Here is a 57281-nt window from a genome sequence, read left to right as displayed (position 1 = left end):
TCCATATCTCACAAGGAGTCAATATGAAGCGAATTATGCTATTCCTGGTGACCAACCTGGCCGTCATGCTGGTGCTGGGGGTGGTACTCAATATCCTGTTCTCGGTTCTGGGGATCAACAAGTCCAGCATTTCCGGTCTGTTGGTGTTCTGCGCCGTGTTCGGTTTTGGGGGTTCCTTTATCTCCTTGCTGATGTCCAAGTGGATGGCCAAGCGCAGCTATGGCGTCCAGGTCATCGAGCAACCCCGCAACGAGACCGAGCACTGGCTGGTCAGTACCGTGGCCCGTCAGGCCCGTGAAGCGGGCATCAAGATGCCGGAAGTGGGGATCTACGACTCCCCCGAGATGAACGCCTTCGCCACCGGCGCCCGCCGTGACGACTCGCTCGTCGCCGTGTCGTCCGGTCTGCTCTACAGCATGAGCCGTGACGAGGCGGAAGCCGTGCTGGCCCACGAGGTGAGCCACGTGGCCAACGGCGACATGGTGACCCTGACCCTGATCCAGGGGGTGGTGAACACCTTCGTGATGTTCTTCGCCCGCATCGTGGCCGGCGTCATCAGCAACTTCTTCAGCTCCAACAACGAGGAAGAGAGCAGCAGCACCGGCGGTTTTGCCTACATGATCACCGTGTTCGTGCTGGAGATGCTGTTCGGCGTGCTGGCCTCCATCATCGTCATGTGGTTCAGCCGTCAGCGTGAATTCCGCGCCGATGCCGGTGCCGCCAAGCTGGCAGGCCGCGACAAGATGATCGCCGCCCTCGAGCGTCTCTCCCGCGGTGCCGAGCCGCAGCTGGAAGGCTCCATGATGGCGTTTGGCATCAACGGCAAGCGCTCCATTAGCGAGTTGTTCATGAGCCACCCGCCCATCGAGCAGCGCATCGCCGCCCTGCGCGGTTAAGCGAAAGTGCCAATGAAAACGGCTGCCCTCGGGCAGCCGTTTTGCTTTGTGCGCTTTGCGCTACAGCTTGAAGTGGGCCATCTCCTGGCGCAGCAGCCGTGACAGCTGCTTGAGCTTGGCCGCCTCCTGCGAGACGTGGCGGGCGGCATCCCCCGACTGCTCGGAGAGGGAGGTGATGTTGCCGACGGTGGAGACCACCTCGTTGGCGGCGGTGGACTGCTCGCGCAGGGTGTGGCTGATCTCCCCCATCAGGCCGGTCAGGTTGGAGGCGTGATCCTGGATGCTGGCGATGGCTGCGCCGGTCTGGCTGGCCAGGCTCACCCCGCGGGAGACGTTGTTGACCGTGTTCTCCATGCTGCGGATGGAGGCGTCCGCCCCGCTCTGAATTTTGCCGATCATGCCGGTGATCTGCTGGGTGGAGGCGGCCGAGCGGCTGGCGAGGTTGCGCACCTCGTCGGCCACCACCGCAAAGCCGCGTCCCTGCTCGCCGGCCCGGGCCGCCTCGATGGCGGCGTTGAGCGCCAGCAGGTTGGTCTGATCGGCGATGCCGCGGATCACCTCGATGATCTCCGAGATCTGCTGGGTGTGGCTGTTGAGATCCGCAATGCTGCTGGCGGCGTTGGAGACGGTGTCCGAGATGCTCTGGATGCTGTCGAGGGTCTGCTTGATGACCCCGGAGCCCTCTTCCAGGGTGTTGGCGGAGATCTTGCTGAGCTCGTCAGCGTGGGTGGCGTTGTCCGAGAGGTGGCTGATGCTCACCACCAGCTCCTCGATGGCGGCCGCCATGGTCTGGGTACTGGTCTGCTGGGAGGTGGCGAACTGGGCGGTCTGCTCCGCTATCTGGGCGATGCTGTCGGCCGAGCCTGAGAGCTCTTCGCTGGAGTGGGAGACCTGGGCGATGATCCCCTTGAGGGTGCTCTGCATGGTGGCGAGCAGGCCGATCAGGCTCTCCTTGGCACCGGCCGGCACCTTGATCGGCTGGGAGAAGTCCCCCTCGGCCAGGTGGTTGAGATCGCTTCTTAGCTGATCGACCGAGGTGCCGACCAGGTCGATCAGCGCCTTGTAGGTGCGCCAGAGGAAGAACATCAACACCAGGCCGAGCGCGATGAACAGGTAGCGCAGCATGGCGGACTGGCTGGTGGCGTCATCCACCGCCTGCTGGGTGCGGGTTTCCATCATGACGTAGAAGTCGTCGATGGGGGACATGATGCGCCCCTTGTTCTGGTGATAGGCCTTGTCATGCATCATGGCGATGGCCTTCTGCTGGTTGGCGGCCAGATCGCCATCGGTCTGCTGCACCAGCTTGAAAGCGGCCACCTCGGTGTTGACCAGGGCATCTGAGTTGTTCTTGGCCTCGTTGAGCTTGGCCAGCTCGCCCTCGGTGAAGCCGGCATCCTTCATCAGATCGATGAGGCCGCGGCGCACCTGGCTGTCGGGCCGCGGGTTCTGGCCGTTGGCGGCGACGAAGTCCCAATAGATGCGGTTGTAGCCCTGCGGCCGGTTCTGCTCCCCGTTGCGAATGGCCAGGATCCGCATGTACTGCTGCTCGTAGGCGGGATCCTTGGTGATCACGTAGGTGCGGCCGAGGCGGGTCAGATCGTCGGAGGATTGCCGCAGTTCATCGGCCAGCAGATAGGATTGGTAACGTTGCTGATAGCTCTGTTCGATCTGTTTTCCCGACCAGCTGTAGGCGAAAAATACCAGCGACAGCAGGATCAGGGTGATGACTGAGAGCAGCAGATTGAGCTGAAAGGCGGGTCTGTTCTGTTCCATGGTTTGAGCGTCCTTATTCTCACCGATAACCCCCTTTGTCACGCGGCGAAGGCCGGTACTTCTGTGGGGTTTTATTGTTGTTGCAGTGAGTATAGGAGCGCTCTTCGCCAAGGCTGCAGCGGGTCGGCGAAAAGGTGCGAGAAAGGAGGCGCGAAGGCAAAGGAGGGGAAAAGCGCGGCCGGGAGCATGCACCCGGCCGGCGGTATTATTGTGCCTCGATCACCTTATTTGATGACGATGTCGGTGAGGGGGACGGCGCAGCAGGTGAGGATCTTGCCCGCGGCTCGCTCGGCGGCGGTGATGGCGGGGGCATCCGGGTGATCCACTTCACCCGAGACCAGGGTCTGCTTGCAACTGCCGCAGATGCCGGCGCGGCAGCTCCAGGGCAGCTCCACCCCTTGCTTGTGGGCCTGATCCAGCACTGTGCCCTGATTGTTGCCGGCAAACGCCTGCTCGCCGATGCGCAGCTGCACCGCCTGATGGGGGCGGGAGAGGGAGAGGATGGCGCCGCCAAAGCTCTCCTGGCGGATCCGTCCGGCCGGCACCCCAAGGGCGGCCAGTCTGGTGGCCGCATCGGCCATAAAGCCGTGGGGGCCGCAGATAAACACTTCTCGCTGTTGCAACCCTTTGATCTGTTTGAGGTGAACCTCGTCCAGCCGCCCCTTGAGCCCCTGCCAGTGCGTATCGGGCTGGCTCAGGATCAGGGTGAGGGTCATCCCCTGCTGCGCCAGGGCGTGCAGCTCGGCGGCGGCGGGAATGTCCGCCTCGCTGCGGCACAGGTGCATGAAGTGCACGTCGCCGAGCTCCCCGCGCAAGCCTAAGGTGCGGGCAATGGAGAGCATGGGAGTGACCCCCGAGCCCGCCGAAAGCAGCAAGAGATTGCGATCCCGGCCCAGATGAAATTCGCCGGCGGGGTTGGCGGCCAGCAGACGGTCACCCACCTGCAACTGCTGGTGCAGCCAGTGGGAGATGCGGCCGCCCCCCACCTTCTTGACGCTGATGCTGTAACGCTCCGGCTGCTCCGGGGTGGAGCTCAGGGTATAGCGACGCTGCAGGCGCTCGCGCCGCAGACCCAGGCCAATATCCAGGCTGATGGGCAGGTGCTGGCCAGGCAGATAGTCGGGCAGGGGCTCACCATCGGCCGCCTCGAACCAGAAGCTCTCCAGATCCCGTGCCAGCGGCTCGCGGGCCACGCACACCAGCTCCCGTTTTTTGGGGGCCGCGTTGGGGTAGACAGGTGCGCGGGCGCGCTCCAGCACCTCTATCTCGCTGCCCGCCTCAATCCACCCCTCGTTGAGGGCCACCAGGTTCTGACCGAAGTAGACCTCGCCATCCTCGCCGCGCCGGTAGCGGGTGAGGGTGGCCAGCGGCTCTTTCAGGGCATTGAAGCGATCCGTGCCCGGCTCCACCGTGGTCATGATGCAGCGGCTGCAAGGCTTGGCCACCAGGAACTCCACCTCGCCGATGCGGATCCGCTTCCAGCCGTCCTCCTCGAAGGGGAGGGTGCCGCTCGCCACTAGGTTGGTGCGAAACTGGCTCATCTGGTGCAGCGCGTCGGATCTCAGGTTGAGATCTTCCAAAGACGCCTGGCTTATCAGCAGCAGGGGGTAACCGTCGGCAAAGCTGACCCGGGTGCCGGTCTTCTCCCGAAAGCGGGCAGACTCTTCGCCAAGCCAGAGCAGCTGCACCGGCTCCCCCGCCACCTTGCTCAGCCACGCATCGGCCTGGGCGTGGGTGTGCAGGGCGTTGAAGATGTCTTTCCAGACGCCGGTGGCGCGGGACGCGCGGCTGAACTCGGTCTCTTGCAGGGTGAGCGGCTCGAAGCCCGGATAGCGCAGCTGCAGGCCGCCCTCGATGGGGGTGGCCACCACCTGCTGCAACTGGGGATGGGTGCGGGCCGTGATGAAGCTGCCGTCCGGTTTGACCACCATGTAGCGGCGATCCCCCTGCAGCCCCTCTTCGGTGACCAGGGCGCGGGTCAGTGGCATGCCTGCCGTCGACTTGATGGGGTAGAGATGAATGCTGGCGAGTGTTGGCATGGCCGAATCCTTGTGCGATGGCGGTTCCAGTGCAGGAGACAGGCGGGCGAGCCCCGTTCCGTGCAGCAATGGTTGCAGGAATGGCGTTCACCCGGAGTGGCCGACGATGCGGTGTCGCTTGCGGGGCGTGAGCCCGAGCGGAGTTCCTGCAGACGGGCAAGATGTTACACGGGTCACGTTGTGCACTCCATACCTCATAAAGTGCAACATTTTTTGATCCTGATCCGTCATTCAGTACAAAAATCAGTCCATTATCGAGCCAGCTTCCAGTTTCTGACGCTTTCGCTTCTTCCCTCTCCGGCCACCGTCCGCTTCGGTTAAACGGTATCAAGTGCATTCGGATGGGGCCTGTCACCCAAAAAGAAGAAAGCAATGTATGAGCAAACAACTGGATATGACCCCACCGCCGGATCTCTCCCAGAAGACGGGAACAGGTCCGGTCCGTACTCGGCTACCCGTTTGGCGGCCAGCCCTGCCACCCTGCAATCATGCCTGCCCGGCTGGTGAGAACATCCAGGCCTGGCTTGCCCTGGCTGAAGCGGGCCGCTTCGAGGCGGCCTGGCAGACTCTCATCGAAGAAAATCCCCTGCCTGCGGTCCACGGGCGGGTCTGCTATCACCCCTGCGAAAGCGCCTGCAACCGGGCCCAGGTGGATGATGCCGTCTCCATTCATGCCATCGAACGCTTTCTCGGCGACGAGGCGCTGGCCAGGGGCTGGCAGCCTGCAGCCCCCGCGCCCGCCAGCGGCAAGAAGGTACTCATCATAGGCGCCGGCCCCTCCGGCCTCTCCTGCGCCTGGCACCTCAACCGACTCGGCCATCAGGTGGAGATCCGCGAGGCGGGGCCGCTTGCCGGCGGCATGCTGCGCTTCGGCATTCCCGCCTACCGTCTGCCCCGCGAGGTGCTGGAACGGGAGGTGGCCCGCATCGTCGCTGCTGGCGTCACCCTTACCCTCAACCACAAGGTGGAGGACGTGCTCAAGGAGCGCGACCAGGGGGGCTTTGACGCCGTCTTCATGGCCATCGGCGCCCATCTGGCCAAGCGGGTCGACATTCCGGCCCGGGAGGCGGGCAAGATCCTCGATGCGGTGAGCTTCCTCGAGCAGGCCAGTCTGGCCGAAGAGCAGGGCTTGCCGCCCCCCAAACTGGGGCGGCGGGTGGCCATCTACGGCGGCGGCAACACCGCCATGGACGCGGCCCGCACCGCCCGCCGTCTCGGGGTGGAGGAGGCGATGATCATCTACCGCCGCGACCGGGATCATATGCCGGCCCACGCCTTCGAAGCCGACGAGGCCGAGGAGGAGGGGATCAAGATCAACTGGTTGCGCACCATCCGCCAGCTCGACAACACCAATATCGAAGTGGAGGTGATGACCCTCGACGAACATGGCAAGCCGGTGCCCACCGGCCAGTTTGAAACCCTCGAAGCGGACTCCCTCATTCTGGCGCTGGGTCAGGAGGTGGACTTGAGCGTGCTGGAGAGCATCCCCGGCGTGCGGGTCAACCAGGAAGGGGTGGTGCAGGTTGGCGAAAACCTGATGACGGATGTACCGGGTCTGTTTGCCGGCGGTGACATGGTGCCTTCCGAGCGCACCGTCACCATCGCCACCGGTCACGGCAAGAAGGCGGCGCGCCACATGGATGCCTGGCTGCGCGGTCGCCTCTACCACAAGCCGCTCTCCTATCCGCTGGTTGGGCCCGAGCAGCTGCAGCTCTGGTTCCAGACCCACGCCCCCGCCAGCAGCCAGCCGGTCAAACCGCCCTCGGCGCGGGACGACTTTGGCGAGATCATCGGCGGACTGGACGAGACGGCGGCCCGCTATGAGGCGGCTCGCTGCTACTCCTGCGGCAACTGCTTCGAGTGCGACGGCTGTTATGGCAGTTGCCCCGAGCAGGCCATTGCCAAGCTGGGGCCGGGTCTGGGGTATCAGGTGGATGCCGAGCGCTGTACCGGCTGCGGTGCCTGCCATGACCAGTGTCCTTGCCACGCCATCGAGCTGCGCCAACCGGAGGAGTCCCTATGAAACACGAACTGATCATGGTTGACGGCAACGAAGCCGCGGCCCGGGTGGCGTATCAGCTGAGCGAAGTGTGTGCCATCTACCCCATCACCCCGAGCTCGACCATGGCCGAACTGGCCGACGCCTGGGCCGCCGAGGGGCAGACCAACCTGTGGGGCAACATCCCCACGGTGGTGGAGATGCAGAGCGAAGGGGGGGCGGCCGGCACGGTGCACGGCGCCCTGCAGGCGGGGGCGCTCGCCACCACCTTCACCGCCAGCCAGGGGCTGATGCTGATGCTGCCCAACATGTACAAGATCGCCGGCGAATTGACCTCGGCGGTGTTCCATGTGGCGGCCCGATCCTTGGCGGCGCAGGGGCTGTCAATTTTTGGCGACCATCAGGACGTGATGGCGGCGCGCAGCACCGGCTTTGCCATGCTCGCCTCCGGCTCGGTGCAGGAGGCGCAGGACTTGGCCCTGGTCGCCCACAGCGTCACCCTGCAGTGCCGGGTGCCTTTCATCCACTTCTTCGATGGCTTTCGCACCTCCCACGAGGTGAACAAGATAGTCGCGCTGCACAAAGATGAAATTCGGGCGCTGATCGACAACGACTGGGTACGCGCCCACCGTGCGCGGGCGCTCAACCCCGATCATCCTGTGATGCGTGGCACCGCCCAGAACCCGGATACCTATTTCCAGTCCCGCGAGAGCGTCAACCCCTTCTACGAGGCGGTGCCGGCGCGGGTGCAGCAGTGCATGGAGAGCCTCGGCGAGCTGACCGGCCGCCACTACCGGCTGGTGGAGTATCACGGCGCCCCGGATGCCACCGACGTCATCGTGCTGATGGGATCGGGGGCCGCCACCGCCCGCACTACCGTGGACTGGCTCAACCGGCAGGATCGCAAGACCGGGGTGCTGGTGGTGCGCCTCTATCGCCCCTTCCCGGTACAGGCGTTGCTCGACGCCCTGCCCGCCAGCGTGCGGCGCATGGCGGTGCTGGATCGCACCAAGGAGCCGGGGGCCGGTGGCGAGCCCCTGCTGCTGGATGTGCAGAGTGCCCTCATCGATGGCTTGCAGCGCGGCCTTATCAAGCGGCTGCCCTGGCTCAGTGGCGGTCGCTACGGCCTCTCTTCCAAGGAGTTCACCCCGGCCATGTGCGCGGCTGTGTTCGAGGAGCTGGCCTCCGAGGCGCCGCGCCCGCGCTTTACCGTAGGGATAGTGGACGATGTGTCGGGCCTCAGTCTGGCCTGGCACCCCATCGGCGATCTGGAGCCCGCGAGCCGGGTGCGGGCGCTCTTCTTCGGCCTCGGTGCTGACGGTACCGTGGGTGCCAACAAGAACAGCATCAAGATCATCGGCGAGCTGGAGGGGTTCCACGCCCAGGGCTACTTCGTCTACGACTCCAAGAAGTCGGGCTCGCGCACCGTCTCCCACCTGCGCTTTGGTCCCGAACCCATCGACGCCCCCTGGCTTATCGAACAGGCGAGTTTTATCGGTTGCCACCAGTGGGGCTTTGTCGAATCGGTAGACTTGCTGGAGCACGCCGCCGAGGGGGCGACCCTGCTGATCAACGCCCCCTATGAGCCCGACCGGGTCTGGGCCGAGCTGCCCGAGCGGCTGCGCGCCCGCATCCGGGCCCTCAATATCCGGCTCTATTGCATCGACGGCGATCGAGTGGCCGAGCAAAACGGCATGGGCAATCGCATCAACACCATCATGCAGACCTGCTTCTTCGCCCTGGCCGGCATCTTGCCGCGGGACGAGGCGATTGCGCTTATCAAGAAGAGCATCGAGAAGAGCTATGCCCGCAAGGGGCCCGAGGTAGTCGAGCGCAACTTCGCGGCGGTGGACGACACCCTAGTTCATCTGCACCGGGTGGCGATCCCGGCCGGTGAGGAGGTGGCGAGCGACTACCCCTTGCCGCTGGCGCCGGGGGGCAGCGAGTTTGTCCAGCGGGTGACCGGCGAGATGCTGGCGGGGCGGGGCGATTTGATCCCTGTCTCCATGCTGCCGGTGGATGGCACTTACCCCACCGCTACCAGCCGCTTCGAGAAGCGGGATATCGCCCGCGAGATCCCTATCTGGCACTCGGATATCTGCATCCAGTGCGGCAACTGCGTCTTTGTCTGCCCCCACGCGGCGCTGCGGGCCAAGTTCTACCATCAGGACTGGCTGGCAACCGCCCCCGAGGCCGCCCAGTCTGTGCCCGTCACCGCCAGGGGCTTCCCCGATAGCCGCTACACCTTGCAGCTCTATCCGGAGGATTGCACCGGCTGCGGCCAGTGCGTGCAGGCCTGTCCGGTGCGGGCTGGAGAAGATGAGAGCCATGAAGGCGAGCGCGCCATCGCCATGATGGACAAGGCGCCCCATCTGGCTGGCCAGAAACAGGCGCTGCGCTGGTTCGAGAGCCTGCCGTGGCCGGCCCGCGAGCGGGTGGATTTCTCCACGGTGCGCGGTGCCCAGTTCCTCGAGCCCCTGTTCGAGTTCTCCGGCGCCTGCGCCGGCTGTGGCGAGACCCCTTACCTTAAACTGCTGACCCAGCTGTTTGGTGACCGCATGCTGGTGGCCAACGCCACCGGTTGCTCCTCCATCTACGGCGGCAACCTGCCGACCACGCCGTGGGCCAAGAACGGTGAAGGGAAGGGGCCGGCCTGGTCCAACTCATTGTTCGAGGACAACGCCGAGTTCGGCTTTGGTTTTCGCCTCACCGCCGATCAGCATCACGGTCAGGCGGTGGCGGCCCTCAAAGCGATGAAGGAAGAGCTGGGCGCAGAGCTGGTCGAGTCACTGATTAGCGCACCGCAGCGGCTGGAGTCGGAGATCCGCGCCCAGCGCACCTGGGTGGCACAAGTGCGCGAGCGGCTGGAAGAGGTGAAGTCCGGCAAGGCCCGCGAGCTGCTCTCGCTCATCGATCAGCTGGTGCGCCGCTCGGTCTGGATCATCGGCGGCGATGGCTGGGCCTATGACATCGGCTCGGCGGGGCTCGATCACGTGCTCGCCTCCGGGCGCGATGTGAACGTGCTGGTGATGGATACCGAGGTCTACTCCAACACCGGCGGCCAGATGTCGAAATCGACCCCGCTCGGTGCCGTCGCCAAGTTCGCGGCGGGGGGTAAGACGCTGGCCAAGAAGGACGTGGCGTTGCAGGCCATCTCCTACGGCAACGTCTATGTTGCTCGCATCGCCTTCGGGGCCAATCCGCAGCAGGCGCTGCAGGCCTTGCGTGAAGCGGAGGCCTACCCGGGCCCGTCGCTCATCATCGCCTACAGCCACTGCATTGCCCACGGCATCGACATGGAGTTCGGCCTGACCCAACAAAAACGCGCCGTGGCCTCCGGCCACTGGCCGCTGATGCGCTACAACCCTGTACTGCGCAGTGCGGGGCAGAACCCCTTCAGCCTCGACAGCCTGCGCCCCTCCATCCCGCTCGCCGAATACCGCCAGGAGGAGACCCGTTATCGGGTGCTGGCCCAGAGCCATCCGGAAGAAGCGCAGCGGCTGATGCAGGTGGCGCAACAGGTGGCGTGGCAGAAGTGGGCCACCTACGAGGAGATGGCCACCCGCGAGGCCAGCCAGTTCCATCCGCCAGTGTAAGGATGGGGCGAAACAGGTATGAGAAAGCGGGCCACTGGCCCGCTTTTTTATGGCTGGATTGACTGGGTTCGCTCAGGGGCTGCTGGTGCGCAGCACCTTGAGGTGCAGGGTACGCTCCTGGTGGGCCGCTATCTCCTGCTCTGTGAAGCGCATGGGCTGCCACTGCTGACGGGCGAACTGCTCGGTCTGATCGGTGAAGTGCGGGCTCTCGGGGTCATGGGACTGGCCGTAGCTCAGGAAGCGCTCCGCCTTGGGGCCGGCGGCATCAAACTGCAGGGCCAGCACGAAGCTGGAGCCGTAGTTGGCGCGATAACGCAGCTCGGGCTGGCCGTCACCGTCATCATCCAGGCTGCGCAGCGTGGTGCCTGCCACGGCCTTGCCGGTCACTATGTTGGCGAGATCCGAGCTGCTGCGCGAAGGCAGATTGGTCTGCACCATGTTGAACATGCCCTCGAACGAGTTGCCTCCTGGCAGCGCTATGGGGGTCAGCCCGGCCGCTTTTTGCACGAATTGCAGTGCGCCGAGCTCGGCATCCGGCGCGATACCGGCCGCCTGCAACCGTTGCTGGGCCTGGGCCAGCGCCAGCAGGGCCGGGTCTTCATCCGGCGTGCCGCTCCAGGGGGCCAGCCCGCGCGGGGTGGTAGCTGCCTGGGCAGGATTGAATGGGATGGCAAACAGGGCATCCTTGATGTCTCTGTGGCCGCTGGTGCGAAACGCCGTCAACCATTCGCGCATCAGGTGGGCGCCGCGGCTCTCAAGCTGATACTCGCCATCCCAGTTGGCGAGCGCGTTGCAGCTCGGCGTCAGGTCCAGCGGGCCGCTGGTCAGCTGGATCAACGGATGGGCCTGGCAGCGAGCCAGCAGGGGCTCTCTGAGCTCGCGGGCAAACAGGGAGCCGTTGTGGGTCAGTACCTGCTGCAGCGACTGCAGGGTAAAACGCCGATCGCTTCCGGTCAGTCCCATGGTGTCGGGGGTGCTGATGAGCTGGGCGTTGTAGCGGGTACGCGGGCTGCGCACCGTCTGCTCCGGCCCGTAGAGAATGGAGTATCCCTCCAGCGGGGCCGCCAGGTTGGTCAGCCAGTGGCTGCTGTTGGCGTTGTAGACGTAGTCGCTGCGGGTCTGGCGGGGGGCCTGGCTCAGGGGGACAAGGCCGGGAGCCCGGGTCTGGCCGCTGTCGATCCACTCGAAATCGGGGTCGTTGCCCGGCAACAGCACGCTGCCCTCGCCATCCAGCCAGATGGGGGCCAGTTGCGGCGTCTGGGAGGCGGCTCGCCACCAGGCCTCTGCCTTGGCGCCGAGGCGGGGTACCTGGGTGGCATCCACATAGCTGGCCTGGCCCGTCTTGTCGATCAGCAGGGTATTGACCCAGGGCACCCCCTGATGCTCGGCCAGCGCCTCGAAGAAGGCCGGGGTGCTTTGGGCCTTGGCCATGGCCAGCCACTGTTCCAGCATCTTGTAGTTGCCGGCGTTGGCGTCGCGGAAGCTGACGGCGCTGCTGCTGGTCCAGCCCAGGGTGGGCGAGAGGGAGGCGAGGTTGACCATGGGACCGAAGTGGCTGGCATAGACGGTCTGGACATAAGGTTGCAGGCTGCCATCGGCCTGGCGGACCTGCACGGTGATCTCTTTCTGGCTCATCTCCCGCCACTGGTCGCCATAGCGATAACGCAGCGGATTGGCGGGATCCAGGGTGAGCTGATAGAGGGTGAAGCGCTTGGACTGGGAGACAGTGTGGGTCCAGCCCAGCTGCTCGTTGAAGCCTATCAGGATGGCGGGAAAGCCCATCATGGTGGCACCGGTCACATTGAGTTTGCCCGGGATCTGCAGGTGCTGTTCAAAGAATCTGAGCTCGCCATCCCAGGGAAAGTGGGGATTGCCGAGCAGCAGGCTGTTGACGTTGCTGCTGCGATCCGCCCCCAGCGCCCAGCCGTTGCTGCCGATCCCCTCCGAGGTGAGCAGCGAGACGGGATCCAGTGCCGGGGCGGGCAGGGCGGCACGTCCCTGTGCACCGGCAGTGGCGGGGGGCTGGGCGCTGGCCATGGCGCTGATAAAGCTGCGGCCGCTGGCCAGCTGGGCAAGATCCAGATGATAGGCCAGCAACTGGACCGGGGTGATGGGTTCGACCCACTCGGCCCCGCGGCAGGGGGAGGGGTAGTCCGCCGGACTGGTTCGCCCGGCAAGGGAGTGGTTGAATCCCGCCACATAGCCTTCGACAAGGTCACGGGCATCCGGCGCCAGCTTGTCATACAGGGCCGCGGCCTGGGCAGGCAGGTCGAGGGCGCGATAACCCACGTCGGAGAGCAGGTTGCGCTGCTGCTCCCCCGCGCCCAGCCAGCGGGATTTCTCTCCCCGCAGCTTCATGATCTGCTCGCTCAGGGTGCAGAGGTTCTCTTCGGCATGGGCATAGCCGGCCCCGAAGCCCAGGCTGGCGTAGTCGTTCGCCTTGATGTGGGGAACCCCTTGCTCCGTGTAGGTAAGGGTGACGTCGTAGTGGCGAGCGGGATCCGGCTCGCTGTTGTTCTCCTGGCAGCCGGCCAGTACGAGGCAGCCGAGCAGGGGGAGGGGAAAATGGGTTTTCATCCTGGTTCCTTCTGTGGTCCTGACTTGTTATTGTTCTGTTGCTTTTCAGCCGCAGGCGAAGGTATTTAAGCGCAGCCCTTCCGCCCCTGTCGCCTCGCTGGATGGAACCGGTCAATGGTTGGAAAACATAATAAAAACAAGGATAAACAGGTATGTCTCGATGGAGGCGTACCTGCAGGAGGACGCATATGCAGTGGGAAGAAGTGGCCGCCGTGCTCAGTCTGAGCCTGACCGGCATGTTGCTGCTGGCCACGCTCGGCTGGCTGCGGCGCATGCGGCGGGATGCCGCCGCCGGTTATCTGCTGGCTCTGCTCAGCCTGAGCGGCTTGCAGGCGCTGGAATACCTCTATCACCAGCAGCAGTGGTTTCACCATTGGCCCCATCTGCTCAAGCTGGCTGACCCCCTGGTGGTGATGTTGCCCTTCTGCCTCTATGGCTACATCAGGGCTCTGCAGGGGGAGTCGGTGCTCGGTGGCTGGCGTGAGCGGCTGGTGCACGGCTTGCCCCTGCTGCTGGTTGCCGCTCTGGCGTTGCCCTACTGGTTGTTGCCGGGGGCCGACAAGGTGAGCTGGATCCTGCTTGGCAAGCAGGGGGATTCGCTGTGGCCCGGTGTGACCCTCTATGGCAACCGCTATCTGGCCTGCATCGCCCTGCTGGGGCTGGCTTACTGGTGGCAGCAGCAGCGTCTTGGGGTGGTCAGCCGCAAGCCGGCGCTGCGGGCCTGGGTGGCTCAGCTGCAGGGGCTGCAACTGCTGGTGGCCTTGCTGTTGCTGGTGCGCATCGCCTTGAGCTGGCTCGGCTGGCCGCTCTCTACCGTCTATCTGCAGGCTCCCGTCACCGCCTATCTGCTGCTGCAAGTGCTGGCCCATGCCAGGCTGCCCCAACAGGGCGGCGCGCCTGAGGGGGGCGTGCGCGAGCGCGTCAATGATGCCGCATCGGAACCGGTTCGGGATGAGGGCTTGCGCCCCTTGTTCGAGGCGCTGGAGCGCCAGCTCGGGCGCGGAGCCTATCGGGATCCCGCCCTCTCCCTTGGCAAGCTGGCCGAGGAGTGTGGCCTGAGCCTTCACCAGGCGTCCAGCGCCATCAACGCCTGCTCGGGGGGCAACTTCTACGACTGGCTCAATCGATATCGGGTGGCGGAGGCCAAGCGACTGTTGCAGGAGAGCGACGAGACGGTGGCCTCTGTCTGTTACCGGGCCGGGTTCAACAGCAAGTCCACCTTCAACAGCGCTTTTCGCCGTCATACCGGCCAGACGCCGAGCGAGTTTCGACGCCAGGGGGCGCAAGCGGCCGTCGCCTCCTGATGAGCGGCCAACAAAAAGCCCGGCGTCGGGCCGGGCTGGCAGGATAAGTTGCTTATCCAGGTATTCGTCGAGGCGTCTATTGTGGATGTTGTTTGAGGATGTCGTAGATCTCCTCTTTCAGTTTGAGTTTCTGTTTTTTCAGATCCTTCACCTCGGCGCTGTAGTCGCTGGCGTGATGTTTCTCCAACTTTCTAATCTCCACATCCAGGTCGTTATGCAAGTCAAACTTCTTTTGGAAATGGACATCACTGCTCTTCAGTTTCGAGATGAGCTCTCTGTACTCTGGGAACATGTAATGCGGCCTCCTTGGTTTCGTTTGATTGTGCCTGCAAGACCAAACTACCGCGTCCCCTGCGAGATAAATGTGATCCGGCTCCAATTCGGGACCAATGATTTGCTGCATTCGACGGGCGATTTTTAACTGTTTGAATCACAAGCTGATAAGGCTTTTATCGGTAAGCGGAGAGTCTGAAAAGTGCCGGATGGATCACAATTGTGACGGCCGGATGACAGCCTGGGGCCATCGGGCGGGCAGCAAAAAGGGGCGCAGGGCCCCTTCTTGGTAACAGGCGTCGAGTTTACTCTTTTTTCTTTTTCTTCTCGGGCAGCGGCTTGCCGTCGCGGGCGATCACCTTGCCCACCTCGAAGCCGATTTGCGCCGCCAGCTCTTCCAGATCCGGTGACTTGGCTTCGTTGCCGATGGCGTACTGATAGTTGGCGATGGAGATCTTCTCGGCCACCGGGGTGCCCGGGACGATGGGCTCGCGCCAGCCCTGACCCACATGGGCCACCAGGGTACCGTTCATGATGAGCTCGCCGACGATCTCCTGGGTGGGAATGCCCTTGCCGTAGGTGAGGCCCTGCGGGTGCTTCTTGCCGACCAGGGGTTCGCTGCTTGCCGGCATCAGCTTGGTGCGGATCAGCCACTTGGGCGACTTGGTCTTGCCCACCGCCTTGCCGGTCTGGTACTCGTTGATCTTGATGGTCTTGATCATCTGGGCCATGAAGTCCTTGGTCAGTGCCTTCTGGGCCTCGCTGGTTTCATCGATGGCGATGGGGGCCACGAACCAGGTCTGGGCCGCCTGCGCCTTGGGGACGGCGGGGGCGGTTTGCGCCATGGCGAGCGGGCTGAGCAGGATGGCCGCCAACAAGAGTCCTATCTTCTTCATTGTGATTCCGCTTATGTTTCAACAAGAATTTTGTTTTGCCAGCGACGACTGCGCCAGCGCCAGAACATGGCCAGACCGCGCACCCACTCGTCGCAGGCGAGCGCCAACCAGATACCGACCAGTCCATAACCCTGCATGATACCAAGGAAATAGGCCAGTGGAACGGCAATTCCCCACATGGAGAGCAGCGCCATGTAGAGCGGGAAACGGGCGTCACCGGTGGCGCGCAGGGCGTTGATCACCACCAGGTTGAAGGTGCGGCCGGGTTCCAGGATGAGGCTTATCAAGAACAGCTGCGCCACCTGGGTGATGATGTCGGCGTCATCGGTGAACAGGCTGATGATGGTGCGGCCGTTGAGGGCGGCGGCGAGGGCGATGAGCGCGGTGACGACGAGCCCCAGTTTCAGGCTCTTCATCAGCTGGGTGTAGGCCTGCTCGAAGCGGCGGGCCCCCGCCAGATGGCCGATGATGATTTCGTTGCCAAGGCCGATGGAGAGGCCGAACAGCAGGATGAACAGGCAGATCTGGAAGAAGTAGGACTGGGTCGCCAGCGCCTTGTCGCCGAGCAGGCCGACGAAGGCGGTCACCACCATGAACTGCAGCATCCAGGAGAGGTTCTCCCCGGCGGCCGGCAGACCGATGTGCAACACCTTGCCCAGCATCAGCCGGCTGGGTTTGACGATCTCCGGCAGTTTCAGGTGGATGCCGGTCTTGCGCGCCACCAGCCACACCAGCAGCACCACCCCGACGATGCGACCCGCCACCGTGCTGATGGCGACCCCGGCCACCCCTAGCTGGGGCAGGCCGAACCAGCCGTAGAGCAGCAGCAGGTTGCCGACGAAGGTGATGAGGTTGACGGTCAGGGTCACGTACATGGCCTGACGGGTGTGGCCGTGGGCGCGCAGGGTCGCGGCCAGGCAGAGGGCCGCCGCTTCCGGCAGCAGGCACAGGCCGATGATCTGCAGGTAGAGGGTGGCATCGTTCATCAGGTTGGCGGGCAGGTTCATCAGCGCCAGCATGGTACTGGCGCCGGCGATGACGCCGACGGCGGCCACCAGCCCCACCAGCAGGTTGAAACCGATGGCGGTGTGGATGACGACGCGCGCCTTCTCCTTGTCGCCGGCCCCCAGATACTGGGTGATCACCACGCTGGTGCCGATGCTGACGAAGCTGAACAGGGTGATGGCGAGATCGAACACCTGGTTGCCGACCGCGAGCGCTGCCACCCCCTGATAGGAGACGTGACCCACCATGAAGGTGTTGAGTGCCCCGGTCAGAAAGTGCAGGGCGAGATCGATAAACAGGGGCCAGGTCAGGGAGAAGAGAGTGCCCGGACCTGCGTGGGATTGAGTTTGCATGGGGTGTCCAAATACTGGGGATGGCCCTCGTCGGCGCCATCTGGACGGGCATTTAACACCAAGCGGGTGCGAGGCGCAATCGTGGCGGTGGCCAAGAAGGGGGAGCAAGAGACGCGGCCCTGCCGCCATGGGCAGGGCCGAGCTTGGTCAGGCAGGGGTGGCGCCCGCCTCCTGTTCGCTTGGCAGGGTAAGGCGCGCCGAATCGGGCAGGGCCTCATCCTGGGGCCAGCGCGACAGGATGGCCTCGGTGGTGCTCTCCACCACCTCGTCATCCTTGAACACCGGCTCGCGGTAGCAGCGGGTCATGCGCAGCGCCTGATACATGTCGGGGCAGAGGATGATCCCCTCGTCGCCGACCCGGATCCCGGCCTGCTTGAGCCACAGGCTCATCTGGCCGTGGCGGCCGGCCATCACCATGTGGATGCCGCGTCGTTTCAGATCCTTGTGCAGCTCCCCCAGCATGCTCATCACGCTGATGTCCTGATGGGTGAAGCAAGCCACCGCATCCACCACCAGGCATTTGGGGCTGTGGGGATCCTGCACCAGTAGCGCCAGCACCCGCCGTTTGAAGTAGGGGGCGTTGAAGTAGGTGAGCGGCGAGTTGAAGCGATAGACCAGGATGCCGGGAATGGCCTTGGCCTGCTCGTTGTCCCCCAGGGTACGCACGACCCCTTCGTCGTCCATGCCGAGCAGCTGGTCGGTGGGGCGCATCACGTTGCGCAGGAACTGGAACAGCCCCAGCAGCACCGCGAGGGTGATGCCCGGAATGACCCCCATGGCCAGCACGCTGACAAAGGTGATGAGCGCCAGCCAGAAGGCGGAGCGGTCGGAGTTGCGCAGGGCCCACAGGCCTCGAAAGTCGGTGAGGGACAAAGACGCCATCACCAGTACCACGCCGAGGGCGGCGGTGGGGATGTATTGCAACGGCGCCGTCAGATAGAAGGTGACCAGGGCGATGACGGCGGCGGCGATGATGGAGACCAGCTGGCTCTTGCCGCCGTTGGCGTCGTTGACCGCAGTGCGCGAATCCGCGCCGCTGATGGCAAAGCCCTGGGAGGCTGCCGCCGCCAGATTGGCCATGCCGAGGGCCCGGAACTCCTTGTCCGCATCTATTTCGTAGCCGTTCTTGGCGGCGAAGCTGCGGGCGGTCAGCATCATGGAGACGAAGCTCACCATGGCGAGGTTGAGCGCCGGCAGCACCAGCTCCCGCATCAGGCCGGGGGGAAACTCCGGCATCTGGAAGGCGGGCAGGCCCGAGCCGATGGCGCCCAGGGTGGCGATGCCGAACCGGCCGAGATCGAGCGCCCACACCAGCCCCGCCGTCACCACCATGGCCACCATGGAGGAGGGCCAGGCCGGCTTGAAGCGTTTGGCCAGCAGCAGGGTGAGCAGGGCGGTCAGGCTCATGGCCAGGGTGGGCAGATGGGTCTGGGTGATGTAGCTGGCACCGCCGGCGATCCGCTCGATGAGGTAGCGCTCGCTGAAGGTGAAGCCGAAGATCTTGGAGAGCTGGCCCACCATGATGGTGATGGCCACCCCGTTGAGCAGCCCCATCAGGATCGGGCGAGAGAGAAAGTCCGCCAGCACCCCCAGCTTGAAGCGGCTGGCGATGAGGCACCAGAAGCCGGTCATGGCGGTCATGGTCATCACCAGCTGCCAGTGGCGGGTGGCATCCCCGGCGGCGAGCGGGGTCACCACGGCGGCGATCACCGCGCAGGTGGCGGCGTCCGGCCCGACGATGAGCTGGCGGGAGGTACCGAACAGGGCGTACACCAGCATGGGCAGGATGCAGGAGTAGAGGCCGACCAGCGGCCCCACCCCGGCCAGCTCCGCATAGGCGATGGCCACGGGCAGGGCTACGGCGGCCACCGACAATCCAGCGCGCATATCCGGCATCAGCCAGGCCCGCTGGTATTGCAGCAGGGCGGCGAGGCCCGGTAGCCAGCGTTCGAGTGAGAAGAAGTCGCGCATTATTTAACCCATTGAGTTACAAACAGCTTTTCCTTAGTGTGCCCAAGGTTATCGAAACATTGCAATCAGGTTATGGCCAGTTCACCACCAGGTCAGGCCAGAGCCGTTGCCACTCCTTGGCCTTGACCCGCTCGGTAAAGACCCGGCTCTCCTGGCGGCAGCGCGGGTTGGGATCCACCTGCAGGGACCAGTTGGGGGCAAAGCCGTAGGGGGCCAGCCACTCGAATGAGTCGTCTGCCAGCAGCCGGACCCCGATGCAGGTGGGCACCTCCACCCAGTGACTGAGGGCCGACAGCGAGTTGGTGAAGGGGGGCACCAGCTGGCGCAGATGCATGCGGGCCTGGTTGCGCACCTCCCACTGCTGGCCCGGCATCCTGACGGCAAGCCAGGCTTCGTGATCGGCCTCCGCCAACCCATCCGGGTCGGCGCTATCCAGATAGATAAGATCGATGTCGTTGAGGGCCGTGGGCTCTACCTTGTGGTGCAGATGATCCCAGATGAGGTTGCGGATAAAACCGGCCCCCAGCGCCCAGTCGGGCAGTGCCAGTTCACGGGCTGCCCGCAGGCAATCCATGCGCAGGTCATCGGCCCGCAGCAGGGCTTCGGTCTGCGCCTGCAGGTCGGCTTCCCGGGCGCTCTGGCGAAGGTTGAACGCTTGCGTGTGGTGACGCGTCTGGGAGTCAGCCGGCATTGCGGCGCAACCAGACGTCGATGTAGCTGCAGCTCGGTACTATGGTGAGCCCTTCCGCCTGGGTCCAGTCGTAGAAGGTGCGGGCCAGCTGATCGGCGATCCCCTGTACCCTGAGCTCGGGCGGGACGAAGGTGCTGTAGGCGTCGATGGTCTTGGCGTCGAGCCGCCGGTAACGCAGCCTGGACTCCTTGCCATCCACCACACAGATGAATTGCTGCTGGTTGGCCTGATGAATGATCTCGCTCATGCTTGCTCCTCGGTACGGGGGATGGGGTTATCTGACCATGTCGGCGCCCCTTTGCCAACTGTTCGGGGTCGCTTACACTGCGAGCCCGGCCGGGTACATACCCGCTAGCCAAGGTATAGAACAGTTCACGAAGGATGGATCCCATTATGGCTTTTGCCACGCTGGAAGAGTTGATCGGCAATACCCCCCTGCTGGCGCTGCGTCGCATCAATCCCCACCCCGGTGTCACCCTGCTGGTCAAGCTGGAGGGCAACAACCCGGCCGGCTCGGTCAAGGACAGGCCGGCGCTGAACCTCATCAAGTGTGCGGAGGCGAGCGGTCACTTAGCGCCTGGGGCTCGCCTGATCGAGGCCACCTCCGGCAACACCGGCATCGCGCTGGCCATGGTGGCGGCGGCGCGGGGCTACCGGATGCGGCTCATCATGCCAAATACCATGAGCCAGGAGCGGCGCGATGCCATGCAGGCCTATGGCGCCGAGCTGGTGCTGGTGGAGGGGGGCATGGAGGCCGCACGCGACCTCGCCCTGGCGATGCAGGCACGGGGCGAGGGGCTGGTGCTCGATCAGTTCAACAACCCGGCCAACCCGGATGCCCATTACCTCTCCACCGGCCCCGAGATCTGGCGCCAGAGCGAGGGGGCGGTCACTCACTTCGTCTCGGCCATGGGCACCACGGGCACCATCATGGGGGTCTCCCGCTACCTCAAGGAGCAGAACCCGGCGGTGCAGGTGATCGGCCTGCAACCGGCCGAGGGGAGCCAGATCCCCGGCATCCGGCGCTGGCCGGCGGCCTACCTGCCCGCCATTTTCGAGCCCGCCCGGGTTGACCGGGTGCTGGACGTCACGCTCGACGAGTCCCTCGCCATGATGCGGCGGTTGGCGCGGGAGGAGGGGATCTGCTGTGGAGTCAGCTCGGGCGGCGCCGTGGCCGGCGCCCTGCGGATGGCGGCAGAGATCAGACAGGGGGTGGTGGTGACCATCATCTGCGATCGGGGAGATCGCTACCTCTCCACCGGGGTGTTCAGCGACGAGCAGGGGTGAGAGCCTAGGTCAGCGTGCTGATTAACATGATATGTATCAATAGCTTGCTGATACATCGCACTGTGTACCGCTTGTAACAATCAAGCCTGCCGGCAGGGTTGATTCCATTTGCCTCCTGTTTGACACTCGGCCTCTTTTGTTGACCGCTGCAAACAGGAGCGTCCCATGATCTTGCCTTCCTCTCTTCGTCTTTCTCTGCTTGGCCTCTGTCTGGCCACGGCAGGCTGCACCGTTGAACCCTATGCCTATCAGTGCGGCGACAAGCAGTGTTCGGTAACCGATCACAAGGGGCAGAAACAGGAGCGGCCGCTGGACGAGGTGAAACCCGTCTGGGAGCGCAAGCAGGAGCGGGAAGAGGCTGTGCGCCGCAACAAGGAGTCCATCTGGCGCGAGAAGACGCCCGAAGATGGCGGCAACTACGGCGCCGGCGCCACCATCCGCTGGTAACAGGTGGCCCCGCGAGGCGGGGCCGCCTGCCTGATCACTCCCAGGCCTGCTCCAGCAGGGCCAGCAGCTGGGCCCGGTCGGCATCCTTGCGGTTGTAGAGCAAGGCGCCGTCGTTGATGGCGAGATCGCGGATCTCGGGCAGCAGCGCCTTGTCGGTGACGCCGGCCTCCCGCAGGGTGCGCGGCAGCTTCACCGTCTCCCACAGGGTATTGCGCAGCGCCAGCAGCGCCTCGATGGCGGCCTGGGGCCGCACGGCGGCCGGGGTCGCGGCAAAGCGCTCGGCCCCCACCAGCGGCAGCAGCAGGCGAGCCAGCTCGGGGTCTATGCCCGGCCGGTTGTAGTCGAGCACGGTGGGCAGGAAGAGGTTCATGCACAGGCCGTGGGGCAGGTGGCAGCGGGCCCCCAGGCTGTGACCGAGGGCGTGCACCAGTCCCACCATGGAGTTGGAGAAGGCCATGCCCGCCAGGGTGGAGCCCTCCGCCAGCTGCAGCCGCAGCTGCTTGTCCAGCGGGTTGCTGAGTACCTGGGGCAGGGCGTTGGCGATCTTCTCCACCGCCATCAGGGCCAGGGCATCGCTGACCGGGTTCTTGGCCGTGCCGATGAAGGCCTCAATGGCGTGGGTCATGGCATCCATGGCGGTGGCGGCGGTGATGTTGAGCGGCAGCCCCTGGGTGAGGCGCGGATCCAGCACCGCCAGCTGGGGCAGCAGGAAGGGGGAGGTAAAGGGCACCTTGCGCCCGCTCGCCTCGTCCTTGATCACCGCCACCAGGGTCACCTCCGAGCCGGTGCCCGCCGTGGTGGGCACCACCGCCAGCGGCTGCAGCGGCCGGGTCAGGCAGCCGGCGCCGGCGTAATCGAGCAGCCGCGTCCCCCCCATGGAGGCGAGAATGTTGACCGCCTTGGCGGTATCGATGACGGAGCCGCCCCCCAGCGCCACCAAGCTGTCACAGCCAAGCTCCCGGTGACGGGCCGCGATCCGCTCCACCACGGCGGTGGAGGAGTCGGCCGGGATCTCGTCCCAGATGGCGGCCACCGGCAGCTCTCCCTCGGCCAGCACCCCGGCCAGCAAGGTAGCCAGCCCGGTGCCGCTGACCCCCTTGTCGGTGAGCAGCAGCGGCCGGCGCGCCCCCAATCCCGCCAGCTCGCCGGCTAGTTGCTCCAGCGCCTGCTCCCCTGCGATCAGTTTGACCGGACAGAAAAAATCGTAATAGCGACTCATAGGCTCATCCTCTCGTTCAGCCGGTCAACAGACCCAGGTAGATGTGGCAGGCCCGGCTCAGCTTGTGGCTCGGGTCCGGATAGTGGCGCAGCAAGGGGCGGGCGATGAAGGCGGGCAGGATCAGCGCCTGCAACTGCTCCAGCGCGCGCACCAGGTGCATGGCGACGGTGAGATCCCCCTCCACCAGCAGGCGGTTCTCGCTGAACGCCTGATTGACCCCGAGCCGAAAGCTGAGGGCGCGAAAGGCGATGGCGGGATGCTTGAAACGTACCCGCAGCGGGTGCAGAGCGCCGGCATCGGGGGCGGGGCCGCTCTGCCAGCGGCCGTCAGCCTTGTGGATGGTCAGCCCCTGGGCCATGCCGCCCACCTCCAGCCGGATGGTGAGCCCGTCCGGCAAGGGGGCCAGCTCCCGGCGCACCGCCTCGTCGACCCGGGCGGCGCGGCACAGGGTGCGGCCGATGATCCAGAGCAGGCTGGTTATCCAGAGCCGGCGGCCCAGCGCCGCCAGGGTATCAAGGTGTCGGTTGTGCATACGCGTGAACTCCCGAGATGGCGGACCAGAACAGGGCGAAGGCACTGGCTTGCCAGTGAGCGTCCCGTCCCAGTTCAGGTTGGTCGACAAACAGGGAGGCGCAGGCCAGGAACTGGCCCTGGCACACCTCCAGCATCAGGGCCGGTGGGGCTTGCATCAAGTCGCCGCTGGCCTGGCCCTGGGCCAGCAGGCGGGGTAAAAAGCGAAGGGTGTCGCTCAGGATCTGGCTGCGCAGCGGGCGAGCCAGCAGGGGGGAGTGGAAGAAACCCAGCACGAACTTGAGCTCGTGAGGGTGGGCCTGCATCCAGGCCATCGCCTGGCTCCAGTAGTGGTGCGCCTGCGCCTTGAGGGGCAGGGTGGCGTCAGCCTCTGTGATGGCGGCGCCGAGGCGCAGCTTGATGTCCTGATAGAGGCTCTGGATCAGCACCTCCTTGCTGGGAAAGTGGTGAAACAGGGTACCGTTGGCTACCCCCGCCGCCTTGGCGATGCGGGCGGTAGCGGCCCCCTGCAAACCATCTTCGGCGCATAGGGCAAGGGCAGCATCCAGGATCTGGCGACGCTTGTCGGTCACGGGCGTATTCATATTCATCTCGTCAACGTAAGAACAGGGCCATCATCAGCCGCTGGTGCCAGCGCCGATAGGGAGGGTGCACCATGGTGCCGGTGCTGAAGCGCCCCCGGCTCAGCACCGTCTTGGCCTTGGAGAAGGTGAGAAACCCCTCGTGGCCGTGGTAGTGGCCCATGCCGGAGGCGCCGATGCCGCCGAAGGGCACGTCGTCGGCCGCCACCTGGAACAGGCTGTCGTTGATGGCCATGCCGCCGGAGTGGGTCTCCCGGATCACCTTTTGCTGCAGAGCGGGATCCAGGCTCATCAGGTAGAAGGCAAGCGGGCGGGGCCGGGCGGCTATGTAGGCGAGCGCCTCGTCCAGCGAGTCATAGGGCACGATCGGCAGCAGCGGGCCGAAGATCTCCTGCTGCATCAGCTGGCAGTGGCTGGGCACCTCGGTCAGCAGATGGGGCAGCAGGCGATGGGCGCCATCGTCCCGGGCCGGGCTGCCACAGGGGTGGATCTGGGCGCCAGCTCGCTCCGCTTCGGCCAGCCAGCCGGTGAGCCGCTCGTATTGGCGGCCGTTGATGATGGAGCCGTAATCCGCGCTGGCCAGCCCCTGGGGATAGAGACGGGCGAAGTGATCGCGATAGGCTTCGACAAAGGCCTGCTCCTGACCGCGTGGCAGCAGCACATAGTCGGGGGCGACGCAGATCTGGCCGGCGTTGAGGCTCTTGCCGAAGATCATCCGCTCCACCGCCAGCGCCAGCGGCATGTCGGGGGCGATGAGGCAGGGGCTCTTGCCGCCGAGCTCCAAAGTGAGGGGGGTGAGCTGGGGGGCTGCCGCGGCCATCACCAGCCGGCCCACCGCGGTGGAGCCGGTAAACAGCAAGTGATCGAAGGGCAGGGCGCTGAAGGCGGCTGCCACCTGGGCGTCGCCTTCAATCACCATCACCTCGCGCTCGTCGAAGACGCCGTCCAGCAGCTCGCGCAGCACCCGGTTGGTGTGGGGGGTGAATTCGGAGAGCTTCAGCATGGCGCGGTTGCCGGCGGCGATGGCGCTGATGAGGGGGCCGAGGCTCAGCATCACCGGGAAGTTCCAGGGCACTATGATGCCGACCACCCCGAGCGGCTGATAGAACACCTCCACCCGGGCCGGTGCCAGCAGCAGGCCGGTGTGGCGGCGGTGTGGGCGCATCCAGCGCTTGATCCGTTTCTGGGTGTAGTTGATCTGCATGACGCAGGGGAGGATGTCGGCAATCATGCTGTCGTAGTCGCTGCGCTGGCCATAGTCTTTGGCCAGGGCGTCGCACAGCGGTTGCTTGTGGGCGATCAGGGCGCGCTTGAGCTGGCTGAGATGGGCTCTGCGCTCGCTCAGGCTCGGCATGGGATTTTGCTGACAGGCGTCTCTGAGTTTGGCCAGTCTGGCCGGGAGCGACAACTTGTCGGCGGCCTCCTGCAACTGCATCGCTTCCATGGCATACCCCGCTGATAAATGGACCGACTGATTGGTCGGTCTAAATCTAGCTGCATGTTAATCAAATGTAAAGTTCGGTGCGCTGGTTTGGCATGGTGCACGGGTGACTCACCCGGCGACTGTGCTGGCTACCACATTTTCGTGGATCCAGGGTTGGTGAATTATCCAATAAGGGGTAGTTTTGGCTATCAATCGACAAGGAGAGAGCACGATGACCAGGGAACTGAACAGCTTGTTGGCCCGCCTCGAGGATGTGGTCGAGCGGATGCCGGATTGCTTCAACACCTATGAGTTTGCCCAGAAGCTGGCGCTGCAGCATCAGCGCGAATTTTTTGCCGCGGGTCACTCCCTAGCCGAACAGGAGGGGCGTCTGCTGCGGGTGCTGCACGAGAAGATTGCGGAAGCCCTGGCCGGCAGCGACAAGGTGATAGAAGGGGCGCTGCTGCCTTGTGTCACCCCCTGGGGAGAGCGGGCCACCTCGCCGCGCTGGCATCGCAAGCACTGAACCATCCGTTGAAGCAACAACAGAACAGGGCCCGTCGTGGGCCCTGTTCTGTTGTTGCTGTCACTGGGTGAGGCGGCGTGCCTGCCAGTAGCGGCTGTTCCAGTAGACGTTGTCGAGGCGTGAGCGGATCACCCCCTTGCTGGTGGAGGCGTGGATGAACTCCCCGCCGCCGGTATAGACGCCGACGTGGTATTGCTGCCAGCCGGTCTTGAAGAAGACCAGATCGCCGTGTTGCAGCCGGTAGCGATCGACCGGCCGGCCCAGATTGGCCTGGGATTCGGTGGTTCTGGGCAGGTTGAAACCCATCACCTGCTGATAGGCGAGCTGGGTAAAGGCGGAGCAGTCGAGGCCGGCCCGATCCGAGCCGCCCATGCGATAGGGGACGCCGCGCCACTGCTGATAAAAGCCTTCAAAGGCGCTGCTCTGCTGGCGCGGTGGGGCAGGCTCGGGCGTGCTGGAACAGGCGGCCAGCAACAGGGCCAGCAGGGGCAGCAGCAACTTGCAATCCATGGGGGCTCCTTCGAGACGACAACCTCTCCATCATAAACGGGGTTTGGGGCTCGAACATAGCCTTGCCTGCAAGAAACCACCTGTTGCTACCTCAAAAGAGGCGCAAATGGAGAGGGTTATAATATTGTTTGTATTCATTTGAATAATATTTTCTGATTATCTTGAATGAGTATTTCAATATTAAAGTAGTTATTCCAATCAGCCTGACAATGAAATGATAATTAACCTTGTTGACGTCACCCCGTGATCTGTGTCACGTTCTGTCTCAGGGCTAATTCGTTATGATGACGCCATGAAATAAATGGCAAGGGACCCCGCCATTTTCACCGCCAATATGACGGCAAAAAACAAGATATCTCTGGATATATTCCCGCAACTGGTTCACATAATAATATTCAGTCAATGACTGGCGTTGGCTGACAATATCACCAGACAGAGGAGGGCCGCCCCATGATATCCGGTCCATAGCAGTGAGTGTTCCCTCGCACCAGGATGCCTGCGGCATCTGGCTGTTGTGCCATCGTTCAGGCCGATGAGCGCGACGCTAAAGCCAATGGGTACCATGCGAGGTTCAAGGCGCAGTCAGGCGGCCTTGAGGGAAGACCGCCATCAGATCGCGACTCCCGTGTAATAGCATCGGCGCATGCCGAATCGTCCACCTTAGATCGCCTCGCGATCCTTGTTCTGTCAACCATAAATACCTTCGCCACCCGCTGTTAATTCACGGCGAAAATAATGAATGTCATGACAGACAAGCAGAATAACGCCCCGAAATATAACCGTGAATAATATGGTTATGCCATATTTGTTCGCTGTTTAAATAGCTTGGCGTGATTCGACAAGGAGATAACAATGAAAAACAAAAAACCACGCAAATTCATCACGCAAGCTCCCGCTCTCAGTCTGCTCGCGCTGGCCTTGTTGGCAGGCAGCGTGCAGGCCGAAGATATTGGCGAGCGTACCGACCAGGGCACCGCCATGCTGGCCAGCCTGCAATCCGAACAGGGACTGATTTACCTCAATGCCGACGTCTGGCTGAAGGGGCAGGGGGCGACGTCGCTGATGACCCGGGATCAGCTGCGCGAGCGGGTGCTGGAACGGGGTGAGCGCCTGTTCATCGATTTCAGCGCCGTCACCGACAAGGCCGAGCGGCAGCAGGCCAGAAAGGCCATGGAGCAGCTGGCCGGCATCTCTTTTGATGCTGACTGGGTGCTGGTGTCCGGCTACAAGGGGGAGTTGCTGTTCACCCCGCTGGGGGGCGTCGATGACCCGGCCCTCTATCAGGTGATGGAGCGGGTCGACAGCCTGGAAGGGCAGGGCAAGCGCCACAAGCGCTCGCTGACCCAGCCGCCTGCCGCCGAGGCCGGTCTGCCCCACGTGGCTTTCTACCTCAACGTCAACCGCAAGATCAGCGATGCCGAGTGCACCTTCCCGCGCTCGCGCACCTGGAGCCGGGGTGATCGGCTGTTCTGCGATTCGCCGAACATCTCGCTGGTCTACCGGGTCAACCTGGAGCGCTCCCTGCAATTTGGCAACACCGGCTCCGCCACGCCGGATGCCAAGATAGTGCGGATCTCGCTGGACGAAGAGTCGGCCGGTGCCGGCATCCAGCTCAACGAGGATCTCAGCTGGAGCGAGAATATCGCGGACTACCTGCTGCTGGACGGCTGGGCCCGCGACTATGCCACCGATGCCATCGCTCAGGATTATCGCTTCAGCATAGAGGCGTCCAACACCAAGGCGGCGGTGCTCAAGAGCCTGCCGACCAACCTCAACAGCAAGTACGAGCATCGCGAGATCTCGGGCTTCGAGGTGGGGGTCACCGGCGGGGTCGAGGTGAACAAGGATGGGCCCAAGGCCAAGCTGGAGGCCTCGGCCAAGTTCAGCCAGCAGCGCCAGCTCGCCTACAACACCCAGGATTACCGGGTCGAACGCTCGGCGCCGAGCGCCCAGAAGGTGAGTTTCAGCTGGGTGCGTGATCAATACGCGACCGCGGAGTCCCTGCTCTCCTCCAAGACGGCCACCGTCTGGGGCATGGGCTACGACGTGGACCACAACCGCATCCAGCCGCTCAGCTACAAGGGGTTCGTGCCGAATCTGGACGTCATCTACAAGGCAGCGCCGGACGAGACGGGCAGCACCGAGTTCAAGATCGACTCCTCGGTCAACATCCGCCCCATCTACACCGGCATCTACAAGCACTACTACGTGGTGGGGGCCCATGTCTCCTTCCAGGGCTTCGAGGATACCGACAAGCGTAGACGGGTGACGGCCTCCACCAGCTTCAAGGTGGACTGGAACCACCCGGTGTTTACCGGCGGTCGCCCGGTCAACCTGCAGCTGGGGGGCTTTGACAACCGCTGCCTGAGCGCGGATGCCAACCACGGTCTGAGCGCGGTGACCTGTGACGAGACCTCGGCCGCCCAGTCCTTCATCTATGACCAGTACGGCCGTTATGTCAGTGCGCAGGATACCCGCCGCTGCCTGGACGGCAACAACCTCGGCCAGCTGCAGAGCTGCAGCCTGAGCCTGGGCCAGCGCTGGGAGTGGAAAGCGGACAGCGATGCGCTCAGCAACCTGAGTGCCCATCAACTGCTGGGTCACGACAAGCAGAGCGGAGCGCTGGGGCTCTACGACGAGAATGGCAATCCGCAGAATGTGAGCGTACGGACCCTGACCTCCTACACCCGCATCTTCGGGCCACCGGCCAGCCACTGACAGAGCAGGGCCTTGCGCCCATGACAACAACGCCGGCATGTGCCGGCGTTTTTTATGGGAGTGAGCTTCAGCCCTTGTTGTCGATGAGCGGGGCGAGCAGCTCCGCCAGCTTGTAGAAGGTCTGCACCCGGGTGGTGCTGGGGCGCCACACCAGCCCGATCTCGCGGTAGGGGTGCTCTCCCGGCAGCGGAATGGCTACCAGATCCGTGTTGTCGAGTATGCCCGCATCGATGGCCATCTGCGGCAGGAAGGTGGTGCCGAGCCCGGCGCCGACCATCTGCACCAGGGTGTGCAGGCTGGTGGCGGCAAACGGGTTGATCTTGCTCTTGTCCCGCAGCCGGCAGGCGCTCACTGCGTGTTCGGTGAGGCAGTGCTCCCGTTCCAGCAGGAAGATGCTCTGGTTGGGCAGCTCCTTGTAGTCGAACGGGGTGTGCAGGCTGGCCGCCATGCTGGCGGGCATCACCATGTGGAAGGGATCCTGGCCGACCGTCTTGCAGTGAAAACCGCCGATCTCCACCGGCAGCGCCAGGATCAGCAGGTCGAGCTGGCCCTGCTCCAGCTGCTTGAGCAGGTTGGTGGTGGTGTCTTCACGCAGCAACAATTCCAGCTCAGGATAGGTCTTGCCGCACTCTTGCAGCAGCTTGCTGAGCAGGAAGGGGGCTATGGTGGGAATGCAGCCGAGGCGCACCGTGCCGTGCATGACGCCCCCCTGATGCTGGCCGAGTTCCATCAGATCCCGCGCATCGGAGAGCAAATTGCGAGCCCGCTCGACGATTTCCATGCCGACCGGGGTCATAATGAAGCTCTTGTGGTCCCGCTCCACCAGTTGCAGGTTCATCATGTCCTCCAGGGTCTGGATCCCGGTACTCAGGGTCGACTGGCTGACATGACAGGCCTTGGCGGCGCGGTTGAAGTTCTTGTGCTCGTCGAGAGCGACCAGATATTGCAGCTGTTTCAGGCTGGGCCAACGTTGCATAGGAAAACCCGATTAATGCTATCTATTTAATTTGATTTAACTAATCTACCATCGGGGTTATAGTTTGTCGCTTTAATTAGACGGACTTGGCTCTAGGTAGCCCAATCCTGACAGGATTGTTCACTTCACATAAAGAGGAATTGAATATGGTATTGGTAGGCCGTCCCGCACCCGATTTCACCGCTGCTGCCGTTCTGGGCAATGGCCAGATCGTTGACTCCTTCAACCTGGCATCCCACATCAAGGGCAAGGCAGCCGTCCTGTTCTTCTATCCGCTCGATTTCACCTTCGTCTGCCCGTCCGAGCTGATTGCCTTCGATCACCGTCTGGAAGAGTTCAACAAGCGTGGCGTGGAAGTGATCGGTGTTTCCATCGATTCCGAGTTCTCCCACAACGCCTGGCGCAACACCAAGATCGAAGACGGCGGCATCGGTCCGGTCAAGTACCCGCTGGTTGCCGACATCAAGCACGAAATCTGCAAAGCCTATGACGTCGAGCACCCGGAAGCCGGCGTGGCATTCCGTGGTTCCTTCTTGATCGACAAGAACGGTGTCGTTCGTCACCAGGTTGTCAACGATCTGCCGCTGGGCCGCAACATCGACGAGATGCTGCGCATGGTCGACGCCCTGCAGTTCCACGAAGAGCACGGCGAAGTGTGCCCGGCTCAGTGGGAGAAAGGCAAAAAGGGCATGACCGCCTCTCCGGACGGCGTTGCCAAGTACCTGTCCGAAAACGCCGCTTCCCTGTAATCGGGTCGGTAAACCGGATAGTGAAAAACCGATGCCCAGGCATCGGTTTTTTTATGGCCGCTATTTGGCGGCCTTATTCAGTAGCCATGGCTCGGCAGATTGCCGATAAACGGCAGGCATAAAAAAGCGCGCCCTTTGGCGCGCTTTTGTCATCCAGCTCCGGACTACTCGTCAAAGATACCGAAGTGATCCTTGGCGAAGTTGACCCGCTGCTCCACGTTCATCTTCACCTGGCCCAGCTTCTCGATGGTCTTGAGGTTGGGCACCAGGCCGCGGCCGTTGGCGATCTGGATGGCGAGGCCAGGACGGGCGTTGAGCTCCAGCAGCATGGGGCCGCGGAACTTGTCCAGCACCATGTCGGTCCCGATGTAGCCGAGGCCCGACATCTCGTAGCAGGAGGCCGCCAGGGTCAGCAGGGTGTCCCAGTGGGGCACCTTGAGATCGTACAGATCGAGGCCGGTATCCGGATGGTGACGCAGCGGATTGCCAAACTGCACTGCCCGCAGGGCGCGGCCGGTGCGCAGGCACAGACCCACCCCCACGGCGCCCTGGTGCAGGTTCGCCTTGCCGTCGGAGGCGGCGGTGGAGAGGCGCATCATGGCCATCACCGGGAAGCCCTTGAAGATGATCACCCGGGCATCGGGGACCCCTTCAAACGAGTAGCCGTCGAACACGTCATCGAAGTTGATGAGCCCTTCCACCAGCGCCACGTCAGGCTTGCCACCCAATGAGTAGAGCCCCGCCAGGATGTTGGAGACATGACGCTCCAGATCCTGGCCGTTGCTGGCACTGCCGTTCGGCTTGTAGAAGAGGCCGTCCTCCTGGCGCAGGATCACCAGGATCCCCTTGCCGCCGGAGCCGCGCGCCGGCTTGATGCAGAAGCCCGGCCAATCCTTCACCAGCTCGGTGATGCGGCTCACGTCGTGCTGGGCACGGATGGTGCCGATCAGTTCCGGCACCGTCACCCCCGCATCCAGCGCGATGCGCTTGGTCTGCAGCTTGTCATCCACCAGCGGATAGAGGCTGCGCGGATTGTAGCGGCTGATGTAGGAGTGGTTGCGCTTGTTCATGCCGAGGATGCCTGACTGAGACAGGCTCCACGGGGTGGTGTACTTTTCCCAGAACCACATCTGTTACTTGTCCTTACCCGGGGTGGCACCGGAGCGCATCTCGTCCACCAGCGGCTTGAAGCGCTTGAGTTCGCTCAGCTTGTAGCCGGTGTAGTTACCCATCAACAGCACGGTCGCCATCAGCACCAGCTGCAGACCGAGGAAGTTGAAGGTGAGGTGGCGGATCAGTTCGTTGTCCATGGCCAGGTAGGCGATGATGGCCACCAGCAGGGAGCCGCCGCCCTGGCGGAACACCTCTTTCGGACCCTCTTCTTCCCACAGGATGGACATCCGCTCGATGGTCCAGGAGAGGATGATCATCGGGAAGAAGGTGATCTTCATGCCGTCGGTCAGCCCCAGCTTGAAGGCGAACGCCGAGAAGATGCCGATCATCGAGATCACCATGATGATGATGGCCGATATCCGCGCCACCAGCAGCAGGTTGAGCCGCGACAGGTAGGAGCGGATCACCAGACCCGTGCCGACGATGAGCAGGAAGCCCACCAGACCTGTGATCAGCTGGGTCTGGATGAAGGCGACCGCGATCAGCACCGGCATGAAGGTACCCGAGGTCTTGATGCCGACGATGACCCGCAGGAACACCACCATCAGCACGCCGATGGGGATCAGCAGCAGGCCCTTGAACAGGGTCTGCTCTTCCAGCGGCAGGCTGTGGATGGAGAAGTTCATCATCTCCGATTTTTCAAACTTCTGGGCCAGCGCCACGCTCACCGGCTGCTCCTGCGCGATCATCGAGAAGCTCACCTTGGAGTTGTGGCCACCGGTCACGTCCAGCAGGGCACCGGAGTTGTACTCCCACAGCAGCAGGTTGGCCGGGCGGCCCTGTTCACCGGTTTGCGGGTTGAACAGCTTGTAGTCGGTCGGGCTGTTGAACACCTGCAGGTAATCCACCAGCTCCTGACGACGGCGACCGTCTTCCAGGCTCAGGGCATGGACGACCCGGGCCGGTACGTCGGCGTTGTTGAGCAGCTCGGCGATCAGGTTGGCGCGGCTCTTGTGCTTCTTCAGCAGCTCGGCGTTCTGCTCCTGCTTCTCGATCTCCTTGATGATCTCGCGCGTCAGGGTGTAGCCATCGGCGGAACGCTCCTGGGCACGCTCCAGGATCTGCTGCATGGCGGTGGCGTAGGGCTCGCTCTCGATCTGCTTCTCGATGGCCGGCGGCTGCGGATTGGCAGCCGGCTTGGCGTGGGCATCGGCCATCATGTCGACGCGGTAGTAGAGCTCCTGGCGGCCGGAGGCGGTGCGGATCGACCACTCGGCGCGGGCATCGCCATCCTTCTCGACGAAGGAGAGGCCGTAACCCGGGCTCGCGGCGTTCTCGTTCATCAGGGTGAAACCGGGCTGGGTGCCCGGAATGGCCAGGGAGGCGATCACCGGCTCGCCGGTGGCCTCGAACTCCAGCTTGGCTTCGATGGACCAGATCTGGCGTTTTTCACCCGGCGTGAGCGGTACGTCCAGCGCGATGTGGTGATAGAACGTCATCCCCAGGCCGACAATGTACAGCAGGGCAACCAGCAAATAGAACGGCTTACGGGAAACCATGGATTATTTCACATCCTTGAGCTTGGGTTTTGGTTGGATATATTCGCGGGCCACATCAACCACGGCGATGTCTTTCAGGAATTCACGACCCAGCAGCACGGGGAAGGCCATGTCGCTGCGATCTTTCAGGGTAAATTCGGCCTTCTCGGTCATGTCGCCGATACGTACGGCGAGGCGTACCACAGGGCGGCGGTCGAGATCGTCGGCGGAGGCCTGACGCACCCGCACGTGGCGCACCAGCGGCGCTTCAATCTGGATCTTGTCGTCCATCTCCTGATGGCTCAGGAAGAAACGCACCCAGTTCTTGCCGTTGCGCTCGAAGATGGTGATGTCCTGGGCGCTGATGGAGGAGGTGGTGGCACCGGTATCGACCCGCGCCTGGAAGGCGTCGTTGGCGGCGTCAACCCAGATCCACTCCGCCTCGCCGACCAGCAGCTTGCCGTCAACGGTGTGACCCTGGCTCGGGGCCTGGCACTTCTCGGTCGGGATCGCCATGGGTTTGGGCGGCTCGGGCGGCAGGTGTTCCAGCTTGCTGCCGACTTTGTTCACGGACTCTTTCATGTTGTTGACATCAGTGTTGAGCTGAACCAGCAGGTGCTGTTGCTGCACATACTGCTTCTGTTGCTGTTCCATGGATGTTTGCAGGCGCTGCTCGCTCAGATTGATCTCGTTGCGAAGCTCGGCCAGCGTCAGGGTAGGTACCGGGGGCGCTTTTTCCATCGTGACACACCCGCCGAGACTGAGCAGGGAGAGCAGGGTCATTCCTTTTAATTTGCTTTTCATGTCATTCATTTAACTGTGCTTCCTGGAATTGGGTCAGTGTAACTTCCACCGCGGCCATCGGCTAGTCTTTGGCCTTTCTGGCAATCAGTACGGCACGTTTGGGTGCCGGGTGTCCTTCTACCGTGAGTGCCGGATTGGCTGGATCCAGATAATCACTCAGGGATTCATTAATCATCCAGTCGGTACGACGCTGTTCGTCCGTGCTGGTCATATTCTCGTCGACTATCCGCACATCGGTGAACCCGCAGCGCTCGACCCACAGCTTGAGTGCCGCGCTGGAAGGAATGAACCAGACGTTGCGCATCTTGCCGTAGCGATCGGTGGGCATCAGCACGTCGTTGACGCCGCCGTCGATCACCAGGGTCTCCAGCACCAGCTCACCGTCGTCTTTCAACTGGTTGCGCAGCTGTTCGATGTGCTCGATGGGAGACTTGCGGTGATAGAGCACCCCCATGGAGAAGACGGTGTCGAACGCCCGCAGCTCCGGCAGCTCCTGAATGCCGAGCGGCAGCAGGTGGGCGCGCTGGTCGTTGCCGGCGAAGTGACGAATAGCCTCGAACTGGCACAAGAACAGCGGGCTCGGATCGATGCCGACCGCCAGCTTGGCCCCTTCGCCCACCATGCGCCAGAGGTGATAGCCGCTGCCGCAGCCCACGTCCAGCACGTAACGGCCGGCAAGCGGGCTGATGTGGGGCAGCACCCGATCCCACTTCCAGTCGGAGCGCCACTCGGTGTCGATGTGGATGCCGTGCACCGTGAACGGGCCCTTGCGCCAGGGCATGAAGTGGCGCAGCAGGCTCTCCACCTTCTTGCGCTCCCCTTCGCCGAGGCTCTCGGCCGAGCCGATTTCGACCCGGCTGGTCAGCTCGACGTGGCCGGGGGCCACCTGCGGCAGCTTGTTGAGGGCACGGTTCCAGCGCGGCAGATCGCCGTGCTGGTTGTCATGTTGCCAGGCGTGCAGCTGGGCGGGCAGGGTGTGCAGCCAGTGGCTCAGCCGGTTCTTGGCGATCAGCTGATAGAAATTGGCAAAGTCGATCATGGCTGGGCAGGCTCGCTCGATTTGATGGCGATCATGGAGCCGAAGTTGAAGCACTGGAACCAGAGATCCTGATGGGCGAAGCCGGCCTCCCGCAGGCGGGCCTGATGCACCGGCAGGCTGTCGGTGCGCATCACGTTCTCAAGGGCGGTGCGTTTCTGGCTGATCTCCAGCTCGCTGTAACCGTTGGCGCGCTTGAAGTCGAGGTGCAGGTCGATGAGCAGCTCGTTGACCTGCTCGTCCTCGAAGCGGAACTTCTCGCTCAGGATCAGGATCCCGCCCGGGCGCAGGCCGTCAAAGATGCGCTGGATGAGGGCGGCCCGTTTCTCGGGCGCGACGAACTGCAGGGTGAAGTTGAGCACCACCACGGAGGCGTTCTCAATCTCGATGTCGCAGATGTCCGCCTCGATGAGCTCCACCGGCACCTCGGACTTGAAGCCTGAGAGGTGGGCACGCGCCCGCTCTATCATGGGGTGGGAGAGATCCACCGCCGTGATGCGGCAGCCGGGCTGGGCAACATGGCGACGCATCGCCTGGGTGGCGGCACCCAGGGAGCAGCCGAGATCGTAGAGTCGGCTCTCGGGCTGGGCGTAGCGGGCGGCCATCATGCCGATGGCGGAGATGATGTTGCTGTAACCCGGCACCGAGCGCTGGATCATGTCGGGAAAGACATCGACGACCTGTTCGTCAAAGCAAAAATCCCCCAATCGGGCGATGGGGGCGGCAAAAATCTGATCGTGCATGCTGGCGCAACCTGACAGCCGGTGCGCGAACCGACTGTTTTGTTCAATTGAATCGTTGGGTGACACCCGTCCGGGTCGTGTCGTCACCGGTTCACGAACGGGGTGGCGGGCCTTGAGATCCATCGGGCCGCTTCCGTTCGCAATGGACCATCATCCTGGTCCTTTTGATGGGCTGCGCCCTGGGCGACAAGCGGTTGTCGTCAAGGGGCGTCGGGGCCCTGTTACCGGAGCCGGATGCTCGCCTGCAACGAAGTGCGATGGGCGGGCAGACCGGGTCCTTGCATGGGGCGCTAGTGTAGAGGAAAGGCGGCCGTTTGTCTTGACGCCAAGCCCCGTCAGATCAGAAAAAAACGGCTTTTTTTCGCGCCGAAGCGGGGGCGGCGAAAGCGCCGCTCAAAAGGGCAGCACGCCCTGGCGCGCGCGATCGTTTTCCCCCGGCCAAGGGGCCATCTCCTGCCCCAGCAGGCGGGCCACCTGACGGGCCAGTTCGGGGGCCTGGGCGTTGTCGGCAGTATGTATAAAGAGGTATAGGTCTTTTCCCTCCGCCAACCACTGACGCCAGTGAGGGAGCCAACCTGGCAGGAAGGGGTGGTTGTCCTCGGGATGTGGCAGGCCGATGAGCCGCACCACGGGGGCATCGGCGGTGGCCAGCAGGTGCACCGGCAGCCTTGGTTTCTTGCCCTGGGCATCGATCATGGCCGCCGTGGTGGCGGGCACCGAGAAGAGCGGCCGGCTGTCGAGCATGATGCGGTTGATACCTCTCTCCATCAGCAGCCGGTTCAACTGCCGCTCCGCCTCGCCCTTGGCGAAGAAATCGGGGTGGCGCACCTCGAGGGCATAGCGAAATGCAGGTGGCAGCCGTTCGAAGAAGGCCGCCAGGCGAGGAAGACCGTCGGGTCCAAAGCGGGCAGGCAGCTGCAGCTTGAGCAGCCCCAGCTTGTCATGCAGGGGGGCCAGCAGGCGGATAAAGTCGCTTACTTGCTTGTCGGCGCTCACCAGATCGCTCTGGTGACTGATGGTTTGCGGAAACTTGAAGCTGAAACGAAAGCCCGCTGGCACCGCATCGGCCCAGCGCCGGACCGTGTCGGGGGTCGGCGAGGCGTAGAAGGTGGTATTGCCTTCCACCGTGTTGAAGACCCGGGCATAGTGGGCGAGGTGCTCGGCGGGCTTGGCGCCCACCCCCAGCAAGTGACCGGGCCAGGCCGGGTGCGACCATTGTGGCAGGCCCAAAAAGAGGCTCATGAGGGATCCTGTCTGCGGGTTTGTCTCGATTTTCCCCTTTTTTTGCCCCGGGATGTAAAAAACAGGGCAAAGGAGGCTGCTGGCCATTTTACCCAAATGGGGGTTTTCCTCTATAATGCCAGCCCTTTTGTTTGCCAATTTGTTGTGACTCACGCCGCTGTACGCATATTGTGACGACGGCAGCGGCCATGATGCGGCCAAACAACAATCGCTTGCCGATGCCCTCCGCCCGACAACCCGGCCGCTTGCCAGCCGCCTCTGGTCGAGCCGATATCGGCGGCAGGTGTCCGATCCCGGCGGTCGGACGGTACGAGACAGATTTCAAACCGGGCAAGAAGCAGGATCTGGCCAGCTGTGAGACAGACGGTGCTTGCCAGTCGTGCCCGGCGACCCAGGTTAACCGTCTCTCTACAATTTCGAAGGAAGAAGTCCATGCGCTCTATCTATTGCGGACAGGTCAATGAGGCCCATGCAGGGCAGACCATTACATTGTGCGGTTGGGTCCATCGTCGTCGCGATCTGGGCGGCCTCATCTTTATCGACATGCGTGACCGCGAGGGCATCGTCCAGGTGTTCTTCGATCCGGACAAACCGGACGCCTTCGCCCTGGCCTCCGAACTGCGCGGCGAGTTCTGCATTCAGGTCTCCGGTGTGGTGCGCACCCGTCCCGACTCCCAGCGCAACAGCGACATGGCCACCGGTGCCATCGAGGTGTTTGCCCACGAGCTCACCATCATCAACCGTGCCGAGCCGTTGCCGCTGGACTTCAACCAGGTCAACAGCGAAGAGGTGAGCCTCAAGTATCGCTACCTGGATCTGCGTCGCCCCGAGATGGCCAAGTACCTGAAAACCCGCGCCAAGGCCAGTGCCTTCGTGCGTCGCTTCATGGACGAGCACGGCTTCCTCGACATCGAGACCCCGATGCTGACCAAGGCCACCCCGGAAGGGGCCCGTGACTATCTGGTGCCGAGCCGCGTGCACAAGGGCAAGTTCTACGCTCTGCCGCAGTCCCCCCAGCTGTTCAAGCAGCTGCTGATGATGTCCGGCTTCGACCGTTACTACCAGATCGTCAAGTGCTTCCGTGACGAAGACCTGCGTGCCGACCGTCAGCCGGAATTCACCCAGATCGACGTGGAGACCTCCTTCATGACCGCACCGCAAGTGCGTGAAATCATGGAAGAGATGATCCGCAAACTGTGGCTGCACATCCTGAACGTGGATCTGGGCGACTTCCCGATCATGACCTTCGACGAAGCCATGCGTCGCTACGGCTCCGACAAGCCGGACCTGCGCCTGCCGATGGAGCTGGTGGATGTGGCAGATCTGCTGACCGCGGTCGAGTTCGCCGTGTTCGCCGGCCCCGCCAACGATCCGAAAGGCCGCGTGGCTGCCCTGAAAGTACCGGGCGGCGCCGAGCTCTCTCGCAAGCAGATCGACGAATACACCAAGTTCGTCGGCATCTACGGTGCCAAGGGCTTGGCCTGGATGAAGGTCAACGAAGCCGCCAACGGCATCGAAGGCGTGCAGTCCCCGGTGGCCAAGTTCCTCTCCGACGCCATCGTGCGCGAGATCCTGACCCGCACCGGTGCGATGGATGGCGACATCATCTTCTTCGGCGCTGACTCCAAGAAAGTGGTGTGCGATGCCATGGGAGCCCTGCGCTTGAAAGTGGGCCGCGATCTGGGTCTGCTGGAGAACAGCTGGAAGCCGCTGTGGGTCATCGACTTCCCGATGTTCGAAGAGGATGGTGAAGGCGGTCTGGCTGCCATGCACCACCCGTTCACCGCGCCGAGCGGCCTGAGCCCGGAGCAGCTGAAAGCCAACCCGGTAGGCGCTTACGCCAACGCCTACGACATGGTGATCAACGGCTACGAAGTGGGTGGCGGTTCTGTCCGTATCCACAACAGCGAGATGCAGGCCACCGTGTTCGACATCCTGGGTATTACCCCGGCCGAGCAGCGCCTGAAGTTCGGCTTCCTGCTGGATGCCCTCAAATACGGTACCCCGCCGCACGCCGGCCTGGCCTTCGGCCTGGACCGCCTCAGCATGCTGCTGACCGGTACCGAGAACATTCGGGACGTGATTGCCTTCCCGAAAACCACGGCGGCCGCCTGTCTGATGACCGACGCCCCCAGTTTTGCCAACCCGACCCAGCTGGGCGAGCTGGCGATTGCGACCACCGTCAAGGGTGACGAATAAGCCTTTATCGGCAACCAGGGCCGCAGCAATGCGGCCTTTCCCGTTTCCCCGGGTAGTCGCAACCTGTGTTACTGAAATTTCAAACTATAACGGAGAGTCCCTATGGCAGGTCACAGTAAATGGGCCAACATCAAACACCGCAAGGCGGCGCAAGACGCCAAGCGCGGCAAGATCTTCACCAAGCTGATCCGCGAAATCACCACCTCCGCGCGTCTCGGTGATGCCGACCCGGCCAACAACCCGCGCCTGCGTGCGGCGGTGGCGGCGGCCCTGACCAGCAACATGACCCGTGACACCATCAACCGTGCCATCCAGCGTGGCGCCGGCGGTGGTGACGGCGAGCAGCTCGAAACCATCGTCTATGAAGGTTACGGCCCGGCCGGCTCTGCCGTCATGGTGGAGTGCCTGACCGACAACCGCAACCGCACCGTGGCCGAAGTGCGTCACGCCTTCAGCAAGTGCGGCGGCAACCTGGGTACCGACGGCTCCGTGGCCTACCTGTTCACCAAGAAGGGTGTACTGACCTTCGTAGGCGCCGATGAAGATGCCCTGATGGACGCCGCTCTGGAAGCCGGTGCCGACGACGTGGTGACCGAAGAAGATGGCACCATCGAGGTGTACACCACCCCGAACGACTTCGGCACCGTGCTGGATGGTCTGGAAGCCGCTGGCTTCAAACCCGAGAGCGCCGAAGTGACCATGATCCCCTCCACCGAAGCGGAGCTGGATGCCGAGACCGCGCCCAAGCTGATGCGCCTCATCGACATGCTGGAAGATCTGGACGACGTGCAGGAGGTGTACCACAACGGTTCCATCTCCGACGAAGTTGCCGCCACCCTGTAATCAGGTCGGCAATATTCCTCGAAACGGCAGCCTCGGCTGCCGTTTTTTTTCATCCGTATAACCCGCATCGACCCGCCCTTCGGCCAGAACAGGCCCCGCCTTAATTCTCCCTTAAGTTTGGTTTTCTACCCTGCCTGCGTCCCGGGGCCCTCGCGCCCACGGCCGGTCTGCACCTCGGGAAGAGGGCGCCGGCGCGGAAGATCCAAAGAGGGGCTGTTGCCAGGCCCCCTGTCTTGTCTGGTTTGTCGGAGTATCGTTATGCGTATCACCTTGGGTGTGATGAAGGTGAATCTGTTGTTGGTGCTGCTGTTTGCACTGCTCTTCAACTGGCCCATTTTCCTCCACTTCTACACCATTCTTACCAAGCTGGAACACGTCAAGGCGGGCTTCGTCGTCTCGATCCCCTTCGTGCTGCTGGCCGCGCTCAATGCGGTGTTCCTGCCCTTTACCTTTCGCTATCTGCTCAAGCCCTTCTTCGTGCTGCTGATCCTGATGGGATCCGTGGTCAGCTACGCCATGCTGAAATACGGGGTCATCTTCGACGTGAGCATGGTGCAGAACATCGTCGAGACCAACAGCGGGGAGGCAGCTTCCTACCTCAATGGCTCCGTGTTGCTCTGGTTCGCGCTGACCGGCCTGCTGCCGGCATTGGCCCTGCTGTGGGTGAAGATTGAATATCCCCGTCCCTGGTACAAGGGGCTGGGTCTGCGGCTCGGCTCCATCGCCCTCTCCTTGCTGTTTCTGGTGGGGGTGGCCGCCCTCTATTACCAGGATTACGCCTCGGTCGGGCGCAACAACAAGTCCCTCGGCAAGGAGATAGTGCCCGCCAACTATGTGCACGGCCTCTATCGTTACGCCACCGACATCCTGTTCGCCACCCCGATCCCGTATCAGCAGCTGGGCACGGACGCCAGGGTGGTGGGGCAGGGCAGCAAGCCGACCCTGATGTTCCTGGTGGTGGGGGAGACGGCGCGCAGCCAGAACTACTCCCTCAACGGTTACGGCAAGGTCACCAACAGCTTCACCGCGAGGGAATCGGGCATGGTCTCGTTTCGCAACGTGCGCTCCTGCGGCACCGCCACCGCGGTCTCGGTGCCCTGCATGTTCTCCAACCTGACGCGACGCGGCTATGACGACACCCTGGCCCAGTCCCGCGACGGCATGCTGGATGTGCTGCAGCACGCCGGTGTCTCCGTGCTGTGGAAGGAGAACGACGGCGGCTGCAAGGGGGTGTGCAAGAACGTGCCCACCATCGAGATCGAGGCCAAGGATTTTCCCCAGTACTGCCAGAAGGGATCCTGCTACGACGAGGTGATGCTGGAGGGGCTGGATCGGCAGATCGCGCAGATGAAGGGCAACAAGCTGGTGGCCTTCCACCTGATGGGCAGCCACGGCCCGACCTACTATCGCCGCTATCCCGCCAGTGAACGGACCTTCGTGCCGGACTGCCCGCGCAGCGACATCGAAAACTGCACCAATGAAGAGCTGGTCAACACCTATGACAACACCATCCGCTACACCGACAAGGTGGTGGCCCGTCTCATCGACAAGCTCAAGACGCTGGAGCAGGATTACAACGTGGGGCTGGTCTATCTGTCGGATCACGGCGAATCTCTGGGCGCCATGGGGCTTTACCTGCACGGCACCCCCTACAAGTTCGCGCCGGACGATCAGACCCGGGTGCCGCTGATGACCTGGTTCTCCCCCCAGTTGCAGGCCGACCGCAAGCTGGATCTGGATTGTCTGCAGCAGGAGGCGGCCAGCAAGCGCTTCTCCCACGACAACCTGTTCCACTCCATGCTGGGGATCATGGATGTGCAGACCCAGGTCTACAACGGCGCGCTGGATCTGTTCAAGCCGTGCCGGGCGGTGTGAACCGGCGAAAGCGACCAATAAAAAAACGGCAGCCACTGGCTGCCGTTGTTGTTTCGCAAGGCCTCGGCCCTACTTCTGCTCCATGATGATCTGCAGCAGGTCTCCCTCCAGCAGGGCCCGCTTCACCAGGGCGAAACCGCCGACGGTAGGCTGGTTCTGGAAGCGTGCCTTCACGATGGGCAGGCCGCGGTGGAAGCTTGGCAGAGACTGGTGCTCCACGCAGCGGCGGATAGCCGGGAACAGGATCTCCTCGGCGGCGGTGATTTCGCCGGCGATCAGCACCTTCTGCGGGTTGAACAGGTTGACCGTGATGGCCACAGCCCGTCCCAGATGCTCACCCACGTTCTCGATCACGCTGCGGGCCAGCTCGTCACCGGCCATGGCCGCCTTGCACACCTCCTGGATGGTGATGTGCTTCTCCTGCAGCGAGCTCAGGTGGCCGCGGCTGATGAGCTCCTTCACCTTGTCGACGATGGCCTCGTTGGAGGCGATGGTCTCCAGGCAGCCGAAGTTGCCGCAGTGGCAGCGCTTGCCGAGCGGCTCGACCTGGATGTGGCCGATCTCGCCGACGTTGCGGTTCTGACCGAGGAACACTTTGCCCTTGGTGATGATGCCTGAGCCCGCCCCCTGATGGACGCTTACCAGAATGGAGTCCATGCAGTCGCGGGACTCGCCGAAGAAGTGCTCGGCCAGCGCCAGCGAGCGGGTGTCGTTGCCCACGTAGCAGGGCAGGTTGAAGTGGTTTTCCAACAGCTTGGCCAGCGCCAGATTGCGGATCTGGTACTTGGGGGTGTAGATGACCATGCCCGATTCCGGGTTGACCAGGCCCGGCATGGTCAGCGCGATGCTGATGAGGTTGCGGCTGCGATCCTGCTGGGAGTCGATGAAGGCACCGATCTCCCGCAGCAGCATGTCGACCACCGGCTGTTGCTCGATCTCGGTCACCTGGGTGACATGCTGGTCGAGCTCCTTGCCGTCGAGATCATAGAGACTCAGCTGCAGGTAACCGCGACCCAGCTTGGCGGACACAAACTGGAAGCGATGCTTGATGGTGGTCAGGGAGATGGCGCGCCGTCCACCGGTGGAGGCTTGCGGCGAGGTCTCCTTGATCAGGCCATGCTCGATCAGTTGCCGGGTGATCTTGGTCACGCTGGCCGGGGCCAGCTGACTCAACTCGGCAATTTTGACCCGCGAGATGGGCCCCTGCAGGTCGATGAGCCGATACACGGCTGCACTGTTGACCTGCTTGATAAGATCTACGTTTGCTATTTGTCCGCCAGTCATAGTGTCACTGTGTTGTGTAGTGTCCGTTAACCACGGTCCCGCAGACCGTGAAGGCCTGATCAAAGACAGTCAGGTTGGCTATTTTTCCGACCTGGATACTACCGAGACGTGAGTCCCATCCAATGGCGCGTGCAGGGTAAAGGGTGGCCATTCTCAGTGCTTCATCGAGCGGTAATCCGACCTGTTTGACCAGATTTTCCACCCCCTCGATCATGGTGAGGGCAGAGCCGCCGAGTGTACCATTCTCGTCGACGCACTGACCATCGCGGAAATAGACGGTTGCGCCACAAAAATCAAACTTCTCAAAGCCTTCCGGTGCCCCTGCCGGCGCGGTCGCGTCGGTGACCAACACCAGCCGTTCCCCCAGCATCTTGTGCGCGAGACGCACGTTGGCCCAGTGCACGTGATGGCCGTCGACGATGACGCCGGCGTAGACATCCTTGCGATCATAGATGGCACCCACCACGCCCGGCTCGCGGCCGTTCAGGGTCGGGGTCATGGCGTTGTAGAGGTGGGTGGCGAAGCGAATGCCGCTGTCGAACCCGGCCATAGCCTGATCGTAATTGGCGGCGGTATGGCCGGCGGAGACCAGAATGCCGGCCTCCACCAGACGACGGATGTGCTCGGGTTTGTTGCGCTCCGGCGCCAGGGTGATCTTGGCGATGGCATCCGCGTTGGCGCAGAAGAAGTCGATCATCTCGTCGGCGGGCTGGCGGATCTGCTCGGCCGGGTGGATCCCCTTGCGCTTGAGGTTGGTGTAGGGGCCTTCCAGATGGACGCCCAGCACCTCGTTGGGGTGCGCAGCCATGTAGTCGCGGGTGACGGCGACGGCCTGCTTCATGTCCGCATCCGGACTGGTGATCAGGGTCGGCAGGAAGCTGGTGGTACCGGATTTCAGGTTGGCGGCCTGCATGGTCGCCAGGGTCTCGGTGGTGATGTGGCCGTTGAACATGACGCCGCCACAGCCGTTGAGCTGCACGTCGATGAAGCCGGGGCAGAGGTTGGCCCCTTTGAGGTCAATCTGTTCGATGCCGGCCGGCAGTTCGGCCTGGTGGGAGATGGCGACAATCTGGTCGCCCTCGATGACCACCCCGTAACCGGTCAGCACGCAGCTGCCGGTGTAGAGGGTGCAGTTGGTCAATGCGTACATGGTGACTCCTTACAGACGGCCGATGTTGGCGGCTTCGAGCTGCTGGAAGTAACGCACGGTCTTGACCTTGAGCTCCATGGTGGAGGGCTCGTCACACACCATCATTCCCTTCGGATGCAGCTGCAGGGTGGAGATGGTCCACATGTGGTTGACGCTGCCTTCCACCGCGGCCTGCAGGGCCTGCGCCTTGCCGTGACCGGTCACCAGGATCATGATCTCCTCGGCATCCATCAAGGTGCCGACGCCCACGGTCAGCGCCAGCTTGGGCACCTGCTCCATGTCGCCGCCAAAGAAGCGGGAGTTGGCGATGCGGGTGTCTTCGGTCAGGGTCTTGACCCGGGTGCGGGAGGCCAGGGATGAGGCCGGCTCGTTGAATGCGATGTGGCCGTCGTTGCCGACTCCGCCCATGAACAGGTGGATCTTGCCGTAGGACTTGATTTTGTCTTCGTAGCGCTTGCACTCGGCCACCAGATCCGGCGCGTTGCCGTTGAGGATGTTGATGTTCTCGGGGCGAATGTCGATGTGGCTGAAGAAGTTGTTGTGCATGAAGCTGTGGTAGCTCTCGGGGTGGTCTTCCGGCAGGCCGACGTACTCGTCCATGTTGAAGGTGACCACGTTCTGGAAGCTCACCTCACCGGCTTTATGCAGTTCAATCAGGCGCTTGTAGGTGTTGAGCGGAGTGCCGCCAGTGGGCAGGCCCAGTACGAAGGGGCGATCGGCAGTGGGTTTGAACGCATTGATACGGTCAACGATGTAACGGGCGGACCACAGCCCCACTTGGCTGGCAGATTTCAACGGGATCAGGCGCATTGTAGATACCTCTGTACGGGTTGCGGCCGGGATGTCGGCGGCAAGAAGAGCGGGACGGATTCAAGTTGTTTTATAGCGTAAATAAAGATTGCGAACTAAGCCACATCTATCCGCCACCTTTATCTCGTTTGGGTGATAATGATCACGATTACAGGTTTATTAATTTGCGCAGCGAAATAAAAGCCCTAGACTGCCAATCAAGCCTTGATGGCTTATGCGTCAAACGTGATAAGCACTTAATTTCTAGAAAAACATTAACTAAGGAGAGGAACCGTGAACATTCTCGGTTATTTGCAAAAGATCGGCCGGGCCTTGATGGTGCCGGTAGCGGTATTGCCTGCCGCCGCGATCCTGATGGGGGTTGGCTACTGGATTGACCCGAATGGTTGGGGTGGTGACAGCGCGCTGGCCGCCTTCCTGATCAAGGCGGGTGCGGCCATCATCGACAAGATGGCCATCCTGTTTGCCGTGGGTGTTGCCTATGGCATGTCCAAAGACAAAGACGGTTCTGCCGCGCTGGCCGGTCTGGTCGGTTTCCTGGTGGTGACCACCTTGCTGAGCCCGGGCGCGGTATCCCAAATCCAGCAGATCCCGCTGGACCAGGTGCCTGCTGCATTTGGCAAGATTGAGAACCAGTTTATCGGTATCTTGACCGGTGTGATCGCGGCCGAGCTCTACAACCGTTTCAGTGGTGTGGAACTGCACAAGGCGCTGGCCTTCTTCTCCGGTCGTCGTCTGGTGCCGATCGTGACCTCCGTGGTGATGATCGTCGTCTCCTTCGTCCTGATGGCCGTCTGGCCGGTCATTTACGGTGGTCTGGTGAGCTTTGGTGAATCCATCGTCAACCTGGGTTCCACCGGCGCCGGTATCTACGCCTTCTTCAACCGTCTGCTGATCCCGATTGGTCTGCACCACGCCCTGAACTCCGTGTTCTGGTTCGACGTGGCCGGCATCAACGACATCCCGAACTTCCTGGGCGGTCAATCCTCCATTGACGCCGGCAAGGCGGTCGTGGGTGTGACCGGCATGTATCAGGCCGGCTTCTTCCCCATCATGATGTTCGGTCTGCCGGGCGCCGCACTGGCCATCTACCACTCCGCCAAGAAAGAGAACAAGGACAAGGTTGCGTCCATCATGATCGCCGCCGCCTTTGCCTCCTTCTTCACCGGGGTGACCGAGCCGCTCGAGTTCTCCTTCATGTTCGTGGCGCCGGTACTGTACGTCATCCACGCGTTCCTGACCGGTATCTCCGTGTTCATCGCCGCCTCCATGCACTGGATTTCTGGCTTCGGCTTCAGTGCTGGTTTTGTCGACATGTTTATCCAGTCACGTAACCCGCTGGCGACCCACTGGTACATGCTGATCCCGCAGGGTCTGGTGTTCTTCGGTCTCTACTACGTGGTCTTCCGCGCAGTGATCGCCAAGTTCAACCTGAAAACCCCGGGTCGTGAAGATGACGAAGCGGTACCGGCACAGGCTCAAACCACCGACCGCACCGAGCTGGCCAAGCAATACCTGGAAGTGCTGGGCGGCCAGGAGAACCTGGTGACCATCGATGCCTGCATCACCCGTCTGCGTCTGACCCTGAAAGATCGCAGCATCGTTGACGAGCGCAAGCTCAAAGCCCTGGGCGCGGCCGGTGTGGTCAAGCTCGGTGAGCAGAACCTGCAGGTGATTCTGGGCCCATTGGCCGAAATCATCGCCGGTGAGATGAAGGCCCTGCGTTAATCGGGCGCCAAGCTCGCCTCAAGTCTAAGTCCATTGTTGACATAACTAAGGGCCCCGCCTCGGGGCCCCATATAAAAAAAGCCAAGAAAATCCAACCTTTACTTCAAATGAGAGCAGCAGTTATGAACTTGAAACATTCTCTGTTAGCCATTGCCATGTCTACCGTTTTCGCCGGTCCGGCACTTGCAGCCGATGCCGCCAAGCAAGCCGTGGTCGACGCCCTCGCCAGCAACCTCGTCGTCAAGTACGAAGTCGTCACCAACGACGGTGCCGGCGCCGGCCTCGACTGTCAGGCGCTGGGCTCCGAGTGGGCGAGCTGCGGCGTTGCCAAGCTGCACCTGACCAACACCGGTGCTGACGTCACCTCCAAAGACTGGAACATCTATGTCTCCTCCATCCGTCGCATCCAGCGGGTAGACAACGACCAGTTCACCATCACCCATCTGACCGGCGACCTCTATCGTTTGACGCCGACCGAGAAGTTCCAGGGCTTTGCCAAGGATGCCACGGTCGAAGTGCCGCTGGTGGTGGAGTACTGGGTACTGTTCGAATCTGACATCATGCCGAACTGGTATGTCGCCAGCGAAGGGGCCGAGCCGAAAGTGCTGGCCAGCATGAGCAACATCGACGATGCCACCACCTACGAGAAGCCGATGCCGGCCGATGGCTGGAAGCGGACCAAGGATGACAACAACATCCTGATGAACAGCGAAACCCGTTTCGCCGCCAACCAGACCAGCACCTTGCTGCCGGCTGGCAAGGTCGACAACCAGATCCTGCCGACCCCGATGAAGCAGGTGGTCAAGGCCGGCCCGCAGGTCGACTTCTCCACCATCAAGCTCAATGCCCTCGACCTGCCGAGCGATCGCGCCGAAGCCCTGAAGGCTCAACTGACCAAGCTGGGTGTTACCCTCTCCGACACCGGCTACCCAGTGACCATCAAGCTCGACAGCAAGCTCAAGCAGGCTGAAGGCTACGACATGACCATAGGCCAGAAGGGCACTGTGGTGCAGGGGCACGACGTTGACGGCGCTTTCTGGGGTGCCCAGTCCCTGATCTCCCTCTTGGGAGTCAACGACAAGCTGGTGAGCCAGATGACCGTCGAGGATGCCCCGCGCTTTGAATACCGCGGCATGCAGACCGACGTGGCCCGTCACTTCAGAAGCCCCGAGACCCTGAAGAAGCTGGTGGATCAGATGTCCGCCATGAAGCTCAACGTGCTGCACCTGGGGCTGACCAACGATGAAGGCTGGCGTCTGGAGATCCCGGGCCTGCCGGAGCTGACCGACGTCGGCAGCCAGCGTTGCCATGACGAGTCCGAAACCAAGTGCCTGATGCCGCAGCTGGGCTCCGGCCCGACCAGCGACAACCAGGGTTCCGGTTTCTACAGCAAGGCCGACTACATCGACCTGGTGCGCTATGCCAAGGCCCGCGGCGTGACCGTGATCCCCGAGATCAACATGCCGGCCCACGCCCGTGCCGCCGTGGTCTCCATGGAGGCGCGTTACAAGCGTCTGATGGCTGAAGGTAAAGAGGCCGAGGCCAACCAGTTCCGTCTGACCGACCCGGCCGATACCTCCAACGTCACCTCGGTGCAGTTCTACGACAAGATGTCCTTCATCAACCCCTGCCAGCCGGGCGCCGCCACCTTTGTGGCCAAGGTGATGGACGAAGTGGCCCAGATGCACCAGGCCGCCGGTCAACCGCTGACCGCCTGGCACTACGGTGGTGACGAGGCGAAGAACATCATGCAGGGCGGTGGTTACCAGGACCCGGCCGTCACCAAGAAAGAAGATCTGGTGGCCTGGAAGGGCAACGTCGACTCCAGCAAGCAGGACAAGCCGTTCGGCAAGTCCCCCATGTGCCAGAAGATGGTGGATGAGGGCAAGATCAAGGACGTGGCCGAGCTGCCGGTCTACTTCGCCAAGGAAGTGAGCGAGATGGTCAAGGGCCACGGCTTCTCCACCCTGCAGGCGTGGGAAGATGGTCTGAAGTACGCCACTGACGCCAGCGTGTTCGCCACCGACAAGACCCGGGTCAACTTCTGGGAAACCCTCTACTGGGGTGGCTTCAACGAAGCGATGAAGTGGGCGCACAAGGGCTATGACGTGGTGCTCTCCAACCCGGATTACCTCTACTTCGACTTCCCGAACGAGGTACACCCGGCCGAGCGCGGCTACTACTGGGCCACCCGCTTCAACGACACCCGCAAGGTGTTCGCCTTCGCCCCGGAAAACCTGCCGCAGAACGCCGAGACCTCGGTTGACCGCGACGGCAACGCCTTCGTGGCCAAGGGTGACCAGGATCCGGTCAAGTTCAAGGGGATCTCCGGTCAGCAGTGGAGTGAAACCGTGCGTACCGACGCGCAATACGAGTACATGGTCTACCCGCGCATCTTCTCCATGGCCGAGCGCGCCTGGCACAAGGGTGGCTTCGAGCTGGACTACGTGAAGAACCGCGAGTTCTCCGGCACCACCAAGTTCGTCAACAAGGCCACCCTGAACAAGGAGTGGAACCAGTTTGCCAACGTGCTGGGTCAGCGCGTGCTGCCGAAACTGGATCAGGCCGGGGTGGAATACCGCCTCTCCGTACCGGGCGCCAAGGTGGTGAACGGCGTGCTGGAAGCGAACGTTGATCTGCCGGGTCTGCCCATCCAGTACAGCCTGGATGGCAAGAGCTGGAGCGCCTACGACGCTGCCGCCAAGCCGAGCGTCAACGGCAAGGTCTACCTGCGTACCACCAGCTTCGACGGCAAGCGCACCAGCCGCGTCACCGAGCTGAACTGATAGCCCTCAGTCCATAACGCAAGGTGGGTCGCAAGACCCGCCTTTCCCAAGGGCGATGGCCATCGGGCTTGGGAAAGGTTGACTGTGCGTGTGAGCCTTTGTTGTGTGTGTATTGTCTGTTTTTGTTTTTCATCACCTTGAACCCCGCCTCGTGCGGGGTCTTTTTTTCGCCAGTCAGTCAAACCGGCCACCAGTGCGGGGCGTTTTGCGGCGCCAGTACCCCGAAACGGGCAAATTCAGGTTGAGACAGGGCGCGTAATGAGGGATCATATCCGGCTTGACGGCGGGGGGTTGAGGGTGCCAGCCGGCACAACTTCCGCCAGTGACGCATTTTTGAGGTGAGCCATGAGTCAGGCGAACAGCCCAACTAACTTTATTCGTCAGATCATTGATGAAGATCTGGCCAGCGGTAAGCACTCCAGTGTGCATACCCGTTTTCCGCCCGAGCCGAACGGTTATCTCCATATCGGTCACGCCAAGTCCATCTGCCTGAACTTCGGCATCGCCCGCGACTACCAGGGCCAGTGCAACCTGCGCTTCGACGACACCAACCCGGTGAAGGAAGATATCGAGTACGTTGAGTCCATCAAGCAGGACGTGCAGTGGCTCGGCTTCCAGTGGAACGGCGAGATCTGCTACTCCTCCGACTATTTCGACAAGCTGCACGGCTATGCCATCGAGCTCATCGAGAAGGGGCTGGCCTACGTGGACGAGCTCTCTGCCGAGCAGATGCGTGAATACCGCGGTACCCTGACCGCGCCGGGCAAGAACAGCCCGTTCCGCGATCGCAGCGTGGAAGAAAACCTGGCCCTGTTCGAGAAGATGAAGAACGGCGAGTTTGCCGAAGGCACCGCCTGCCTGCGCGCCAAGATCGACATGGCTTCCCCTTTCATGGTGATGCGTGACCCCGTCATCTATCGCATCAAGTTTGCCCACCACCACCAGACCGGTGACAAGTGGTGCATCTACCCCATGTATGACTTCACTCACTGCATCTCGGACGCCCTGGAAGGGATTACCCACTCCATCTGTACGCTGGAGTTCCAGGACAACCGTCGCCTGTACGACTGGGTGCTGGACAACATCACCATCGATTGCCACCCGCGCCAGTACGAGTTCTCTCGTCTGAACCTCGAGTACACCGTCATGTCCAAGCGCAAGCTGAACCTGCTGGTGACCGAGAAGCACGTGGACGGTTGGGACGATCCGCGCATGCTGACCGTCTCCGGCCTGCGCCGCCGCGGCTACACCCCGGCCTCCATCCGCGAGTTCTGCAAGCGCATCGGTGTGACCAAGCAGGACAACATCGTCGAGATGAGCATGCTGGAAGCCTGCATCCGCGAAGATCTCAACGAGAATGCCCCGCGCGCCATGGCCGTGCTGCATCCGGTCAAGGTGGTCATCGAGAACCTGGCCGCCGACGAAGTGCTGACTGCCCCGGCGCACCCGAGCAATGCCGAGATGGGCACCCGCACGCTTCCCTTCACCCGCGAGATCCTCATCGATGAAGCGGACTTCAAAGAAGAAGCCAACAAGCAGTTCAAGCGACTGGTGCTGGGCAAGGAAGTGCGCCTGCGCAATGCCTATGTCATCAAGGCCGAGCGGGTCGAGAAGGATGCCGATGGCAAGGTCACCTGCATCTATTGCTCTTACGATCCCGAGACCCTGGGCAAGGACCCGGCGGATGGCCGCAAGGTGAAAGGGGTGATCCACTGGGTCAGCGCCACTCACTCCCTGCCGGCCGAAGTGCGCCTCTACGATCGTCTGTTCAAGATGCCGAACCCGGGTGCCGAAGAGGACTTCGAAGCGGCCCTGAATCCGGAATCCCTGGTGATCATCGAGGGTGCCCGCGTGGAAGCTTCCCTCAAGGATGCCAAGCCGGAGCAGGCTTACCAGTTCGAGCGTGAAGGGTATTTCTGCGCCGACAACAAGCTCTCCAGCCCGGAGCACCTGGTGTTCAACCGCACCGTGGCCCTGCGCGACGTGTGGGGCAAGGCCGAGGCCTGATGAAGGAGGGCAGGGGAGACCCTGCCCTTTCTTGTCCGGAATATGGACACAAAAAAGCCAGCATCATGCTGGCTTTTTTATTGCGCGGGTTCTGCCAATCAATCGTCGTGCTTGCAGTCGCCGGCGGCGCAGTGGCCATAGAGATAGAGGCTGTGATTGGTCAGACGGATGTTGTGCTTCTTGGCGATCTCGGTCTGGCGCTGCTCGATCACCTCGTCGGAGAACTCGATCACCTTGCCGCAGTCGAGGCAGACCAGGTGGTCGTGGTGTTCCTGGGTGGCCAGCTCGAACACCGACTTGCCCCCTTCGAAGTGGTGACGGGTGACGATACCGGCATCATCAAACTGGTTGAGAACGCGGTAGACGGTAGCGAGACCAATCTCTTCACCCTGGTCGATCAGTCGTTTGTACAGATCTTCCGCACTGGTGTGCTGGCAGTCCGGCTGTTGCAGGATTTCCAGGATCTTGACGCGGGGCAAGGTGATCTTGAGCCCGGCCTTTTTTAACGCTTGGTTGTTGTCTGCCATTTCTATTTATTCGCATTCTCGAAGGTGTGGTTATTCTGATTGACTGCCGCTGTAATGGCAACCACGAACTCGCTTGGCCTGTCATTATAGGTCGTAGCTCACCTAAAAATAAACCCAGTAATTCAAGGGCTTTAGCGCGATCGACCGCCTATCCACGAATTGTGCGGATTGTGACGGCGGCTTGCTCACCCGCCGAATGTTGATAAAATGTAACCTTCTTCACTCTGGTCGGATGAGATCCATGGATTGGCTTTTTGACAACGCGGCCTGGGTGCGCCGCGCCCTCAACGCCTGGCCCCCCTTCTGGGGCGCGGGCATCAAGATAGAGACATTGAGCGATGATTTTCGCTTCTGCCGGGTCACCCTCAAGTCCCGCTGGTGGAACAAGAACGCCAACCGCACCCAGTTCGGCGGCAGCATGTTCGCCATGACGGATCCCATCTATCCGCTGATGCTGATGGGCTATTTCAGGAACCGCTATTACGTCTGGGACAAGGCGGGCAGCATCAACTACATCAAGCCGGGCAAGGGCAAGCTGGTGGCCGAATTCAACCTGACTGACGGCAAGCTGGCCGCCATAGTCGCGGCGACCGAAGGGGGAGACAAGCACTTTCCCGAGTTCGAGGTGACGGTACAGGATGGCCAGGGCGAGCTGGTGGCCCAGGTCAAGCGCACCCTCTATGTGCGGGCCAAGCCCGAGCACAGGGGCGGCGAGAGCGTATGACCAGAAAACAACAAGGGCCCCGCGGGGCCCTTGTTGTCAGAGGTGCTGGCAAGCGTGGATCACTCCAGCTCGGCTAGGCACATCTCTTCATGCAGCTGTTTGCACCAGCCCTTGACGCGCTCGGCAGTCATCTCGGGTTGGCGATCTTCGTCGATGCCCAGACCCACGAAATGCTTGTCGTCCACCAGCGCCTTGGAGGCTTCGAACTCGTAACCGGCGGTCGGCCAGTGGCCGATGACGATGGCGCCTTTGGCTTCGACGATGTCACGCAGGGTGCCCATGGCGTCGAGGAAGTACTCGGCATAATCTTCCTGATCGCCGCATCCGAAGATGGCGACCAGCTTGTTGGTGAAGTCGATCTCTTCCAGCTCGGGGAAGAAGTCGTCCCAGTCGGCCTGGGCTTCGCCATAGTACCAAGTCGGGATACCGAACATCAGCAGATCGAAGCTGTCGATGTCGGCCTTGCTGCTCTTGGCAATGTCACGGACTTCAATCAGTTGTTTGCCCAGTTCTTTCTGGATCATCTTGGCGACAGCTTCGGTATTACCGGTATCGCTGCCGAAAAACAGACCTACACTAGCCATAGTGTTTAGTTACCCGTATCTGGTGTTAATGCTTAACGGTCAGATTGCGATGCCTGCTGCATGTGCAGACTCAATCTGTTGCTTCAGGATAGATTGGATCAGCTCGGCTCGGCTGACGTTCTGTTGTAACGCAAGTTGGTTCAGGCGCTCCAGCAATTCGGCCTCCACCTTTAACTCTACCCGCTTCAGGCCGTTCTCTCGATCGCGCTTGAGCTGGTTGCGCTTGTTGATCTTGAGCTGGGTCTCGCGGGGGAGTGGGTTGGTCTTTGGCCTGCCGGGGCGCTTCTCGTTTGCGAACAGATCCAGTGTTGTTCGATCAGTTTGCTGTTTGGCCATACATCACAGATGGAAATAAGTTAGCCGATGCCTGAGCCTTCCCAGCCCAGTTCGATCAGCCCCTTGGCGACAAAACCTGCACAACCCAGGAAGAGTACCAACCAGACGATGAATCGGCCGAAACGGGGCACATTGCCGCGTTTGAGCACGTCCTGAATGGCCAGGCCAATCAATACGAAAATGGCCACAAAGAATAACTTCAGGCCCAGACTCTCGATCAGGTCGATATGTTCACTTAGCATGGATTGCGCACACTCCTTATGACGGGCGCACTATATCACAAAGGATTTGAAACTGTTAACCGCCTGTCGACAGGAAATCCACAACCAGTTTGTTGAACAAAACCGGCTTTTCCGCGTGCAGCCAGTGACCGGTGCCGGCGATGACCCGGGCCTTGGCGGCGGGAAATTGCGCCATCACCGTCTCGGTATGCGCGGGCAGCATGTAGTCGGAATCACCCCCCTTGATGAAGAGCGCAGGCCCTTCGAAACGGCTCTGTGGATCGGGCCAGCCCATGATGTTGGCGTAGTTGCGCTCAAGGGCCGGCACGTTGAAACGCCAGCCCCAACCCGACTCTCCCTTGGCGAAGGACTTGAGCAGGAACTGGCGCACGCCGGCGATCTCGACATGCTCGGCCAGGATGGCTTCCGCCTCGCTGCGGCTTTGCGGAGTGCTCGCGAGCGTGGCATTGAGGCCGGCAAACACGTTCTGGTGGCGGGCGTGAGGGTAGGCGACCGGCGCTATGTCGGCCACTACCAGCCTGGCGACGCGGGTCGGCGCCTGCTTGGCAACCTGCATGGCCACCTTGCCCCCCATGGAGTGGCCCACGATGGCCACCTGTTCAAGCCCGAGCCGATCCAGCAGGGCGAGCAGATCGGCTGCCTGGGCCGGGTAGCTCATCTCGTCGGAGTGAAAGGAGGCGCCGTGGTTGCGTAGATCGACGCTGATGACCCGGTATTGTTCGCTCAGCGGGCGTGCCAGCAGGCCCAGGTTGTCCAGGCTGCCGAACAGCCCGTGGATCAGCACGACGGGTTGGCCCTGGCCCTGCTCCTTGAAGTTCAATAATGGGTTTTGTTGCAAAATGACACCTTGTCGGTCGTGAGTACGTTGCTCGCCATGATTTAACGCACTGGAAAGAAAAGGATTTCACTCATCACGGAGCAAAAAAATGTGGTTTTTTTCCTAAAAAAAGCCAGCCAGATCGGCTATCAGTGCGACGGATCACACACTTGGGCCGCTATTATGCCGTATTCTCGATGAGATTCATGCACATCTGTCCGCCCCTTGCTTGGGCTGCCGGGTTTGCCTATGTATAATCGCCGCATCCGAATTTCGACGAGTCCAGCGCATCCCTATGAAAACCATCGAGCTTGATGACGATCTCTACTTCTATATTGCCAGCCAGACCCGGCACATCGGCGAGAGTGCCTCCGATATCCTGCGCCGCCTGCTGGAACAGCCCGCCCGCCAGGCCTCGCTGGTCGCAGCAGAGGTGACGGCGGCTCCGTCGCCCACCGTGGCCGACGCCATGGGGCTGGACACGCTGCTCAATTCCGGCGAGCTGCAAAAAGAAGAGAAGTCCATCAACCGCTTCATGCAGGTGCTCAGTACCCTCTACCGGGATGATCCGGTCGGGTTTACCCAGGCCACCGAAATCAAGGGGCGCAAGCGCGTCTATTTCTCGCGGGATCCCGATGCCCTGCGCGCCAGCGGCAGCACCACCAAGCCCAAGCAGGTGCCACAAACCCCGTTCTGGGTGATCACCAACACCAACACCAGTCGCAAACAGAACATGGTGGCCCAGCTGATGGCCAGCATGGGGTATGGCGACGAGGTGATTGCCCGGGTGTGCGGCGCAATCTAACGGTTCATCAGACTCAGGCCTTGCTGGGCAAGGCCGCCATCAAGCAAGGACAACGCCATGGCACAGCATTCCCACGCCGGTCAGCCGGCCCGTTTGAGCGACCTGACCAACATTCCCCGTCTGGTCAGCGCCTACTACCTCAACAAGCCGGACATGAGCCGCCCCGAGCAGCGGGTTGCCTTCGGCACCTCTGGCCACCGCGGCAGCGCCTTGCACAATGCCTTCACCGAATCCCACATCCTGGCGGTGACCCAGGCGCTGGTGGAGTATCGCCAGCAGGCCGGCATCACGGGCCCGCTGTTTGTCGGCATGGACACCCACGCCCTGTCTGAATCCGCCTTTGCCAGTGCGGTGGAAGTGCTGGCCGCCAACGGCGTCGAGACCCGCATTCAGGCCGGCCTCGGCTTTACCCCGACCCCGGTCATCTCTCACGCCATCCTGCGCCACAATGCGGGCAAGCCTGCCGCGCGCGCCGACGGCGTGGTGATCACCCCGTCCCACAACCCGCCGGAAGACGGTGGCTTCAAATACAACCCGCCCCACGGCGGCCCTGCGGAAGGGGAGATCACCAAGTGGGTGGAGGATCGCGCCAACGCGATTCTGGAAGCGGGTCTGGCCGGCGTGAAACGGATGCCGTTCGCCGAGGCCCTCAAGAGCCCGTTCGTGGCCCTGCACGACTATGTCACTCCCTATGTGGATGACCTGAAGAACGTGCTGGACATGGAGGCCATCAAGCAGGCCGGCATCAAGATCGGTGTCGATCCGCTGGGCGGCTCCGGCGTCGCCTACTGGGACGTCATCGCCAAAACCTATGGTCTGAACATTGAGGTGGTGAACTACAAGGTCGACCCGACCTTCTCCTTCATGACCCTGGATAAAGACGGCAAGATCCGGATGGACTGCTCCAGCCCGTTCGCCATGGCCAGCCTGATTGCCCTCAAGGACAAGTTCGACATCGCCCTTGGCAACGACCCCGACTACGACCGTCACGGCATCGTTACCAAGTCGGGCCTGATGAACCCGAACCACTATCTGGCGGTGGCGATCCAGTATCTGTTTACCCATCGTACCGGCTGGTCCAAAGAGTCTGCGGTCGGCAAGACGCTGGTCTCCTCTTCCATGATCGACCGGGTGGCCGGCGAGATCGGCCGCACCCTCAAAGAGGTGCCGGTCGGCTTCAAGTGGTTCGTGGATGGCCTCTACAGCGGCGAGTTCGGTTTTGGTGGCGAGGAGAGCGCGGGCGCCTCTTTCCTGCGCAAAGACGGCACCGTCTGGACCACTGACAAGGATGGCTTCATCCTGGCGCTGCTGGCCGCGGAAATTCTGGCGGTGACCGGCAAGGATCCGCAGGCTCACTACGATGCGCTGGAAGCCAAGTTCGGTCGCTCCAGCTATCGCCGCATCGACGCCCCGGCCAACAGCGCCCAGAAGGCGGTGCTCTCCAAGCTGGATCCGGCGCTGGTGGAAGCCTCCACCCTGGCCGGCGAGCCCATCGTCGCCAAGCTGACCAAGGCGCCGGGCAACGATGCCGCCATCGGCGGCCTCAAGGTGGTGACCGAGAACGGCTGGTTCGCGGCGCGCCCCTCCGGTACCGAGTCCATCTACAAGATCTACATGGAGAGCTTCAAGGGCGAGGCGCACCTGGACCTCATCCAGCAGGAAGCCCAGCAGATCGTCTCCGCCGCCCTGGCCAAGGCCGGGGTCTGAGTTCGACTCAAATACCCGCGGAATGTGAAAGAGGAGCCTTG

Annotated in this window: 47 protein-coding genes; 18 read left to right on the top strand and 29 right to left on the bottom strand. The window is 62.5% G+C overall.

Going from position 1 to position 57281, the window contains the following annotated elements; genetic code table 11:
- Positions 1-23: 23 nt before the first annotated feature.
- Positions 24-896, top strand: a complete 873-nt coding sequence (gene htpX, locus ACB031_RS10675; RefSeq protein WP_371139525.1) for a protease HtpX — start codon at positions 24-26, stop codon at positions 894-896.
- 60 nt (positions 897-956) lie between these two features.
- On the opposite strand, the gene ACB031_RS10670 is transcribed toward htpX, so the two are convergent.
- Both ACB031_RS10670 and ACB031_RS10665 read right to left on the bottom strand, forming a co-directional pair.
- Positions 957-2669 carry a methyl-accepting chemotaxis protein gene (locus tag ACB031_RS10670; RefSeq protein WP_017786069.1) on the bottom strand — a complete coding sequence of 571 codons (1713 nt, stop codon included), beginning with the start codon at positions 2667-2669 and terminating at the stop codon, positions 957-959.
- A gap of 224 nt (positions 2670-2893) precedes the next feature.
- Positions 2894-4708, bottom strand: a complete 1815-nt coding sequence (locus tag ACB031_RS10665) for an MOSC N-terminal beta barrel domain-containing protein (RefSeq protein WP_371139524.1) — start codon at positions 4706-4708, stop codon at positions 2894-2896.
- Positions 4709-5084: 376 nt separating this feature from the next.
- Between ACB031_RS10665 and ACB031_RS10660 the strand changes: the two genes are divergently transcribed.
- A complete protein-coding gene (locus ACB031_RS10660) occupies positions 5085-6731 on the top strand; it encodes an NAD(P)-binding protein (RefSeq protein WP_371139523.1) in 1647 nt (548 codons plus the stop codon).
- Positions 6728-10303, top strand: a complete 3576-nt coding sequence (gene nifJ, locus ACB031_RS10655; RefSeq protein ID WP_371139522.1) for a pyruvate:ferredoxin (flavodoxin) oxidoreductase — start codon at positions 6728-6730, stop codon at positions 10301-10303. Before ACB031_RS10660 ends, nifJ begins: the two co-directional genes overlap by 4 nt.
- A gap of 72 nt (positions 10304-10375) precedes the next feature.
- On the opposite strand, the gene ACB031_RS10650 is transcribed toward nifJ, so the two are convergent.
- On the bottom strand, positions 10376-12880 hold the full coding sequence (locus tag ACB031_RS10650; RefSeq protein ID WP_371139521.1) for a penicillin acylase family protein: 2505 nt from the start codon (positions 12878-12880) through the stop codon (positions 10376-10378).
- Between the two features lie 188 nt (positions 12881-13068).
- Here ACB031_RS10650 and ACB031_RS10645 point away from each other — a divergent pair, with 188 nt between their 5' ends.
- Positions 13069-14184, top strand: a complete 1116-nt coding sequence (locus tag ACB031_RS10645; RefSeq protein WP_021465871.1) for a helix-turn-helix domain-containing protein — start codon at positions 13069-13071, stop codon at positions 14182-14184.
- Between the two features lie 76 nt (positions 14185-14260).
- Here the strand turns inward: ACB031_RS10645 and ACB031_RS10640 are convergent, their stop codons facing one another.
- The 6 genes from ACB031_RS10640 to ACB031_RS10615 all read right to left on the bottom strand — a co-directional run bounded on the left by ACB031_RS10640 (position 14261) and on the right by ACB031_RS10615 (position 19620).
- Positions 14261-14476: a YdcH family protein gene (locus ACB031_RS10640; protein ID WP_005299061.1), complete on the bottom strand. Its 216-nt coding sequence runs from the start codon at positions 14474-14476 to the stop codon at positions 14261-14263.
- A gap of 286 nt (positions 14477-14762) precedes the next feature.
- Positions 14763-15353 (bottom strand): hypothetical protein, encoded by a 591-nt coding sequence (locus tag ACB031_RS10635; RefSeq protein WP_026458833.1) that lies wholly within the window; start codon positions 15351-15353, stop codon positions 14763-14765.
- A gap of 11 nt (positions 15354-15364) precedes the next feature.
- Complete coding sequence (locus tag ACB031_RS10630) at positions 15365-16711, bottom strand: MATE family efflux transporter (protein ID WP_215270024.1); 1347 nt, start codon at positions 16709-16711, stop codon at positions 15365-15367.
- Positions 16712-16858: 147 nt separating this feature from the next.
- Entirely contained in the window at positions 16859-18682 is a 1824-nt protein-coding gene (locus tag ACB031_RS10625; RefSeq protein ID WP_371139520.1) for a SulP family inorganic anion transporter, read from the bottom strand.
- A 70-nt stretch (positions 18683-18752) separates the two neighbouring features.
- Entirely contained in the window at positions 18753-19373 is a 621-nt protein-coding gene (locus tag ACB031_RS10620; RefSeq protein ID WP_371139519.1) for a nucleotidyltransferase family protein, read from the bottom strand.
- Positions 19363-19620 carry a GNAT family N-acetyltransferase gene (locus ACB031_RS10615; RefSeq protein ID WP_005299077.1) on the bottom strand — a complete coding sequence of 86 codons (258 nt, stop codon included), beginning with the start codon at positions 19618-19620 and terminating at the stop codon, positions 19363-19365. Before ACB031_RS10615 ends, ACB031_RS10620 begins: the two co-directional genes overlap by 11 nt.
- 134 nt (positions 19621-19754) lie before the next feature.
- Between ACB031_RS10615 and cysM the strand changes: the two genes are divergently transcribed.
- Both cysM and ACB031_RS10605 read left to right on the top strand, forming a co-directional pair.
- Positions 19755-20660, top strand: coding sequence for a cysteine synthase CysM (gene cysM, locus ACB031_RS10610; protein WP_371139518.1), 906 nt, complete (start codon positions 19755-19757; stop codon positions 20658-20660).
- A gap of 165 nt (positions 20661-20825) precedes the next feature.
- Positions 20826-21107, top strand: coding sequence for a hypothetical protein (locus tag ACB031_RS10605; RefSeq protein ID WP_021469447.1), 282 nt, complete (start codon positions 20826-20828; stop codon positions 21105-21107).
- Between the two features lie 34 nt (positions 21108-21141).
- On the opposite strand, the gene ACB031_RS10600 is transcribed toward ACB031_RS10605, so the two are convergent.
- The 4 genes from ACB031_RS10600 to ACB031_RS10585 are packed head-to-tail and all read right to left on the bottom strand — an operon-like array spanning position 21142 to position 24882.
- A complete protein-coding gene (locus tag ACB031_RS10600; RefSeq protein ID WP_371139517.1) occupies positions 21142-22326 on the bottom strand; it encodes an iron-containing alcohol dehydrogenase in 1185 nt (394 codons plus the stop codon).
- Positions 22327-22342: 16 nt separating this feature from the next.
- Complete coding sequence (locus tag ACB031_RS10595; RefSeq protein WP_017766102.1) at positions 22343-22858, bottom strand: SCP2 sterol-binding domain-containing protein; 516 nt, start codon at positions 22856-22858, stop codon at positions 22343-22345.
- Positions 22839-23441 carry a TetR/AcrR family transcriptional regulator gene (locus tag ACB031_RS10590; RefSeq protein ID WP_274436950.1) on the bottom strand — a complete coding sequence of 201 codons (603 nt, stop codon included), beginning with the start codon at positions 23439-23441 and terminating at the stop codon, positions 22839-22841. The genes ACB031_RS10595 and ACB031_RS10590 overlap by 20 nt, the downstream gene beginning before the upstream one ends.
- Positions 23442-23451: 10 nt before the next feature.
- The gene (locus ACB031_RS10585) at positions 23452-24882 is read right to left on the bottom strand and encodes a coniferyl aldehyde dehydrogenase (RefSeq protein ID WP_371139516.1); all 1431 of its coding nucleotides are present in this window, start codon (positions 24880-24882) and stop codon (positions 23452-23454) included.
- Positions 24883-25093: 211 nt separating this feature from the next.
- On the opposite strand from ACB031_RS10585, the gene ACB031_RS10580 reads away from it, so the two are divergent.
- Positions 25094-25387 (top strand): hypothetical protein, encoded by a 294-nt coding sequence (locus tag ACB031_RS10580; protein ID WP_005299095.1) that lies wholly within the window; start codon positions 25094-25096, stop codon positions 25385-25387.
- A gap of 60 nt (positions 25388-25447) precedes the next feature.
- Here ACB031_RS10580 and ACB031_RS10575 read toward each other — a convergent pair whose 3' ends face one another.
- Complete coding sequence (locus ACB031_RS10575) at positions 25448-25897, bottom strand: C40 family peptidase (protein WP_005299102.1); 450 nt, start codon at positions 25895-25897, stop codon at positions 25448-25450.
- Positions 25898-26749: 852 nt separating this feature from the next.
- Here ACB031_RS10575 and ahh1 point away from each other — a divergent pair.
- Positions 26750-28615 carry a hemolysin Ahh1 gene (ahh1, locus tag ACB031_RS10570; protein ID WP_124250554.1) on the top strand — a complete coding sequence of 622 codons (1866 nt, stop codon included), beginning with the start codon at positions 26750-26752 and terminating at the stop codon, positions 28613-28615.
- Positions 28616-28682: 67 nt separating this feature from the next.
- Here ahh1 and ACB031_RS10565 read toward each other — a convergent pair whose 3' ends face one another.
- Positions 28683-29591: a hydrogen peroxide-inducible genes activator gene (locus tag ACB031_RS10565; RefSeq protein WP_005299110.1), complete on the bottom strand. Its 909-nt coding sequence runs from the start codon at positions 29589-29591 to the stop codon at positions 28683-28685.
- Between the two features lie 146 nt (positions 29592-29737).
- Between ACB031_RS10565 and ACB031_RS10560 the strand changes: the two genes are divergently transcribed.
- Positions 29738-30340: a peroxiredoxin C gene (locus tag ACB031_RS10560; RefSeq protein ID WP_005299113.1), complete on the top strand. Its 603-nt coding sequence runs from the start codon at positions 29738-29740 to the stop codon at positions 30338-30340.
- Positions 30341-30504: 164 nt separating this feature from the next.
- On the opposite strand, the gene ACB031_RS10555 is transcribed toward ACB031_RS10560, so the two are convergent.
- The 6 genes from ACB031_RS10555 to ACB031_RS10530 all read right to left on the bottom strand — a co-directional run bounded on the left by ACB031_RS10555 (position 30505) and on the right by ACB031_RS10530 (position 36816).
- Positions 30505-31470 carry an alpha-L-glutamate ligase-like protein gene (locus ACB031_RS10555; protein ID WP_005299117.1) on the bottom strand — a complete coding sequence of 322 codons (966 nt, stop codon included), beginning with the start codon at positions 31468-31470 and terminating at the stop codon, positions 30505-30507.
- A 3-nt stretch (positions 31471-31473) separates the two neighbouring features.
- Entirely contained in the window at positions 31474-33012 is a 1539-nt protein-coding gene (locus ACB031_RS10550; protein ID WP_005299120.1) for an inactive transglutaminase family protein, read from the bottom strand.
- 3 nt (positions 33013-33015) lie between these two features.
- Positions 33016-33774, bottom strand: coding sequence for an ATP-dependent zinc protease (locus ACB031_RS10545; RefSeq protein ID WP_010634492.1), 759 nt, complete (start codon positions 33772-33774; stop codon positions 33016-33018).
- Between the two features lie 82 nt (positions 33775-33856).
- A complete protein-coding gene (gene cmoB / locus ACB031_RS10540) occupies positions 33857-34834 on the bottom strand; it encodes a tRNA 5-methoxyuridine(34)/uridine 5-oxyacetic acid(34) synthase CmoB (RefSeq protein ID WP_010634491.1) in 978 nt (325 codons plus the stop codon).
- Positions 34831-35574 carry a carboxy-S-adenosyl-L-methionine synthase CmoA gene (gene cmoA / locus ACB031_RS10535; protein ID WP_010634490.1) on the bottom strand — a complete coding sequence of 248 codons (744 nt, stop codon included), beginning with the start codon at positions 35572-35574 and terminating at the stop codon, positions 34831-34833. The genes cmoB and cmoA overlap by 4 nt, the downstream gene beginning before the upstream one ends.
- 393 nt (positions 35575-35967) lie before the next feature.
- The gene (locus ACB031_RS10530) at positions 35968-36816 is read right to left on the bottom strand and encodes a DUF72 domain-containing protein (RefSeq protein WP_021463628.1); all 849 of its coding nucleotides are present in this window, start codon (positions 36814-36816) and stop codon (positions 35968-35970) included.
- A 432-nt stretch (positions 36817-37248) separates the two neighbouring features.
- Here ACB031_RS10530 and aspS point away from each other — a divergent pair, with 432 nt between their 5' ends.
- The 3 genes from aspS to ACB031_RS10515 all read left to right on the top strand — a co-directional run bounded on the left by aspS (position 37249) and on the right by ACB031_RS10515 (position 41733).
- Positions 37249-39015, top strand: a complete 1767-nt coding sequence (gene aspS, locus ACB031_RS10525) for an aspartate--tRNA ligase (protein ID WP_019838554.1) — start codon at positions 37249-37251, stop codon at positions 39013-39015.
- 102 nt (positions 39016-39117) lie between these two features.
- Positions 39118-39858 (top strand): YebC/PmpR family DNA-binding transcriptional regulator, encoded by a 741-nt coding sequence (locus ACB031_RS10520; RefSeq protein ID WP_099358499.1) that lies wholly within the window; start codon positions 39118-39120, stop codon positions 39856-39858.
- 258 nt (positions 39859-40116) lie between these two features.
- Positions 40117-41733: a phosphoethanolamine transferase gene (locus ACB031_RS10515; protein WP_371139515.1), complete on the top strand. Its 1617-nt coding sequence runs from the start codon at positions 40117-40119 to the stop codon at positions 41731-41733.
- A gap of 69 nt (positions 41734-41802) precedes the next feature.
- On the opposite strand, the gene ACB031_RS10510 is transcribed toward ACB031_RS10515, so the two are convergent.
- The 3 genes from ACB031_RS10510 to nagB are packed head-to-tail and all read right to left on the bottom strand — an operon-like array spanning position 41803 to position 44977.
- Positions 41803-43017: an ROK family protein gene (locus ACB031_RS10510; RefSeq protein ID WP_010634486.1), complete on the bottom strand. Its 1215-nt coding sequence runs from the start codon at positions 43015-43017 to the stop codon at positions 41803-41805.
- A gap of 4 nt (positions 43018-43021) precedes the next feature.
- Positions 43022-44167, bottom strand: coding sequence for an N-acetylglucosamine-6-phosphate deacetylase (gene nagA / locus ACB031_RS10505; RefSeq protein WP_017783866.1), 1146 nt, complete (start codon positions 44165-44167; stop codon positions 43022-43024).
- Between the two features lie 9 nt (positions 44168-44176).
- Complete coding sequence (gene nagB / locus ACB031_RS10500) at positions 44177-44977, bottom strand: glucosamine-6-phosphate deaminase (protein ID WP_017766092.1); 801 nt, start codon at positions 44975-44977, stop codon at positions 44177-44179.
- Positions 44978-45250: 273 nt separating this feature from the next.
- Here nagB and nagE point away from each other — a divergent pair, with 273 nt between their 5' ends.
- The 3 genes from nagE (at position 45251) to glnS (ending at position 51498) form a co-directional block, all read left to right on the top strand.
- Complete coding sequence (gene nagE / locus ACB031_RS10495; RefSeq protein WP_024942845.1) at positions 45251-46705, top strand: N-acetylglucosamine-specific PTS transporter subunit IIBC; 1455 nt, start codon at positions 45251-45253, stop codon at positions 46703-46705.
- Between the two features lie 122 nt (positions 46706-46827).
- Positions 46828-49491: a beta-N-acetylhexosaminidase gene (locus ACB031_RS10490; RefSeq protein ID WP_371139514.1), complete on the top strand. Its 2664-nt coding sequence runs from the start codon at positions 46828-46830 to the stop codon at positions 49489-49491.
- Positions 49492-49836: 345 nt separating this feature from the next.
- Entirely contained in the window at positions 49837-51498 is a 1662-nt protein-coding gene (gene glnS / locus ACB031_RS10485) for a glutamine--tRNA ligase (RefSeq protein WP_126882169.1), read from the top strand.
- Positions 51499-51596: 98 nt separating this feature from the next.
- Here the strand turns inward: glnS and fur are convergent, their stop codons facing one another.
- The gene (gene fur, locus ACB031_RS10480) at positions 51597-52025 is read right to left on the bottom strand and encodes a ferric iron uptake transcriptional regulator (protein ID WP_005299160.1); all 429 of its coding nucleotides are present in this window, start codon (positions 52023-52025) and stop codon (positions 51597-51599) included.
- Positions 52026-52266: 241 nt separating this feature from the next.
- On the opposite strand from fur, the gene ACB031_RS10475 reads away from it, so the two are divergent.
- The gene (locus ACB031_RS10475) at positions 52267-52749 is read left to right on the top strand and encodes a DUF4442 domain-containing protein (protein WP_162519935.1); all 483 of its coding nucleotides are present in this window, start codon (positions 52267-52269) and stop codon (positions 52747-52749) included.
- Positions 52750-52808: 59 nt separating this feature from the next.
- Here the strand turns inward: ACB031_RS10475 and fldA are convergent, their stop codons facing one another.
- The 4 genes from fldA to ACB031_RS10455 are packed head-to-tail and all read right to left on the bottom strand — an operon-like array spanning position 52809 to position 54731.
- Positions 52809-53333, bottom strand: coding sequence for a flavodoxin FldA (fldA, locus tag ACB031_RS10470; protein WP_005299167.1), 525 nt, complete (start codon positions 53331-53333; stop codon positions 52809-52811).
- A gap of 39 nt (positions 53334-53372) precedes the next feature.
- A complete protein-coding gene (gene ybfE, locus ACB031_RS10465; RefSeq protein ID WP_005299169.1) occupies positions 53373-53669 on the bottom strand; it encodes a LexA regulated protein in 297 nt (98 codons plus the stop codon).
- 20 nt (positions 53670-53689) lie between these two features.
- On the bottom strand, positions 53690-53911 hold the full coding sequence (locus tag ACB031_RS10460) for a DUF2788 domain-containing protein (protein WP_005299172.1): 222 nt from the start codon (positions 53909-53911) through the stop codon (positions 53690-53692).
- A 55-nt stretch (positions 53912-53966) separates the two neighbouring features.
- On the bottom strand, positions 53967-54731 hold the full coding sequence (locus ACB031_RS10455) for an alpha/beta fold hydrolase (RefSeq protein ID WP_279485550.1): 765 nt from the start codon (positions 54729-54731) through the stop codon (positions 53967-53969).
- 292 nt (positions 54732-55023) lie between these two features.
- Here ACB031_RS10455 and seqA point away from each other — a divergent pair, with 292 nt between their 5' ends.
- Positions 55024-55533, top strand: a complete 510-nt coding sequence (gene seqA / locus ACB031_RS10450; protein ID WP_371139513.1) for a replication initiation negative regulator SeqA — start codon at positions 55024-55026, stop codon at positions 55531-55533.
- A 57-nt stretch (positions 55534-55590) separates the two neighbouring features.
- Positions 55591-57240 carry a phosphoglucomutase (alpha-D-glucose-1,6-bisphosphate-dependent) gene (gene pgm, locus ACB031_RS10445; RefSeq protein WP_041216614.1) on the top strand — a complete coding sequence of 550 codons (1650 nt, stop codon included), beginning with the start codon at positions 55591-55593 and terminating at the stop codon, positions 57238-57240.
- Positions 57241-57281: the final 41 nt, after the last annotated feature.

It is taken from the genome of Aeromonas sp. S8(2024), from assembly GCF_041403085.1.
GTDB lineage: Bacteria > Pseudomonadota > Gammaproteobacteria > Enterobacterales > Aeromonadaceae > Aeromonas > Aeromonas dhakensis.
Note: the sequence above shows the minus strand (reverse complement) of the source record. Positions and strands in the feature narration are given on the sequence as shown.

Excerpts from the sequence above, each read along its gene's own strand:
- htpX (WP_371139525.1), top strand. The coding sequence starts at position 24 with ATGAAGCGAATTATGCTATTCCTGGTGACCAACCTGGCCGTCATGCTG.
- ACB031_RS10670 (WP_017786069.1), bottom strand. The coding sequence starts at position 2,669 with ATGGAACAGAACAGACCCGCCTTTCAGCTCAATCTGCTGCTCTCAGTC.
- ACB031_RS10665 (WP_371139524.1), bottom strand. The coding sequence starts at position 4,708 with ATGCCAACACTCGCCAGCATTCATCTCTACCCCATCAAGTCGACGGCA.
- ACB031_RS10660 (WP_371139523.1), top strand. The coding sequence starts at position 5,085 with ATGAGCAAACAACTGGATATGACCCCACCGCCGGATCTCTCCCAGAAG.
- nifJ (WP_371139522.1), top strand. The coding sequence starts at position 6,728 with ATGAAACACGAACTGATCATGGTTGACGGCAACGAAGCCGCGGCCCGG.
- ACB031_RS10650 (WP_371139521.1), bottom strand. The coding sequence starts at position 12,880 with ATGAAAACCCATTTTCCCCTCCCCCTGCTCGGCTGCCTCGTACTGGCC.
- ACB031_RS10645 (WP_021465871.1), top strand. The coding sequence starts at position 13,069 with ATGCAGTGGGAAGAAGTGGCCGCCGTGCTCAGTCTGAGCCTGACCGGC.
- ACB031_RS10640 (WP_005299061.1), bottom strand. The coding sequence starts at position 14,476 with ATGTTCCCAGAGTACAGAGAGCTCATCTCGAAACTGAAGAGCAGTGAT.
- ACB031_RS10635 (WP_026458833.1), bottom strand. The coding sequence starts at position 15,353 with ATGAAGAAGATAGGACTCTTGTTGGCGGCCATCCTGCTCAGCCCGCTC.
- ACB031_RS10630 (WP_215270024.1), bottom strand. The coding sequence starts at position 16,711 with ATGCAAACTCAATCCCACGCAGGTCCGGGCACTCTCTTCTCCCTGACC.
- ACB031_RS10625 (WP_371139520.1), bottom strand. The coding sequence starts at position 18,682 with ATGCGCGACTTCTTCTCACTCGAACGCTGGCTACCGGGCCTCGCCGCC.
- ACB031_RS10620 (WP_371139519.1), bottom strand. The coding sequence starts at position 19,373 with ATGCCGGCTGACTCCCAGACGCGTCACCACACGCAAGCGTTCAACCTT.
- ACB031_RS10615 (WP_005299077.1), bottom strand. The coding sequence starts at position 19,620 with ATGAGCGAGATCATTCATCAGGCCAACCAGCAGCAATTCATCTGTGTG.
- cysM (WP_371139518.1), top strand. The coding sequence starts at position 19,755 with ATGGATCCCATTATGGCTTTTGCCACGCTGGAAGAGTTGATCGGCAAT.
- ACB031_RS10605 (WP_021469447.1), top strand. The coding sequence starts at position 20,826 with ATGATCTTGCCTTCCTCTCTTCGTCTTTCTCTGCTTGGCCTCTGTCTG.
- ACB031_RS10600 (WP_371139517.1), bottom strand. The coding sequence starts at position 22,326 with ATGAGTCGCTATTACGATTTTTTCTGTCCGGTCAAACTGATCGCAGGG.
- ACB031_RS10595 (WP_017766102.1), bottom strand. The coding sequence starts at position 22,858 with ATGCACAACCGACACCTTGATACCCTGGCGGCGCTGGGCCGCCGGCTC.
- ACB031_RS10590 (WP_274436950.1), bottom strand. The coding sequence starts at position 23,441 with ATGAATACGCCCGTGACCGACAAGCGTCGCCAGATCCTGGATGCTGCC.
- ACB031_RS10585 (WP_371139516.1), bottom strand. The coding sequence starts at position 24,882 with ATGGAAGCGATGCAGTTGCAGGAGGCCGCCGACAAGTTGTCGCTCCCG.
- ACB031_RS10580 (WP_005299095.1), top strand. The coding sequence starts at position 25,094 with ATGACCAGGGAACTGAACAGCTTGTTGGCCCGCCTCGAGGATGTGGTC.
- ACB031_RS10575 (WP_005299102.1), bottom strand. The coding sequence starts at position 25,897 with ATGGATTGCAAGTTGCTGCTGCCCCTGCTGGCCCTGTTGCTGGCCGCC.
- ahh1 (WP_124250554.1), top strand. The coding sequence starts at position 26,750 with ATGAAAAACAAAAAACCACGCAAATTCATCACGCAAGCTCCCGCTCTC.
- ACB031_RS10565 (WP_005299110.1), bottom strand. The coding sequence starts at position 29,591 with ATGCAACGTTGGCCCAGCCTGAAACAGCTGCAATATCTGGTCGCTCTC.
- ACB031_RS10560 (WP_005299113.1), top strand. The coding sequence starts at position 29,738 with ATGGTATTGGTAGGCCGTCCCGCACCCGATTTCACCGCTGCTGCCGTT.
- ACB031_RS10555 (WP_005299117.1), bottom strand. The coding sequence starts at position 31,470 with ATGTGGTTCTGGGAAAAGTACACCACCCCGTGGAGCCTGTCTCAGTCA.
- ACB031_RS10550 (WP_005299120.1), bottom strand. The coding sequence starts at position 33,012 with ATGGTTTCCCGTAAGCCGTTCTATTTGCTGGTTGCCCTGCTGTACATT.
- ACB031_RS10545 (WP_010634492.1), bottom strand. The coding sequence starts at position 33,774 with ATGACCCTGCTCTCCCTGCTCAGTCTCGGCGGGTGTGTCACGATGGAA.
- cmoB (WP_010634491.1), bottom strand. The coding sequence starts at position 34,834 with ATGATCGACTTTGCCAATTTCTATCAGCTGATCGCCAAGAACCGGCTG.
- cmoA (WP_010634490.1), bottom strand. The coding sequence starts at position 35,574 with ATGCACGATCAGATTTTTGCCGCCCCCATCGCCCGATTGGGGGATTTT.
- ACB031_RS10530 (WP_021463628.1), bottom strand. The coding sequence starts at position 36,816 with ATGAGCCTCTTTTTGGGCCTGCCACAATGGTCGCACCCGGCCTGGCCC.
- aspS (WP_019838554.1), top strand. The coding sequence starts at position 37,249 with ATGCGCTCTATCTATTGCGGACAGGTCAATGAGGCCCATGCAGGGCAG.
- ACB031_RS10520 (WP_099358499.1), top strand. The coding sequence starts at position 39,118 with ATGGCAGGTCACAGTAAATGGGCCAACATCAAACACCGCAAGGCGGCG.
- ACB031_RS10515 (WP_371139515.1), top strand. The coding sequence starts at position 40,117 with ATGCGTATCACCTTGGGTGTGATGAAGGTGAATCTGTTGTTGGTGCTG.
- ACB031_RS10510 (WP_010634486.1), bottom strand. The coding sequence starts at position 43,017 with ATGACTGGCGGACAAATAGCAAACGTAGATCTTATCAAGCAGGTCAAC.
- nagA (WP_017783866.1), bottom strand. The coding sequence starts at position 44,167 with ATGTACGCATTGACCAACTGCACCCTCTACACCGGCAGCTGCGTGCTG.
- nagB (WP_017766092.1), bottom strand. The coding sequence starts at position 44,977 with ATGCGCCTGATCCCGTTGAAATCTGCCAGCCAAGTGGGGCTGTGGTCC.
- ACB031_RS10490 (WP_371139514.1), top strand. The coding sequence starts at position 46,828 with ATGAACTTGAAACATTCTCTGTTAGCCATTGCCATGTCTACCGTTTTC.
- glnS (WP_126882169.1), top strand. The coding sequence starts at position 49,837 with ATGAGTCAGGCGAACAGCCCAACTAACTTTATTCGTCAGATCATTGAT.
- fur (WP_005299160.1), bottom strand. The coding sequence starts at position 52,025 with ATGGCAGACAACAACCAAGCGTTAAAAAAGGCCGGGCTCAAGATCACC.
- ACB031_RS10475 (WP_162519935.1), top strand. The coding sequence starts at position 52,267 with ATGGATTGGCTTTTTGACAACGCGGCCTGGGTGCGCCGCGCCCTCAAC.
- fldA (WP_005299167.1), bottom strand. The coding sequence starts at position 53,333 with ATGGCTAGTGTAGGTCTGTTTTTCGGCAGCGATACCGGTAATACCGAA.
- ybfE (WP_005299169.1), bottom strand. The coding sequence starts at position 53,669 with ATGGCCAAACAGCAAACTGATCGAACAACACTGGATCTGTTCGCAAAC.
- ACB031_RS10460 (WP_005299172.1), bottom strand. The coding sequence starts at position 53,911 with ATGCTAAGTGAACATATCGACCTGATCGAGAGTCTGGGCCTGAAGTTA.
- seqA (WP_371139513.1), top strand. The coding sequence starts at position 55,024 with ATGAAAACCATCGAGCTTGATGACGATCTCTACTTCTATATTGCCAGC.
- pgm (WP_041216614.1), top strand. The coding sequence starts at position 55,591 with ATGGCACAGCATTCCCACGCCGGTCAGCCGGCCCGTTTGAGCGACCTG.